The sequence below is a fragment of the Porphyromonas gulae DSM 15663 genome, assembly GCF_000378065.1.
GTDB lineage: Bacteria > Bacteroidota > Bacteroidia > Bacteroidales > Porphyromonadaceae > Porphyromonas > Porphyromonas gulae.
Genome location: NZ_KB899158.1, coordinates 1 through 57,671, shown reverse-complemented (window position 1 = coordinate 57,671; position 57,671 = coordinate 1). Strand labels below are relative to the sequence as shown.

Annotated in this window: 47 protein-coding genes, 1 tRNA gene, 1 rRNA gene, 1 other RNA gene and 1 pseudogene; 15 read left to right on the top strand and 36 right to left on the bottom strand. The window is 51.1% G+C overall.

The genetic code is table 11. The features are described from left to right. Positions 1 to 14: 14 nt before the first annotated feature. A complete protein-coding gene (locus tag F452_RS0105075) occupies positions 15 to 497 on the bottom strand; it encodes a TlpA family protein disulfide reductase (RefSeq protein WP_018965155.1) in 483 nt (160 codons plus the stop codon). 217 nt (positions 498 to 714) lie between these two features. Next, entirely contained in the window at positions 715 to 1,308 is a 594-nt protein-coding gene (locus F452_RS0105070) for a hypothetical protein (RefSeq protein WP_152566830.1), read from the bottom strand. Positions 1,309 to 1,928: 620 nt separating this feature from the next. Between F452_RS0105070 and F452_RS0105060 the strand changes: the two genes are divergently transcribed. From F452_RS0105060 to F452_RS0105030, 7 genes are all read left to right on the top strand, one after another. Further along, positions 1,929 to 2,510, top strand: a complete 582-nt coding sequence (locus F452_RS0105060) for a DUF3575 domain-containing protein (protein WP_018965152.1) — start codon at positions 1,929 to 1,931, stop codon at positions 2,508 to 2,510. Positions 2,511 to 2,535: 25 nt separating this feature from the next. Then, complete coding sequence (locus F452_RS0105055; RefSeq protein ID WP_018965151.1) at positions 2,536 to 4,008, top strand: DUF3868 domain-containing protein; 1,473 nt, start codon at positions 2,536 to 2,538, stop codon at positions 4,006 to 4,008. 50 nt (positions 4,009 to 4,058) lie between these two features. Then, positions 4,059 to 5,210: a fimbrial protein gene (locus tag F452_RS0105050; protein WP_018965150.1), complete on the top strand. Its 1,152-nt coding sequence runs from the start codon at positions 4,059 to 4,061 to the stop codon at positions 5,208 to 5,210. Between the two features lie 143 nt (positions 5,211 to 5,353). Further along, positions 5,354 to 6,265, top strand: a complete 912-nt coding sequence (locus F452_RS0105045; RefSeq protein WP_018965149.1) for a FimB/Mfa2 family fimbrial subunit — start codon at positions 5,354 to 5,356, stop codon at positions 6,263 to 6,265. Between the two features lie 19 nt (positions 6,266 to 6,284). Next, the gene (locus F452_RS0105040; RefSeq protein ID WP_235317534.1) at positions 6,285 to 7,646 is read left to right on the top strand and encodes a fimbrial protein; all 1,362 of its coding nucleotides are present in this window, start codon (positions 6,285 to 6,287) and stop codon (positions 7,644 to 7,646) included. Between the two features lie 19 nt (positions 7,647 to 7,665). Beyond that, entirely contained in the window at positions 7,666 to 9,678 is a 2,013-nt protein-coding gene (fimD, locus tag F452_RS0105035; RefSeq protein WP_018965147.1) for a fimbrial tip adhesin FimD, read from the top strand. Positions 9,679 to 9,686: 8 nt separating this feature from the next. Continuing rightward, complete coding sequence (locus tag F452_RS0105030) at positions 9,687 to 11,306, top strand: protein FimE (RefSeq protein ID WP_235317533.1); 1,620 nt, start codon at positions 9,687 to 9,689, stop codon at positions 11,304 to 11,306. 109 nt (positions 11,307 to 11,415) lie between these two features. Here the strand turns inward: F452_RS0105030 and F452_RS0105025 are convergent, their stop codons facing one another. The 5 genes from F452_RS0105025 to F452_RS13315 form a co-directional block, all read right to left on the bottom strand. Beyond that, a complete protein-coding gene (locus tag F452_RS0105025) occupies positions 11,416 to 12,108 on the bottom strand; it encodes a GNA1162 family protein (protein ID WP_235317532.1) in 693 nt (230 codons plus the stop codon). Positions 12,109 to 12,110: 2 nt separating this feature from the next. Next, on the bottom strand, positions 12,111 to 12,464 hold the full coding sequence (locus F452_RS0105020; RefSeq protein ID WP_026292209.1) for a DUF4810 domain-containing protein: 354 nt from the start codon (positions 12,462 to 12,464) through the stop codon (positions 12,111 to 12,113). Between the two features lie 81 nt (positions 12,465 to 12,545). Continuing rightward, a complete protein-coding gene (locus F452_RS0105015; protein WP_018965143.1) occupies positions 12,546 to 12,902 on the bottom strand; it encodes a hypothetical protein in 357 nt (118 codons plus the stop codon). 24 nt (positions 12,903 to 12,926) lie between these two features. Further along, positions 12,927 to 13,847 (bottom strand): CsgG/HfaB family protein, encoded by a 921-nt coding sequence (locus tag F452_RS0105010; protein ID WP_026292207.1) that lies wholly within the window; start codon positions 13,845 to 13,847, stop codon positions 12,927 to 12,929. 122 nt (positions 13,848 to 13,969) lie between these two features. After that, a complete protein-coding gene (locus F452_RS13315; protein WP_394358157.1) occupies positions 13,970 to 14,032 on the bottom strand; it encodes a DUF1661 domain-containing protein in 63 nt (20 codons plus the stop codon). On the opposite strand from F452_RS13315, the pseudogene F452_RS13310 reads away from it, so the two are divergent. Further along, positions 14,028 to 14,093 (top strand): annotated as a pseudogene (locus tag F452_RS13310) (DUF1661 domain-containing protein); the annotation flags it as partial. The gene F452_RS13315 and the pseudogene F452_RS13310 sit on opposite strands and share 5 nt — an antisense overlap. A 209-nt stretch (positions 14,094 to 14,302) precedes the next feature. Here the strand turns inward: F452_RS13310 and scpA are convergent. From scpA to F452_RS12710, 3 genes are all read right to left on the bottom strand, one after another. Next, positions 14,303 to 16,450: a methylmalonyl-CoA mutase gene (gene scpA / locus F452_RS0105005; protein ID WP_018965141.1), complete on the bottom strand. Its 2,148-nt coding sequence runs from the start codon at positions 16,448 to 16,450 to the stop codon at positions 14,303 to 14,305. 28 nt (positions 16,451 to 16,478) lie between these two features. Next, the gene (gene mutA, locus F452_RS0105000) at positions 16,479 to 18,335 is read right to left on the bottom strand and encodes a methylmalonyl-CoA mutase small subunit (RefSeq protein WP_018965140.1); all 1,857 of its coding nucleotides are present in this window, start codon (positions 18,333 to 18,335) and stop codon (positions 16,479 to 16,481) included. Between the two features lie 153 nt (positions 18,336 to 18,488). Continuing rightward, on the bottom strand, positions 18,489 to 18,596 hold the full coding sequence (locus F452_RS12710; RefSeq protein WP_077070824.1) for a DUF1661 domain-containing protein: 108 nt from the start codon (positions 18,594 to 18,596) through the stop codon (positions 18,489 to 18,491). On the opposite strand from F452_RS12710, the gene F452_RS13305 reads away from it, so the two are divergent. Further along, complete coding sequence (locus tag F452_RS13305) at positions 18,565 to 18,672, top strand: DUF1661 domain-containing protein (RefSeq protein ID WP_230456110.1); 108 nt, start codon at positions 18,565 to 18,567, stop codon at positions 18,670 to 18,672. The two genes, F452_RS12710 and F452_RS13305, sit on opposite strands and share 32 nt — an antisense overlap. Before the next feature lie 39 nt (positions 18,673 to 18,711). On the opposite strand, the gene F452_RS0104995 is transcribed toward F452_RS13305, so the two are convergent. The 7 genes from F452_RS0104995 to F452_RS12700 form a co-directional block, all read right to left on the bottom strand. Further along, entirely contained in the window at positions 18,712 to 19,383 is a 672-nt protein-coding gene (locus F452_RS0104995) for a M15 family metallopeptidase (RefSeq protein WP_018965139.1), read from the bottom strand. Positions 19,384 to 19,413: 30 nt separating this feature from the next. Next, complete coding sequence (locus F452_RS0104990) at positions 19,414 to 20,637, bottom strand: HAD-IIB family hydrolase (protein WP_018965138.1); 1,224 nt, start codon at positions 20,635 to 20,637, stop codon at positions 19,414 to 19,416. 24 nt (positions 20,638 to 20,661) lie between these two features. Then, a complete protein-coding gene (locus tag F452_RS0104985; RefSeq protein WP_026292206.1) occupies positions 20,662 to 22,431 on the bottom strand; it encodes a TonB-dependent receptor in 1,770 nt (589 codons plus the stop codon). 47 nt (positions 22,432 to 22,478) lie between these two features. After that, a complete protein-coding gene (locus tag F452_RS0104980) occupies positions 22,479 to 25,466 on the bottom strand; it encodes a tetratricopeptide repeat protein (protein ID WP_018965136.1) in 2,988 nt (995 codons plus the stop codon). Between the two features lie 146 nt (positions 25,467 to 25,612). Further along, entirely contained in the window at positions 25,613 to 27,853 is a 2,241-nt protein-coding gene (locus F452_RS0104975) for a RelA/SpoT family protein (RefSeq protein WP_026292205.1), read from the bottom strand. Between the two features lie 69 nt (positions 27,854 to 27,922). Next, a complete protein-coding gene (cls, locus tag F452_RS0104970) occupies positions 27,923 to 29,344 on the bottom strand; it encodes a cardiolipin synthase (RefSeq protein WP_018965134.1) in 1,422 nt (473 codons plus the stop codon). Between the two features lie 187 nt (positions 29,345 to 29,531). Then, a complete protein-coding gene (locus F452_RS12700) occupies positions 29,532 to 29,606 on the bottom strand; it encodes a DUF1661 domain-containing protein (RefSeq protein WP_235317538.1) in 75 nt (24 codons plus the stop codon). Between F452_RS12700 and F452_RS13300 the strand changes: the two genes are divergently transcribed. Genes F452_RS13300 through bioC form a run of 3 tightly spaced genes read left to right on the top strand, consistent with a single transcriptional unit; the run spans position 29,575 to position 31,240 of the window. Then, entirely contained in the window at positions 29,575 to 29,775 is a 201-nt protein-coding gene (locus F452_RS13300; protein ID WP_080637689.1) for a DUF1661 domain-containing protein, read from the top strand. The genes F452_RS12700 and F452_RS13300 overlap by 32 nt on opposite strands. 32 nt (positions 29,776 to 29,807) lie before the next feature. Next, positions 29,808 to 30,494 carry a DUF452 family protein gene (locus F452_RS0104965; RefSeq protein ID WP_018965133.1) on the top strand — a complete coding sequence of 229 codons (687 nt, stop codon included), beginning with the start codon at positions 29,808 to 29,810 and terminating at the stop codon, positions 30,492 to 30,494. Beyond that, a complete protein-coding gene (bioC, locus tag F452_RS0104960; protein WP_018965132.1) occupies positions 30,473 to 31,240 on the top strand; it encodes a malonyl-ACP O-methyltransferase BioC in 768 nt (255 codons plus the stop codon). Before F452_RS0104965 ends, bioC begins: the two co-directional genes overlap by 22 nt. A 29-nt stretch (positions 31,241 to 31,269) precedes the next feature. Here bioC and F452_RS0104955 read toward each other — a convergent pair whose 3' ends face one another. From F452_RS0104955 to F452_RS0104940, 4 genes are read right to left on the bottom strand one after another with little or no spacing between them, the layout of a single operon-like run. After that, positions 31,270 to 32,346, bottom strand: coding sequence for a S41 family peptidase (locus F452_RS0104955; protein ID WP_050563584.1), 1,077 nt, complete (start codon positions 32,344 to 32,346; stop codon positions 31,270 to 31,272). Continuing rightward, positions 32,339 to 33,286: a DUF3316 domain-containing protein gene (locus F452_RS0104950; protein WP_026292204.1), complete on the bottom strand. Its 948-nt coding sequence runs from the start codon at positions 33,284 to 33,286 to the stop codon at positions 32,339 to 32,341. Before F452_RS0104950 ends, F452_RS0104955 begins: the two co-directional genes overlap by 8 nt. Further along, positions 33,273 to 35,969: a DNA gyrase/topoisomerase IV subunit A gene (locus F452_RS0104945; RefSeq protein WP_018965129.1), complete on the bottom strand. Its 2,697-nt coding sequence runs from the start codon at positions 35,967 to 35,969 to the stop codon at positions 33,273 to 33,275. Before F452_RS0104945 ends, F452_RS0104950 begins: the two co-directional genes overlap by 14 nt. Positions 35,970 to 36,026: 57 nt before the next feature. Further along, positions 36,027 to 37,220: an FMN-binding protein gene (locus F452_RS0104940; RefSeq protein ID WP_018965128.1), complete on the bottom strand. Its 1,194-nt coding sequence runs from the start codon at positions 37,218 to 37,220 to the stop codon at positions 36,027 to 36,029. A 320-nt stretch (positions 37,221 to 37,540) separates the two neighbouring features. On the opposite strand from F452_RS0104940, the gene rmuC reads away from it, so the two are divergent. Further along, complete coding sequence (gene rmuC / locus F452_RS0104935; RefSeq protein WP_026292203.1) at positions 37,541 to 38,839, top strand: DNA recombination protein RmuC; 1,299 nt, start codon at positions 37,541 to 37,543, stop codon at positions 38,837 to 38,839. Positions 38,840 to 38,870: 31 nt separating this feature from the next. Further along, on the top strand, positions 38,871 to 41,456 hold the full coding sequence (locus F452_RS0104930; RefSeq protein WP_018965126.1) for a beta-mannosidase: 2,586 nt from the start codon (positions 38,871 to 38,873) through the stop codon (positions 41,454 to 41,456). 16 nt (positions 41,457 to 41,472) lie between these two features. Here F452_RS0104930 and cdd read toward each other — a convergent pair whose 3' ends face one another. The 10 genes from cdd to mtaB form a co-directional block, all read right to left on the bottom strand. Then, entirely contained in the window at positions 41,473 to 41,949 is a 477-nt protein-coding gene (gene cdd, locus F452_RS0104925) for a cytidine deaminase (RefSeq protein ID WP_018965125.1), read from the bottom strand. A 120-nt stretch (positions 41,950 to 42,069) separates the two neighbouring features. Continuing rightward, positions 42,070 to 42,478: a transfer-messenger RNA gene (gene ssrA, locus F452_RS11425) on the bottom strand. Positions 42,479 to 42,580: 102 nt separating this feature from the next. Further along, complete coding sequence (locus tag F452_RS12690; protein WP_230587988.1) at positions 42,581 to 42,673, bottom strand: DUF1661 domain-containing protein; 93 nt, start codon at positions 42,671 to 42,673, stop codon at positions 42,581 to 42,583. Positions 42,674 to 42,795: 122 nt separating this feature from the next. Then, entirely contained in the window at positions 42,796 to 43,452 is a 657-nt protein-coding gene (husA, locus tag F452_RS0104920; protein WP_018965124.1) for a hemophore-like protein HusA, read from the bottom strand. Then, positions 43,449 to 45,671, bottom strand: coding sequence for a TonB-dependent receptor (locus tag F452_RS0104915; RefSeq protein WP_018965123.1), 2,223 nt, complete (start codon positions 45,669 to 45,671; stop codon positions 43,449 to 43,451). The genes husA and F452_RS0104915 overlap by 4 nt, the downstream gene beginning before the upstream one ends. 77 nt (positions 45,672 to 45,748) lie before the next feature. Further along, complete coding sequence (locus F452_RS0104910; RefSeq protein ID WP_026292201.1) at positions 45,749 to 46,045, bottom strand: winged helix-turn-helix domain-containing protein; 297 nt, start codon at positions 46,043 to 46,045, stop codon at positions 45,749 to 45,751. Beyond that, on the bottom strand, positions 46,038 to 46,634 hold the full coding sequence (locus F452_RS0104905; protein ID WP_018965121.1) for a hypothetical protein: 597 nt from the start codon (positions 46,632 to 46,634) through the stop codon (positions 46,038 to 46,040). Before F452_RS0104905 ends, F452_RS0104910 begins: the two co-directional genes overlap by 8 nt. 142 nt (positions 46,635 to 46,776) lie before the next feature. Next, positions 46,777 to 47,787 (bottom strand): glycosyltransferase family 2 protein, encoded by a 1,011-nt coding sequence (locus F452_RS0104900; protein ID WP_018965120.1) that lies wholly within the window; start codon positions 47,785 to 47,787, stop codon positions 46,777 to 46,779. Next, complete coding sequence (locus tag F452_RS0104895; protein WP_018965119.1) at positions 47,784 to 48,701, bottom strand: lysophospholipid acyltransferase family protein; 918 nt, start codon at positions 48,699 to 48,701, stop codon at positions 47,784 to 47,786. The genes F452_RS0104900 and F452_RS0104895 overlap by 4 nt, the downstream gene beginning before the upstream one ends. Beyond that, complete coding sequence (gene mtaB / locus F452_RS0104890) at positions 48,698 to 50,032, bottom strand: tRNA (N(6)-L-threonylcarbamoyladenosine(37)-C(2))-methylthiotransferase MtaB (protein WP_018965118.1); 1,335 nt, start codon at positions 50,030 to 50,032, stop codon at positions 48,698 to 48,700. The genes F452_RS0104895 and mtaB overlap by 4 nt, the downstream gene beginning before the upstream one ends. 159 nt (positions 50,033 to 50,191) lie before the next feature. On the opposite strand from mtaB, the gene F452_RS0104885 reads away from it, so the two are divergent. Next, positions 50,192 to 50,262: transfer RNA gene (locus F452_RS0104885), tRNA-Cys, on the top strand. 200 nt (positions 50,263 to 50,462) lie between these two features. Here the strand turns inward: F452_RS0104885 and F452_RS0104880 are convergent. From F452_RS0104880 to rrf, 5 genes are all read right to left on the bottom strand, one after another. Then, a complete protein-coding gene (locus F452_RS0104880; RefSeq protein WP_018965117.1) occupies positions 50,463 to 51,926 on the bottom strand; it encodes a TrkH family potassium uptake protein in 1,464 nt (487 codons plus the stop codon). 27 nt (positions 51,927 to 51,953) lie between these two features. Continuing rightward, on the bottom strand, positions 51,954 to 53,294 hold the full coding sequence (trkA, locus tag F452_RS0104875; protein WP_018965116.1) for a Trk system potassium transporter TrkA: 1,341 nt from the start codon (positions 53,292 to 53,294) through the stop codon (positions 51,954 to 51,956). A 54-nt stretch (positions 53,295 to 53,348) separates the two neighbouring features. Beyond that, positions 53,349 to 55,250, bottom strand: coding sequence for a 1-deoxy-D-xylulose-5-phosphate synthase (dxs, locus tag F452_RS0104870; RefSeq protein ID WP_018965115.1), 1,902 nt, complete (start codon positions 55,248 to 55,250; stop codon positions 53,349 to 53,351). A 371-nt stretch (positions 55,251 to 55,621) separates the two neighbouring features. Then, a complete protein-coding gene (locus F452_RS0104865; RefSeq protein ID WP_018965114.1) occupies positions 55,622 to 57,136 on the bottom strand; it encodes a T9SS type A sorting domain-containing protein in 1,515 nt (504 codons plus the stop codon). 335 nt (positions 57,137 to 57,471) lie between these two features. Beyond that, a 5S ribosomal RNA gene (rrf, locus tag F452_RS0104860) occupies positions 57,472 to 57,582 on the bottom strand. Positions 57,583 to 57,671: the final 89 nt, after the last annotated feature.

The window sequence follows — 57,671 nt, the reverse complement described above, 5'->3', positions numbered from 1 at the left end:
AGAGGAGAGAAAGGTTACTTCACCAGCTCACGAACCTTTTTGATCAGTTCGGCTTCTCCGCCTTCCGTATAGCCGGTATGATTGTACACGACCTTACCATTGCCATCGACGATGAATACGGCAGGAATGAGCGATACGTTCATGGCGCGCTTGAAGTCGCCGTTGCTGTCGAGCAGCACTTCGTATTCCCACCCGTTGCCATCTGCCAACGGCTTCACCTTCTGGGCGTTTTGGCCTTCATCGATAGATACGGCTATAAGTCTTACGCCTGTCTCGTCCTGCCAGTCTGCATACACCTCTTGAATGGCCTTCAATTCGCGCAGACAGGGTTTACAGTTGGTGGCGAAAAAGCTGATGATCATCGGCTTGCCGGCATTCTCCAGCTTATTGGTCTGCACCGTTTTACCTTCAATGTTTTTCAAACTAACGGCCGGAAGCTGAGCATATGCATTCAAGCCGAACAACAACCCGATCAGGGCGATAAAGAAGCGTTTCATCTGTTCCTTTTTAGATTAAAATTATTTTGGATGCGAACAAATATAGTATTTTTTCCAAAATGCACCGTTTCCCATCCATTTCCTTACACTTTGTCATCCGCGGGCAGGCGCAGCATACCGATATTATATAGCATCAAAAGCCTGCCCGACACCGACAGCATCCCGATTCACTTAAGGAAGCCAATCGTGGCAAAGACAGTCCCTGCGGACACTTCTTTTAGAAGCTATATCCCAAGGAAAGGAAAGGCCAAATGGCAGAGGTGCTGATGTAATTGTCTATGAAGGGAATTTTGAACATGGGGCTTAATCCGATACGGAAGACAAATCCCCCTTGCGGTCTCTGATAGCGGTAAGCCACCGTGGCGTTGCCTCCGAAAGCAAAACCGTATGAGCTGTCCTCTTGCAAATGGTCGTTGTAATAGGCAGACGAATGCCCTCTGGCCAGAAGGGGCACCATGCCAAGACCCAGCTCCAAATGATGATTTTTCGCTCCTAACAGCACATTGCACTCCATGGGTAGTAAGACAGCCTCAGCCGCAACTTTACCCCAAAGGAAGCTGTCTCCGGATGTGTAAAGGCCTGATTGTGATACCCCCATAAAGCCTAATCCGGCTCTAAGGCCAAGCCAATTGATCTTATCTCCCAAACGGTATTCGTACGAAGCACCTACGAAGCCTTTATTGCCAAGTAGGTCCAATGCAACATGATGGCGTTTCAATGTGTGTTTTCTTTCGCTTTGTGCCGAAAGATTTGCTATGGGGCTGAAAACGACAGCCAATAGGATCGAAAGTAATGTCAGTTTCTTTTTCATAATGGGTTTGACTTTTTGATTAGCGGCCGCAAAAATAGCAAAAAAGCGATTCGCCGAGCGACGTCCACTCTTCCCTTGAAAAAGGCTTATTCCGGAACTATACACCATATATAATATAAGAGAGGCACTTTCTGAAGTCTTCGTTCTCATCTCAGAGAAAAAAGTCAAGCGTAAAAGGCTCAAAAAACGGCGCGTGTTTCTGAAAATTTTGGCGTGTCTTTTTTTTCGTTTTGGCGCGTCTTTTTTTGAGTTCCCGAACCAAAAGAAAAACTTTTACGAACCACGTTTTTGCGAACCACACGTCTCCATCCTTTCGAACGAAAATTATCTCCCGATCCTTCCTCGCGCAAAAAGAAAAAAATGACATCTCAAAAAAGTGTATTAAACAAGATTCCAATCGAAAGATCGGGCCGGAATACAGCGACCAGGCACCGATAGCCCCTAAAATACGTATTAACACGCAAAAAAGTCAGGTGTTTTCACGTAGAAAATCCCCAATGACACAGTCTAACTTTGCTTGTGAGTAAAGGACAGGAAAAGGAGGCAGTCTAAGGTTGCTCCCTCTTTCTGTTTTTCATGTGGTTACATCTATAGACTGTAAGCAACTATTATAAAAACATATGAAAAGGAAAACACGATTGCTGCTTATCGGGATCGCTCTGATTGCAGGACTGATCCCCTCCCTTCGGGCACAGCAGATCGGGCTAAAGACCAATCTGCTTTATTGGGGCACGACTACACCTAATGCAGGATTGGAGTTTCGCATGGGTAAGAAGTGGACACTCGATGTTTCGGGAGGTTACAATCCTTTCACATTCAGCCACCATCGCAAGCTCAAACATTGGCTCGTGGCTCCGGAACTTCGCTATTGGACGTGTGAGGCTTTCTCCGGCCACTTCTTCGGACTTCATGGCATCGGAGGAGAGTACAATGTGAATGATATCGACATCCCTGTCGGTCGGCTCAAAAATCTCAACAACTATCGACACGAAGGATACGCCATCGGTGCCGGCCTGACCTATGGCTATCAATGGTTGTTGGGCAAAAGATGGAATCTGGAGGCATCGATCAGCGGAGGATTCGTCCACTTCGACTATGACAAATTCGAATGTGCCAAGTGCGGCAAAAAGATCGAAGAAGGTAAGTACAACTACTTCGGCGTAACGAAAGCTACACTTTCGCTCATATACATCATTAAGTAATACCATAATTATACTGACAAGCTATATGAAACAGAGTCGCTATATCATCCTGTCGCTTCTCTTCGGAATGTCCACGCTTGCCGTGATAGCTCAAACCCATCTAGGAGGTATTAAGGTAAGCGAGAAGCACGTGATCAAGAAAACGGGACATACTGCCAACGTAAAGATGAACCTGAATCTGACGGCCATGCCGGATATGAAGAGCAATCTGCTGATGGTGGTTACACCCATTATCCGCTCCAATACGTCGAACGATCAGGTCGCTCTTCGTCCATTTCTGCTTATGGGGAACAGACGCTACCGGATCATCGATCGTCGTATCACTCTCGACAAACACCACATCTACAATCAACCTGACACCAAACCTTCGGCCATGGTAAAGCGTCACAATGGCAAGGAGCAGAGCATGGACTATTCTGCGGCTACACCTTATAGGCCGTGGATGCGCCATTCTTCCATGATTCTTTTGGCAGAAAACACCGGTTGCGCGGACTGCCCGCTCGGTTCAGAAGAAACGACACTTACGGACGATGCTTTGGTACCACTGTATGAAGCAGACTACCGATACCAAATCATAGTACCGGAAGGCGAACTACTGAAAAAACGTGAAGAAACCCTCTCCGCTCACCTGGCCTATCGGGTAGGGAAATATACTGTACTACCGGATTTTGATGGCAACCCCACAGAACTGGCACGTATCGATAGCAAACTGAAAGAAATCAGAGGCGATAGCGACATCACTTTCGAGAAACTCAGCATGGTAGGATACGCCTCACCGGAAGGGGGTGCAGAGTACAACGTACAGCTTTCTAAGGATCGGGCACACTCCTTTGCAGACTATCTTATGCGCAAGTACCCGATCCTGAAGAATCGATTCGAAAACGATTGGAAAGGACCCGACTGGGCAGGTCTGCGCACTGCAGTGGTCAAGAGCGACCTCTCACAAAAGGCTGCCATATTGGACATCATAGACCAAAAGCCGGCCGGCGAGCGCACAGCTGCTCTGCAAGCCATCGATGGAGGTTCTCTCTATGCCACATTGCTCTCGGACTATTACCCCCCGCTTCGCCGAAGCGAACTCACTTTCCATATCGTGGTCAAAGGATTTGAGTTGGACAAAGCACGTGAAATTATCAAGACACACCCCTCTCGTCTGAGTCTGGCAGAGGTCTACGCCGTAGCACAGAGCTATCCGGAAGGGAGCTACGAACGCTACGAGACGTGGACAACAGCCGAGAAAGCTTTCCCGAAAGCGATAGAACCGACAGCCAATGCGGCCATCATAGACCTTCGTGCCGGCAGGTATCCACAAGCTCTGGCTCGCCTCGAAGCGCGTAAGGACGAACCCAAGCTATGGATGCTGTTAGGCTTGGCATATGCTTACAGCGAAAAATGGGCTGAAGCCGAAAGCTACCTTACTCGCGCTGCTCAGCAAGGCCAGCCCGGAGCGCAGCATAACCTCGACGAACTGCGACACTATATGCAGGACAATCTCTAAATCGAAAAAGATCCTAATAAAACAATATTCACTTTTAAAACAAAAACGAGATGAAAAAGACTAAGTTTTTCTTGTTGGGACTTGCTGCCCTTGCTATGACAGCTTGTAACAAAGACAACGAAGCAGAACCCGTTGTAGAAGGTAACGCTACCATTAGCGTAGTATTGAAGACCAGCAATCCGAATCGTGCTTTCGGGGTTGCAGATGACGAAGCAAAAGTGGCTAAGTTGACCGTAATGGTTTATAATGGAGAACAGCAGGAAGCCATCGAATCAGCCGAAAATGCGACTAAGATTGAGAATATCAAATGTGGTGCAGGCTCACGTACGCTGGTCGTAATGGCCAATACGGGAACAATGGATCTGACTGGCAAGACTCTTGCAGATGTAAAAGCATTGACAACTGAACTGACTGCAGAAAACCAAGAGGCTGCAGGTTTGATCATGACGGCAGAGCCAAAAGCAATCGTTTTGAAGGCAGGCAAGAACTATATTGGATACAATGGAGCCGGAGAGGGCAACCACATTGAGAATGATCCTCTTGAGATCAAGCGTGTACATGCTCGCATGGCTTTCACCGAAATTAAAGTGCAGATGAGCGCAGCCTACGATAACATTTACACATTTGCTCCTGAAAAGATTTATGGTCTCATTGCAAAGAAGCAATCTAATTTGTTCGGGGCAACACTCGTGAATGCAGACGCTAATTATCTGACAGGTTCTTTGACCACATTTAACGGTGCTTACACACCTGCCAACTATGCCAATGTGCCTTGGCTGAGCCGTAATTACGTTGCACCTACCGCCAATGCTCCTCAGGGCTTCTATGTATTAGAAAATGACTACTCAGCTAACGGTGGGACTATTCATCCGACAATCCTATGTGTTTATGGCAAACTTCAGAAAAACGGAGCCGACCTGGCGGGAGCCGATTTAGCAGCTGCTCAGGCCGCCAATTGGGTGGACGCAGAAGGCAAGACCTATTACCCTGTATTGGTAAACTTCAACAGCAACAACTATACTTATGACAATGGTTATACGCCTAAGAATAAAATTGAGCGTAACCATAAGTATGATATTAAGCTGACAATCACAGGGCCTGGAACAAACAATCCCGAGAATCCTATCACAGAGTCTGCTCACTTGAACGTACAGTGTACTGTAGCTGAGTGGGTTCTCGTTGGTCAGAATGCTACTTGGTAATCAACCCTCAAACCAATAAAAGAAAAAACTTTCATAGTTTGTTTACATTGGAATACAGGGAGCGGGGTTCGCTCCACTCCCTGTATTCATTCTCTCTAAAATCGAATAGGGAAATCTGAATCACCAATCAAAGAATTATAGTTATGAACGACGCTAAGAAATATATCGTATCGGTGCTGATCTTACTCGTATCCGGAATGTTTGGCGGATGTGTTAAAGAGGACTATTCCGATTGTCCCCGTCCGTTTCGCCTCACTGTCAGGGCATGGGATGCCGATATGCAGGATATAACCGAATCCGGAGCCGTGCAGCGCGTCGTTATTTTCGTCTTCGACGAAACCGGACGCCGCATCGACCGACTGATGATGGACGCCGCACAAGTAGCTGCACGCAAGCCGATACCATTGGAATACGACGGCCCTACGACTGTGTCCTTTGTGGCATGGGCTAATCCCGACGATCACATGTTGGCAGAGACAGCCGATGTGCAGAACGTCAAAGACTTATTCTTCAGACTGGCCTCTACCAATGGTATAGCCCAATCGCCTGAAGACCTTTTTTCCGGCGTACTGACCTGTCCGATAGAGTACGGCTCCATCGAACAGGGACAGGATCAGACCGTAGATATCTACCGCCGTACGGCACAAGTACATATCATAATACGTGGCTATCAAGAGTGGCTGGACGCTAATGGCCCCAGACAACTGCCTGACTATGCCGACATTCTTCTGGGAGAAACTCCCGACACCTATACCGGCCTCGCCGACCTCATCGGCAATGCCGTTCAATACCGTCCCGACGGACAGATCCAAAACGGGGATTTCATTTCTTCCATCTTCCGTATTTATCCCACCCTCGACTCCACTCCTTTGCACCTCAAGCTCTATGCATATGGGGAAGAGTTGCTAAACTTCAGTGCAGGGTCGGATGGAGTGCCTTTCATTCCCGTTGTAGGCAAAATGCTGAACATCTACATAGATCTCCGTGGTGCAAACCTCAGCGTGATCGTATCCGTCACTCCTTGGGACGTAGTGCAACAATATGCAGAATACTAATCTGACAACTATTATGGAAATGAAATACTTGCATCACTCATCGAGGCGTCTTTCACATCTTCTACTTCTATTGTTTTTTGCAATGGGAGTGGTGGCATGTACCAAGGAAGATAATCCCGATCAGCCCACCTCGGACGATGTGGCAACGGTAAAGATGTCGCTTGACGACGTTGAAATACGAAACGGAGATCTCTACTCAGGTGAAGATCTGATAAAGAAAGTGCGCATATTCGTCTTTCGCGAAGGGCTAAACGGCCTTTGGGCTCTCGACAACCAAAAACTATTCATATCGGGACAATCCGATTTCCAAAATCCTTTTACGATCAGTGCACATGCCGGCCCTCGCCAGATATACGTGATTGCCAACGAACCCGATGCTCTCACGACAAAACTGAACAAAATCCTTTTCAAGAAAGAACTTGATGATATTCAGGCTCCTGACGTGAACGGGCCGATAGCTCAACCCTTCACCATGACGGGAATGGTGATAGCAACCCTTAACCCGCAAAACACTGTGGAAGCAAACGTCAGCCTCAACCGCATTGCAGCCAAAATCACACTGGACATCAAGCAAGTTACTCCCGGTAGCGATGTAATCAAGATTACCAACGTACAGATTCTTCGCAACGCCAAGAACTCTCGCCTGCTCGAAGGTAGTACGAGCAAGCCTACAGGATATTGGAATTGGACGAATGCCTATGACGTTCCATTGACGAACAACGGTAGCGCGCAGAGCATCATCCCCGCAGCTGCTCCGCTCTACGTATATGAAAACATAGGCTCTGCAGCGGACTCTACAGGCCGTGCTACGCAGCTTGTGGTAGACGCCCTCTACAATGGCATCAAGACGCGCTACTATGCCTATGTGAACGATCAGACCACTACGGCCGATCATCACTACGCCATCCACCGCAACCACCATTATAAACTGGACGGGACAATCACAAAAATCGGCGAATTCAGCAGCTTGCTCCTCACGACCACAGTCCTTCCGTGGACGGTAGAGAACTTGGATCATGGTTTTCTCGTACCATATTTTGCGCTAATTCAGCCGGAGAATATCCTCGAACTCCCTCAAAACAACGTGACCATCTCCAACCCGCTTACCATTCAAATCAAAATCAAAGGAACAGATTGCAGCCAATGGCTTGCGACACTCGATAACGGATTGGAATTCGGATTCGATACGGTCAATGGTGTAAACACAGGGGAAGCTGATGGGTATACAGGATACACTGTTATCGTTAAGCCACTGAAAGCACCTACGAACCACGACCGACAGGCGAAACTGTACTTTACCGTGAATGGAAAAAAGGTAGTTCTAAAGAAAGGTAATGGCGTCCAGCTGACAGACATTACCATCGTACAACAAGGGCACTAAAGGACAAGAAGAAACTAAGATGAAAACGAAACTTAAGATAAATCTATTGGCTATACTCTTTGTCTCTATTGTGACAGGGTGTATCCACGAAAAGGTAGACAATCCTGAGACAGATCCGTCTTCGCTTATCCTAAGGGTGCAGCTTTCGGAAGGAGGGGAAGGGCGTAGCACTGAGGCAGGAGAGACCTCTTATGGAGAAAATGCGATAGAGCATTTGGCTGTGGTTTTCTACCATGGTGGAACAAAGGTATGGGAAGCCGTTCCGACAGTACAGTCCGTAGGCAATTATATAATCCCTGTACCTCAACACATGTACGGACAGTTCGATGGCACGAAAGAATTTAATATCTACTTAATCGCCAACGTTCATGGTTTCGCCGGTCCCAATTCCGAGACAGATCTTCCTAAAAAGGTAATCAGCAATGATATTGCCGTTTCCTCATCTTCCGGGACACCTCCCGACAAGTTCGCCATGTACGGCTTTACGTCGAAGCAGATCAATATGGCGACATCCGAAGGCAAACAGCTTGGCAACATCAATCTAAAGCGAGTGGCGGCAAAAATCAGGTTGAAAAGCCCAACAGTTATCGTTGAAGGATACACGATGGTAGGGCTTCCTCAGGCCAAATACAGGAACTACGTGAACAAGGGGTATCTGCAATTCGAAGATATTCCGTCAGGAGCCGATGCAGGTGGTGTCATTCCTTATAAGGAGCTGAACGAAGCAAATGGGACAGTTCACTTTTACTCCTATTATAATCAGTGGGAAGAAACCACTCCCGCAGATCAGCGGCCCGAGCTTATTCTGATGATCAAGCTTAAACAAGATGGTCAAACAGACAATCTGGCCAAAGCATACTATTACAGAGTTCCCATCAACGCTTCGGACAATAAAATCCGCAGCAACTACCTCTATGACATGAGTGTGACGATAGAAGTGCTGGGAGGCCTGGAGGAAGAGAACCCGATAGCACTGAACGGTACATTCTGCGTTTTACCATGGTCAGAGCATGCGGACGACCAGACTCTCCCTGACACGCAGTATCTGGAGGTAATTCCACAAGAAAGCGTAATGAATCTGATCACAGAGACCCACCTCAACTATAAGAGCTCTTCCACAATTGAAATTAAGGACGTCAAGGCTTCTTACACTTTTGTGAATGGAGAAACCGGAATAGAAACAACAGTTCACTACCATCCTAATCAGACTGCACCGGAATCGCACATCGGTCAATTCCCGATCGTAACGGAAGAATCAGGTAAGATCAAGGTTAGCTCGATCCTTCCGGTCAACAACGTTCCAAAGAAAATCACTTTTACAGTGAAGAATCTGAAAGGTGGGCTAACGAAGCAAGTTACGATTGTTCAAAATCCGTCAGAGTATGTAGTCCACACAATGGGTACTGCATCCTCTTGGCAACCGGGAGGAAACCTTGCGCCCGGGCTAAACAACAAAGCGATTTATCACATCGTCATTCTGGCTCCCACAGGAGATATGGTGACCGGATTCCCCCCGAGAGAAAACAAAGACTTTTATTATCAAAACAGTCCGGGAATTCCCAGTGGTTTGGTATACAGTGACGATGTAACCAACAGTTCAACAGAAACATCCCAAATGGTATCACCTTCTTTCGAATTGGCCTCTCAGTTAGGTGCGACTGTCATACAACCTTACGAAAAGGTAATAGGCGGGTATAACATCCATTCGAACTATGCGTCAGGAAGTGCCACGACTCGAAATGCATTAGGGACTTGTGCAGAATACTGGGAGAAACGTGTGGTCAACGGAGCTGAGGTTATCTTAAACGATTGGCGCTTACCTACCAAAAAAGAAGTGGAATTAGTGTATAGACTGCAAAAAGACCCAAAGAGTGCTGTGAAGGCTATCATGACCGGTAAATACTATTGGAGCAACCTCAAACACCCGGCCATTCACAACCCCGATGGAGAATTTGTGAACAACGTTTCAGAAAGCAGAGCGCACGTCCGCTGCGTTCGAGATGTGAAAGACGATATCAGGAAGAAAAAATGAAGAGAACGATGAAAAAGTTTCAGTATATACTTTTGCTATTGCTACTCACATCATGTGTAGCAGATCGGCACGAGCCCTGTCCCGGACAGATGGTGGAGGTCAGAGGAAGCATAATCGCGTCGGAATACCCTGTCAGGATAGCCACTTTCAACAAAGAGAATGCGGTAGAAAGTCTCGAGCTCTGGGTCTTCGACGAAGATGGCTGTTTTCTGGAACGAGCTGCAGCAAATATTTCAGGACAAAATTTCACTGCTACTATTACCGCTTCTGATAAAAAAAGAACCATTCACTTCATAGCCAACTATAACTTGCTGAACCCACAGACGTGGGTAGGTCACAGCCAGAAAGAGATGGTGCCTTCATTTTCTGTACAGGACGACCAAGAGACCATCCGGATGTGGGCAAAGAAAACCTATGACACAGGTATAGCAACCGCTACAGATTTGGGTCAGATTAAATTACTTCGCAACATGGCCAAGTTTGCCTTGTACGTTGCAGAGCCTTCTCAGAGCAAGTTATACGATGTATCCTTTTCATTGTACAATTCTCTGAACAAAGGCACGTTGGCTCCTTTCAACCCAAGTACCGGCGAGTTTGTCAATGACTATGTTACCGAGCCGGCCGGCACGACCTTTGCAGCTCCTCAACCTTTCAAACCGGCGGGAGACAACAATTTTTTCTATGGATTTGAGCGTGAAAATTCCATACAAACAGAAATCACCTGCTTGATTGTGAAAGCCAAATACGAAACCCCCTCCGCTGCATATAGCTATTATAAAATCGACTTGGTCAATGCCGACAAAGATCGGTACGATGTAATTCGAAATCATTTTTATAAAGTCAGTATCCTGCAAGCCAAAACGGCAGGGTATCCCTCCATCGAGGGAGCTTTACAAGGAGCTGCAGCCAACAACATTGCACTCAGCCCCGAGGTGCAGGTATTCCCCTCATTCTCGGACGGTACCGGCCTGCTTACTGTGAACAGTACTTATATGGCCTTTGTCAAGAAGGAAGCTACAGGCTATATTATTGCCTCCTATACTCCTCAGGGGTCAACCACTGCGGAGAATAACAAGATAGTCGTAGGCAATGTGACACACATAAACGGACAAGCGGTGATGGGCGTTCCGGTTAATGATGGTAATGGGAAGATTACCCTAACATTGAATCAGAACCCACCCTCCACGGGAGCCTATATAACAGATATAGTATTAGGTATCACCGGCAATCCCGACCTCAAGCGAAAGGTTCGTATTGTGGTTCGCAATCCATACTCCTATGATCTTTTTCAGGCAAACGGACAAGCGGCCTCGAACAATGTAATAAATGTAGCTTTGCCTACAGGGCAAGCAAAACCTCTGACAATCAAGGCGAAACTACCGGAAGTGTTTAATGAGGCTCTGCTACCTATTACGTTCAAAGTCTTTACAGAAAACTTCTACCCGGCTAATCCCGGGATGACCATAGGGATAGAGGGAGGAAAGACCTTGTACAAATACGTATTGACGACAATGCCTCAGAACAGGGAGTTCCAGCTTCCTTTCAAGTCAAACAAAGTGGAATCGTCCGAAGACATCATCGTCAAGATGAATTACTTCTATGACCAAAGGATTCAAGTGACAAATTAGATCATATTTCATTCTCTCCTTATAAATAATCGGGACACAGAGCGGCATATCCACGCTACGCTGTGTCCCGATTACTTTTGGGGAAGTATTCGGCAGATCGTCATACCCTCTACTTTACTGTGATCCCGGTGAGATGTTGCGCCCCGACTCTGTCCGCTCCGTCACGTCCTCCTTTGGGAGAGTATTTGCCATGAGGCATATCCTGAAGGATGAAAGCATTGGCCTTTCTGGCAGCGACCACCTTATCCGTTGCGGCAGTAGCAAGGCTATTGGCAAGCATATCGATCAGAATACCATTGCCGCTGCTGATAGAACAGTCCACAGAGACATCGGCACTGCGGCGGAACAGCTCCTCATTGGTTTTGGCCGAGCGCAAGATGTATTCCACCTGTACGCTGACAGTGGAGACGAGAGCAGCTTTAGACCAATTCTTGATTATAGTGAAAAGCACCGCATCGGCCTGAAATACATCGTAAAACGGCTTGAGATTTCCTTCCAGAAATTGCTCGGCATCCCCTGCACTCTCCTGACGCAAAAGTTCCATGGCGAGGTACGGGGAGAAGACGTAGAACCCTTTCTCCACCAAAGGCATCGTAAGCGTGGAGAAGAAATAGTCCTGCGCCTCTACGTGATTGGTCTCATTGATCGGCGGCATAATGAGGATAGCCACGGGAGACTCTTCGTACATCTTAGAATATACTACTTTCTTGATCGACTCTTGCGCATATCCGCTTCCGGCCATGGAGAGGGAGAGGAGGGCGCACAAAGCGATAGTACGTGAAAAAGCAGCTCTGATCGGCATTCTCATGGGTTCTGTAGTTGTTCGATGATTCTGCTGACAAATAAATTGCTTTCGGGATAAAGGGCCATCTCCATCTTGAGCATCCGGATGCCCTCTTCTATCCGTCCTTTCTTGACGAGGAGATAACCGTATTCGGCATATATACCGGGGGGAACAGTCTTGCGTATACCGCCCTGTTCCTTGATGATTTCCTCATAGGTTTTTAATAGCTTTTGTTCGGCCTCGGGTGTCTGTTTTTTCGAGTATGCATACGATTTTTCTTCATAGCCATGCCAAGAATAGAGCGTCTTGGTACCACAGTTGGAAAATGCGAAAGCGACGAAACACACAAGACCAGCAAGTAGAATTTTCTTCATAATCTGCAGAGTATTCGGATTACATCTTTTCGGCAAGGGCAAAGGCAGTCCGGCTCTTTGCCCTTGGCCTCTACATTTCGGCTATGGCAAATGGATCATTTTCCCATTATTGGTCGATACGAATATCTGCTTCTCATAGAGTCGGACTCCGGATCGGTCTGTGACGACTACCGTATGCTTGCCCGGACTTACGACTATGCGCTTGCCTTTGCGCACGGCATGCTTCTCCTTGATGGGCACTGCCTGCACGGCGGAGTCGCCGTCGATGCTGACGAATACGGTCTCACCCAGGTATTGCTTGCTTGCGGTCACGATCAGATAACTCTCGTCCTGCATACCATAACTGGCCGATGCCACAGAGCCGCAGGAACTGAAGGCTGCCACACTCGTCACGAGAACGAGCAAAACGATGAGGGAATGGATGATATTTCTTTTCATAACGATCTGATTTTGAAAGAACGGTTAACGTGGTTGTTCGATGTAATACTTGTCCGGCTCGCTTGCGTCGAATTGGCCGCTGACCAGCGTAGCAACGGCAAATTCCGTCTCCTGCGTATCGCCGCCTACAGCTTCTACCCTGATGGTCGCCACTTTCTTGCCGGGCAGCTCAAATGCGACTCCTGTCTGGGGATTTTTCACCTTCTTGCCACGGAGCATAACATCGAAGAGGTCTCCCTCCCGAAGGCCTTGCGACTGTCCTCCGGCTATAATGATGCCATCCTCATCGACATTGAGGAAGTAGGTACGCCAGGGTTTGTCCGTACACTTGTTTATTATATTTTCCACCAGCATATCTATAGCAGCGGATATGGCTTTGTCGCTGAGCGTAGCATCGAATCCGGCCTTACCGCCGAATCCCAGTGTGGACTTCGTGGTCGTCTCGGCCGTCCCCTTGCCCTCTTCCGAATAGATGATCATACCGGTAGCCACATCTACGATCCTGATGCTTACGCCGGCTTGCACGATCTGGCTCTTGGTGGCAGTAAAGACACCGTCATTGCCTGTCGTCTTGCGGCCGAATTCCGTTATCGACCCGAGAATGAGGTAGTCCGCACCGATGGTCTGCTTGGAGGCGGCATTGTTTTTCAGCTCTTCCTCTATCTTGTCGAGGTCTTCACGCTCAAGGAGGATAAACTTCCCCGTACCGGCCAACTTGGTCGATAAAATATCCAACGCCTGCTTGGCCATGGGATCGCTGTCTCGGTCATAGAAGATGCCTTTTCCATACTGCGTTTCGTTGGAGAATCGGCTAATGGCCACTTTCATTTTCAGCGTTCTATTTTGAGTGGTTCCGGCTTGCACGGAGGAAGATTGTGCGCCGGACTGCGCTTGTAGCATGAGTCCGCTGACACTCATCAGCAGTGCGAAAAGAATAGTTTTCATAAGCTCTCTTTTTGTTTTTTGACTATCTGCGTTTTTATTTGATATTGACAACAAAAATAGCCAAACTTCGTTTTGAAAAATGTTTTCCGGAACCGGAAATGCACGAATTGCGGTTCGTCTTTTCACGAAAAGACGCGCGGGAAAGTTTTCGTTTTGGCGCGTAAAAAATTTACTTCCCGCGCCAAAACGAAAAAATTCTCACGCCACGTTTTTCGGCTCCGCATACACTGGTTTTATCGTACGTGAAGAGTAAGGACTGTGCCGACAGCCTCATTCGGAGAAGCAGGACATCAGCCAGGACAAAAAAACAATAGTTCCTTATCCGATTGGGGATGATGGGGACGGCCATACTTCAGTCTCCGTGGGCAGAAAAAAGCCACTCATACGCTCCCCTTTCGGGGAACCGTATGAGCGGCTATAGAGAATGCTGAAATACTCCTTATCGGGAGCAGGGATTATTCTTCCAAAAGAATCTCAAGCACTTTGGCAGCCGAATAGGCCACGGGGGTACCGGGGCCGAAGATGGCAGCGACACCGGCCTGATAGAGGAAGTCGTAATCCTGCGCCGGTATAACACCTCCGGCTGTCACCAGAATATCCGGACGGCCGAGCTTCTCCAGCTCTGCTATTACCTGAGGGATCAGCGTCTTGTGACCGGCTGCCAGAGAGGAAACGCCCATCACGTGCACGTCGTTTTCCACAGCTTGACGAGCGGCTTCTTCCGGTGTTTGGAACAGAGGCCCCATATCGACGTCGAATCCGCAGTCAGCATAGCCGGTAGCGACCACTTTGGCACCACGGTCATGCCCGTCCTGCCCCATTTTGGCGATCATGATACGCGGCTGACGGCCTTCTTTCTTTGCAAACTTCTCTGCCAATTCTTTGGCATGGGCGAAGTCTTTATCTTCTCCCGATTCGGATGAGTACACGCCTGAAATAGTTCTGATTACTGCTTTATATCTTCCCACAACCTTCTCACATGCGTCCGAGATCTCACCCAAAGAGGCACGCAGCCCTGCAGCTTTGACCGCAAGGTCGAGCAGGTTGCCCTCTTTCGTCTCCACGCATTTGGTGATAGCCTCAAGGGCTTCTTGCACCGCTTTCTCATCACGGTGAGAGCGGAGATCGTTGAGGCGCTCTATCTGCTGCTTACGAACAGCCGTATTGTCGATCTCAAGAATATCTATAGGATCCTCCTTAGGCAGACGATACTTGTTTACCCCCACGATAACCTGCTGGTGCGAGTCGATACGAGCCTGTGTACGGGCAGCAGCTTCTTCGATACGCAGCTTGGGCAGTCCGGTCTCGATAGCCTTTGCCATTCCGCCCATCTCCTGTACTTCCTTGATCAGCTCCCACGCCTTGTGGACGAGTTCGTTGGTCAGGCTTTCCACATAGTAGGAGCCGCCCCACGGGTCGATCTCCTTGCAGACGAGGGTTTCCTCCTGAATATAGATCTGGGTATTACGGGCAATACGTGCCGAGAAGTCCGTCGGCAGGGCGATGGCCTCATCGAGAGCATTGGTGTGCAGCGACTGGGTGTGCCCCAAAGCGGCCGCCATAGCTTCGATACAGGTACGTCCGACATTGTTGAACGGATCCTGCTCCGTCAGTGACCAGCCTGACGTCTGGCTGTGTGTACGCAGAGCCAATGACTTGGGATTCTTCGCCCCGAAGCTCTTCACGATCTTGGCCCAAAGAAGGCGCGCCGCACGCATCTTGGCAATCTCCATAAAGTGATTGACACCGATAGCCCAGAAGAAAGAGAGACGAGGAGCAAAAGCATCCACATCAATACCGGCATCGATACCGGCTTTGAGATACTGCATACCGTCTGCCAGCGTATAAGCCATTTCGATGTCGGCGGTGGCACCTGCCTCTTGCATGTGATAACCGGAGATCGAGATCGAATTGAACTTGGGCATATTCTGAGAGGTGTACTCGAAGATGTCGGCAATGATCCGCATCGAAAATTCGGGCGGATAGATATAAGTGTTACGCACCATGAACTCCTTGAGGATGTCGTTCTGGATCGTTCCAGCCATCTCTTCGAGCTTCGCGCCCTGCTCCAGTCCGGCATTGATGTAGAAAGCCAAGACGGGCAAAACGGCTCCGTTCATCGTCATGGAAACGGACATCTTGCTCAACGGAATACCGTCGAAAAGGACTTTCATGTCTTCCAGCGAGCAAATGGAAACACCGGCCTTCCCGACATCGCCCACCACGCGCGAATGATCCGCGTCATAACCGCGGTGCGTGGCCAAGTCGAATGCCACGGACAGACCCTTCTGACCGGAGGCCAGATTGCGACGATAGAAAGCGTTCGACTCTTCCGCCGTGGAGAATCCGGCATACTGACGAATAGTCCACGGACGCATGGGGTACATACCGCTATAGGGGCCTCGCAGGAAAGGAGGCAGGCCGGACACATAGTCGAGATGCTCCATGCCCTCGAGGTCATCTTTCGTATAGAGGGGCTTTACCATGATTTGCTCCGGAGTACGCCAGTCAGCCACGATGCCCTTTTCCTCCGCCCAGCGTGCAGCATCCTTAGCCACGAAGCCGGCGGACTTAATATCGATGTCTTTATAATTAGGTTTCATCTTTGATTCTTTGCTTTAGGGATGGATACTACCGAATACCGAATTTGTCGTTGAAGGCACGAAGCGTTTCGAGGACATTGGACTTCACATGCACATAGTTCCGGATGCCTTTGGCCTCAAGATCCGCCATACAGGCCGGTGCACCGGCCACTACGAACTCGGCACGGCCGGCGAGATAGTCGAATGCAGCCGGAGCATACTCGGCATATTCATCGTCACTGGAGCAGAGCACCACAATATCGGCTTTCGCTGCCAATGCTGCATCCACACCTTCTTCCACGGACTTAAAGCCCAAATTGTCGATCAATTTGTAGCCGGCACAGCCGAAGAAGTTGCTTGAGAACTGTGAGCGTGCCAGACGCATGGCCAGATTGCCGATAGTGAGCATGAAGACGACAGGCGTTTTGCCGCTCTTTTCCGTTGCGAGACGGAGAGTTTCGAATTCGGATGCTCCTCGACTGAAGTTCAGGGGTTCGATGGATTTGACACAGTTGCAGTCATGCTCTCCCTGAGCAAGAGTAATCTTGTCGCCGGCAACTTCCGTGAAATTGGGGAACTGGTTGGTCCCGAGGAAGATCTCGCGGCGAGTCGCCACCGACTGGTGGCGTTTGATATTGCTTGCATTGACGGCCTTCTGAACGCTTGCCGTCTCAGCAGCCTGAGTGAAACCGCCCGCATCCTCTACGGAGAGGAACAGCTTCCACGCTTCCTCTCCGATGGAGTTGGTCAGCGTCTCGATATAATAAGATCCGGCCGAAGGGTCGATAACCTTGTCGAAGTGGCACTCCTCTTTGAGCAAAAGCTGCTGGTTGCGAGCGATACGCTCCGAGAAGTCATCGCTCTGCTGATAGGTGACATCGAAAGGCAATACGGTTATGGAGTCCACTCCGGCTATCGCTGCAGACATGGTTTCGGTCTGTGTGCGCAGGAGGTTTACGTGTGCATCGAAAACGGTCTTGTTCCACATGGACGTCGTAGCATGCTGGTGGATCTTGGCCGTTTCGTTCTTGTACTGATCGCCATACGAGCCGACGATCTGAGCCCACAGCCAGCGAGCGGCACGGAACTTGGCTATCTCCATGAAGTAGTTGGATCCTATACCGAAGTTGAACTTGATACGTGAAGCGATTTCCTCCGGCTTGTAGCCTGCATCGGTCAGCTTGTCCAACAGCTCTGCGCCCCAAGCCAAAGCATATCCCAGCTCTTGGGTAATGAATGCGCCGGCATCGGACAGATTCACGGCATTTACATTGAGCACCCGGAAAGCAGGCAGTTCGCGTGCAGCATCCATGACGGGGAGTGTCATCTTTACCCAATCGGGATTGGATACGCCGCGGACGAGCTGCTTTTTGAACGGGTCGTAGCTGACCGAGCCTCGACATTTATTCGGATCGGCAGCAACCTTTTTGACATATGCAGAGAATGCTGACAGCAGGTCTGCGGCACGTGTGATACAACAGTTGAAATTCAATTCCACGGCTGTCAGCTCTATGTCTTTCAGCAAAGCAGCCAATGTATCTACATTGATATGAACCTTTTTCAGGTAGAAACCCAACGAGTCCACACCCTTGTTGAGCAGGTCAAGGGCTTTCTCATTGGCTTCTGCCACATTATCCCCGACAACGATGTCTTGGCGTACGAGCCATTCGTTGTGCATTCGGGTGGATCGCACATAAGGGTATTCGTCAGGAAGAGAAGTCGTTGTCTTCAGATCCTCGATGTCCTCTCTGCGATAAAACGGATTGACATTAAAGCCCTCGTTCGTCCGCCAGACAAGCTTCTTCTCAAAGGGAACCCCCTTGAGATCGGCCGTTATCTTATCAATCCAGGCTTCTCTCGAAACCGGAGGGAATTCGGAAAAGAGCTTTTCTTTTTCTTTTGCCATAATTTTAACTTAGAGTGAGTATTGTGATACTTTATTTTCCGACTGTACTACTTTGTTTATACTTAACAAAGTAAGCTAATTTACACTTACGAAGTACATTTTGGAGAGAAGAATCCTGCACACTCCGGTCTCAAGTACAACGGATACATCATTTCATATCCGGTCGGTTTGCGTGCCGGAATTTTCGCATTTGTTTCCCACAAAAGCATGGCGCGAGAATTTTTTCGTTTTGGCACGGCAATTAAAGAATTTACACGCCAAAACGAAAAAAATCTCACGCCACTTTTTCAGAAAACACGAGCCGCAATCGGAGGATTTTTGGTTCGTATTTCCATGATGTCCGCATTGCAGACCTCTCGGCAAACAAGAACAAGGATTAAAAGTCGAGCAAGCGATAATGTGAGCGGGTGTGGCTCATGCTCTCCGGCAGTTCGTAATGCCACCACTCCCTGCGATAGGGTACCAGCCCGACCGACTTCATTATGCGACGTAGCAACCGGCGGTTCCGGACAGCCTCTCGGCTGATCAGGCCGTCTGCGGCCAAGCGTTCTTCCTGACCCACATGTGCCGATCGGCCAAAGTGATCGACAGGAGTGCCCATATCCAACGGTTTTCCATCACGATCCACGATGGTAAGATCTACAGCGACTCCGTAGTTATGCTTCCCTCCTCTGTTTCCGTTGGCTACATAGACAGCCTTGGAAGTTCCCTTCACGAGGGTGTACATACGCCTCTGTATGCTGATGGGACGGGATGCGTCGTAGATGAGTAGAGAATAGTCCGGGTGTTCTTTGCGTAGCAGTCGCTGCGCTTGACGGATGCGTTCGGCAAAGCCCTTTTCGAAATAGGCTTTATCGAAGTCGCCGTACATATCTTCGCCCACGAAGTTGTCCGTCGTGGAATAAATGAGAGCGAGACGAATCGTAGTGTCGAGACGGTGAATATCGACATAGCCTCGTATGCGGAAATCTTCTTCGGAGAAAGTCTGCGCACAGAGCATCGTATTCAATGCCATCGCAACTGCAATACCGACAAAGAGACGATACATCGAACCGGACGAAAGAGAGGAAAAAACGTCTTACCGCTGTTTCAGGATGGAGTTCAACACGCGACAGGTGCAAATCAGCTTGCCGCTCTTGGTCGAATAGATATTGATACTCCATACGTGTGTGCTGCGTCCTTGATGCATAATGGAGGCTTCGCCCCGAAGCACATCGCCTTCAAGAGCCGAAGAGACGTGGTTGCCACTCACCTGCAATCCCACCTGTATCTCTCCCGGATTGCAGAGTGCCACGGAACCGAATCCGGCCAGGGTCTCTGCAAAAGCCAAGCTGGCTCCTCCATGCAAAATACCCATAGGCTGACGAGTGCGAATATCCACCGGCATCGTTGCCTCGACATAGCCACGCGCGATCTTGGTGCAGCGAATACCAAGGCTCTCCATGAGCGTACCCGGCACAATACTATTGACATCTTCTACGGAGAAAGGAACAGCTTCATATTCGTGTCGGATATACTTGTCCACCAAGTGGGCGACGCCATTCTCCTCGTTGCTCGTCGTAATATAGTCGGCACAAGCTTTGACCGCCTCCCGAGCGTTCGCCACGGCCACACCCAAGCCGGCCAGTTGGATCATCTCCACATCGCAGTAGCTGTCTCCGACCGAAACAAGTTCTTCTCGTGACAAATCCAGTTTGTCCAAGAGGTCGGATATGGCTTTTATCTTCTGCACCTCGGACGGAAGGCACTCAAGCAGCGTTTCAGAAGAGCGGAATACATTCAATTTGTCCCCATAGTCACGCCGCATCACGACCTCCAGCTCTGCGATTTTCTCTGCCTCACCGACAAAAGAACACTTGATCACCTCCGAAGAACGAGGATGTTTGGATACAAGCGGCTGGCCACAAATATCCGATTCTTTCACTGCAAGGGGATCATGGGGATCGGTGGAGAATATGGAATCCTTGCCGAATGCCAACAAGGTAACACCTTCGGCCCGGGCACGAGCGTCCAACACATCGACAAAAGATGTAGCCATCCGGTGCGAAGCGATGACTTTGCCCGAACGACAGTTTACGATCTGTCCTCCGTGATAAGGGATGAGATAGCCGCTATATTCCCTAAGATTCAACTCCTCTGCGAGTGGCTTCAGTGCCGTCGCAGTACGACCCGAAGTGAGTACGACACGGATCCCCAGCTCTTTCTGGATATAGAGGAGTGCATTGCGGTTCTCTTCCGTCAGCTCATACTTGTTATTGAGCAGGGTGTTGAATACATCTATGACTATGATTTTATACTTCATTGCAGTAAAATTTATAAAAGAGAATTAGAAAGTCCAGCTAAAACCGGCGAAACAATGAAACGGCTGCATCGGATAATAACCGATAAGCTCTGTCGTTTCCGCCAGCATATTATCGATTTTGAGATAGAGGCTCAAGTTCTTTTTCAGCTTGTATGAAACATCCGCGCTGAGAAGATGTACATTGCCGACTCCCAAGGCTTCCGAGAAGACCGAGCCGAAAGAATACCGGTACCGTCCGTTCAGCTGTGTATATCGGAGTCTGACATCCAATGGAGCAATGGGATGAATACCGACTTCTGCCTTCAATATAAGATCAGGCTGCATAGAGGCAACAAGTCCCCCGTCCAAATTCCACTTGCCATAGGATGCGTCTACCAGAAAGCGGAGCATACCGCGATAAGAGTATTCCAGCTTACCACCTGCGCGCCAGCGGCTGCCGTCGGCATATATCGGCAAGAAACTCACATTATACTGATACAAATCGGACGGATTATACAAGGGTAGAGTCGGTGTATAGAAAGGCACACCTGTCAGCTTGGAGAAGTCGCCATAAACCTCCATACGTACCACATCGGCTATATTCCCCTTCACCCCTAATTGGGCGGTCAAAGCATTGCGAGAAGGGAGTACAATCGTATTGGGCATCAGGTAGGGCATTTCCTCTTGCATAACATCGGCGAGACCATTTCGAATCACGCCGCCGAAGGCCTTCGCATACAGACGCCATGAAGGGAAGATACTAAGCGAAGCATCCAGTTTAGGCCAGAAAAACAACCTTCCTTTGGCTCCGAAATGGGAAGAAACCCCTACACCGGCCTGTACGTTCCATTGCATATTGTCCGAGTCTCCGACAAATCCGATTGTAGGTGCGCCCTCCAGATAATACAGGTTTCGGTCGGTTTCGGACAGAACACCCGTTTGAATCATTTCGCTGTTTTTGGCAAAAAACAATCCTCCCGTGCGAACTTCCACACCAAGCTTAATGTCATCGGACAACTCCTTGCGCATCGTCACGTTCAGTTCAGGCGTGTGTTCCGTGAGAGCCTTCATCGGATCGGCACCCAGATAGGGAATAGAACGGAAGAAACGATAGTCGATCCTGGCATCGATCACATCGTTTTTTGCACCCAAGTATGCACGGATGTTGTGGGTACCGTTGTCCATCTGAGGAGTAACAGGTGTCGATAATTGAGGGATGCTGCTCACATTGGTGGTAGCCCCCCGTCCGTAGTGATTGAAATAATGGTTCGTATAGTACAAGCCGGTAGCAAGCACAAAGGAAGGTCTGCGCTGCTCGTAGTCCACTCCTGCCATCATTCGTCTATCTTTTCTGTCGCCGTCGAAGTCACCGGTATTGAAAGCCGATTTCATGCCACGATAGGAGAGGAAAAGATTCAGTCTCTCCTGCTCCGCATCTATCAGACGGTAGCCGGCATCCACTCGCTGGTTTAGCGTATGACCGATGCCGATATTCAGATACCCCCTGTGCTTCATATGACCTTCCGCCGGCAGGATATTCGGAAGATTGTTCATGCCTGAAGAGGAGGCTTCGGGGATAAATCCGAATGTACGCTTGTTGTATTCGGGACGGAAGGGTTTTAATCGGGGTTCGATAGCCTTGTACGTAGCCGGGAGGGGATCCGCACGCTCCATCTCCACAGTCTGATCATTAACGATAGTAAGCTCCCTGCGCAACGTGTCGGGGCGTTTGGTTTCTGTATTTCGTGGGGTTTGACCGCAAACGGATGATACAGAGAGAGCCAGTATGGCGGCCGTATATAATTGATATTTCATGATGCTGTTCATTAGTTCCAACTCAGAGTGACGAATCGTACAGAAGATTATTCAAGCCGCAGGGCTATCTGTTCGTGAATGTCATCCTCATGATTGGGATAGTTCTTCTCCAAGCTTTCCAAATACTGCCTTGCAGTAAACGTATCTCCTTCCTCCTTATAAATATCGGACAAGAGGATGAAACCTCGCGCCAACCAATACTGCTGTGGAGTACTCTTGGCAATAAATTTTTCGAGGATAGACTTCGCCTTGGACAAACGCTTGGCTTCCATTTCCAGCTGTACCTGCATCACAACAGCTTCGGCACCAGCGGCGGTCGAAAAGTCCTCGGCAAGGATTTCGTAGTCGGCAATCGCTTCCCGATTCATCTTCAGTGCCTGATAACTTCTGGCACGATAGAGGCGAAGAGCATGAGGCAGAGCAGACTGATTCTTCAATCCGGCAATGACGTCGATCACCCTCCGGTAATCCTTATCGGCATAGGCAGACTCAGCTATTCCCTCTACCGCCTGATCGCGGACAGCTTCGGCACCATCCGTATCGAGTACGGACTGGAATGACTTCAGCGCAGCCTTGTATTCTTTGCGCTCGTACTGCATACGACCGAGGCGCAGACGCGCATCGATCTTGTAGTCTTCTGGCAAACCGGGGCTGCTCACCAACCGTGAATAGCGATTGTAAGCCGCATCGGCATTACCGGCCTGATAATCGAGATCGGCCAAATACAATTCTGCTTTGTGACGATCGCTTCCCTGTGGATAACGCTCCAGATAAGCCTCCAAATCTCGGCGAGCATCGGACTGGCGACGGCGATACTTGCGCTCGGCCGAAAGGAAACTGAGTTGTTCCGTCTCGGATGGAGCAACGGACACCTTACCTTCCAAACGACGCACATAGGCAGAATACTCATCTATCCGATCCTCTTCCAAATAGATAGAACGGAGATCCGAGAGAGCCACAGTCGCCTCTTCGCTACGAGGGTAGCGGTCAATGATCCGTTGGTACGTACGGATGGCTTCTTGAGTCCGACCCGCATTGTAATAGAGCAACCCCAACTGCAGGGACGACTGCCGCGCTTCACGGCTGTCGGGGCTTCTTTTGACAACTGCATTGAAAGCTTCTTCTGCCACGTTATGCTTACCGCTAAGCACTGCACCACACCCCTTTTCATAGAGAGCAGCTGTCAGATGGCGGCTATCGGGGAATTCCCGAATGAGCTTGTCCAACGTTTGGATCTGATCGGCATACTGTTTGGCCAGTCCCTCCAACCGTGCACGACGCAAAAGGGCATAATCACCTCCGGAAGGATAGACGCGGTAAGCCATGGAATAGGCTTCGCGTGCACCGTGGAAGTCGCGCTTCATGTACCTGCAGTCTCCGATACGGGCATAGGCATCAGCCGATAGATTCGGAGCAATACCGGATCGGGATACATACTCTTTGAAGGCCTCCAAAGCCGTATCGTAACGCTCGGCATTGAAGAGAGAATAGCCAAGGCGATAATATCCTAAAGGAAGATTTGCCGCATCACGATCACCGGCGGCGGAGATATAAGCTCTGTAATCCGCAGCCGCGGCCGGGAAGTCGCCGGCCCTATACCGCAGATTGCCACGGAGGAAATAGGCTTCGGCGAAGTACTCGCCTTTGTTACCCATGGATATACTGTTCGACACAAAAGAAAGAGCTTCATTGTCATAGCCCGCTGCTTCCTTTTGCTCTGCCATACGGTTCAGCACAAACTGTTTGGCAGCCAGAATGGAAGCCGTCGGCTCTGCGATCTTCTGAATCGACCGGAGGGAAGAGTTGTAATCCTTGCCTGTAAAGTATGATTCGACAAGAATAGCGGCCATCTGCTCGCGGTGGGAAGATCGGGGGAATTCATTGAGGAAGTTCTCCGCAATGCGTACAGACTGCCCGAAACTCGACTGTCCCGTACTACGCATGAGCATAGCCATATTGTACATCCCGACCTCCCGTACCGGCCGATTGACCTCCTGAGTCGCAGCCTTCTCGAAAGCCATAAGGGCCTCGCTCGTCATCCCCTCGGCCAGCCGTGCCTGTCCGAGATAGAGAGCCGATTCTGCACCGAGAGAACCGGTGTCAGAGGTAGCAGCAGCAAGCGGCCGAAGTGCTTCTTTCATCAGACCTTGCTTATAGTAAGTGACACCAAGTGCATAAGCATCGGCAGGTGCGATACGATCCCCCACCCTTTCGCTGTAGTCGGAAAGATAGTCGATGGTTTTGTTCGAATCGCCCAAACGGTAGTATGCGTTGCCTGCCACACGCAGGAGTTGAGGCCGTTGTCTCATGGACGAATTGTGCGACATCAGCCTGTCGGCTATTTCGGCCGCTTCGCGGTAGTCGCCTCGGAGCAGTTGGATTTCCGCCATGTAAGCATCGGCGTCATCCGCAAACTGTGAGCGATTCTTCAGTCGCGAAAGGGTCTGTTCGGCTTCGTCGATTCGGCCATCCTCTATTTGGATAGCGGCAAGGAGGAGACGAGCACGCCCGCCCAGCTCGCCTCTGCTCTCGGAAGCTTTCAGCAGCATCTGCTCGGCCAAAGCATTGCTTCCACTCAACTGCATACGCACGCATGCATAATAGAGCAGGTATGCAGCCAAGTCTTCATCGTTGAGCGTACGATCGTCGATGTCAGAGAAAATGACATCGGCACGCAAATACTGTTCATGCCGGATCATCAACTCCCCGGCGAGGAGTCGCACACGGGATTTGTCTATCGATTCGGGGAAATTGCCCATGAAATTGCCTACCGCGCCGAGGACGTAATCGTGATCTGCTCCCAACAGATAGTCCGCGATGATACTATAATAATCCACCTCCAAAGCGTGCTGCTGACCTCCGTGCAGGCGATAGAGACGGAATTGGTCCAAGGCTCCGACATAATTTTGGCGGATAAACATCGCTCTCCCTTCGAGGAAAAACGCTTCGGCAGGCTCTGTCGTTTTATTTTGTGCTTGTGCCATGAAGGTCATGGCTACGCCAAGCACGAGAGCCGGTAATATCTTTTTTTTCATTGATCAGTCTGTTTCCTTATTTGTCTTCAGAGAAGCAGGTCGCAATGCCCTATTAACTAACTCTGAGTCATCGCCTTTTATTTTAGTGTCAGCGATAATTCTTAGGTAAATATACGCTATTCTACCCGAAACCATATGCCGAGGTATCAATGTCGTTCGGCCGACTTGACCCCATGTGTAGCACGGATCTTGCGAAGGAGGATGGATAGGGTCGAGGTATCGGGCACTTCGACTGTGAATACCCCTTCGAAGAGATTGTCCTTCGAATTGATCGAATAGGCTCGGAGCGATACGCCCGCTTCTTTGTTGATGACCGAAGTTATGTTCGTCACGATGGCCAGATTATCCTGCCCTACGACATGAAGCGTGGCCTCGTATCCGGTCGATCCCTTACCGCTCCAGCGAGCTTCGATGATGCGATAACCGTATCGGCTGAACATATCCGGCGCATTCGGACAGTCCGTGCGGTGTATCTTGATGCCGCTATTGCTCACGAATCCGAATACGGAATCCCCGTAAATAGGATTGCAGCATTTGCCGAAGCTGTATTCCACCCCCGTCATATTGTTGTCGATAACCAATACATCGCTTTTTCCCCCTTTGACGGTCTCCTCCTCTCGAGAGGGATACGCCACAAAAGTATCGGCACTGCGACGAGCTGCAGCCGAACCGGCATCGCGTCGCTGCTCTTCCTCCGATTCATGAGAGTATAGCTCCAGTACCTCCTGCACATCGAGCCTGTCGGCGGCTATCTCCATATAGAAATCTGTCAGATGCTTGAACCCCTTGCGTCGTACCACGCGCGTAAATACAGCTTCGTCAAATGGCAATTTGCGGTTCTTCAGACGGCGGTTCAGCAGCTCTTTGACCACGCCGATACTGCTTTCCATTTGCAAGCGAAGCTGCTGCTTGATCTTATTGCGTGCTTTGGAGCTGACCACATAGGAGAGCCAATCCTTCTTCGGGGTCTGCTGAGCAGAGGTAATGATCGAAACGGAGTCGCCATTTTCGAGCTTATGCTTGAGCGGCACATTCTTTCCATTGACATTGGCTCCGACGGCCTGACAGCCGATGCGCGAATGGATGGCAAAAGCAAAGTCCAGCACACTGGCTCCCTGAGGCAGCTTGATCAGTTCTCCCGTAGGGGTGAAAGCATAGATCTCATCGGTGAAGAGGTTCATCTTGAAGTTTTTCACCGTCTCCGCCGAATCGTCCGAGGAGTGATCTCGTGCCTCGAGCGTCTCGCGTACGGAAGTGAGGAACTCATCCAATCCGCTCTCGCTCTTGATACCTTTATACTTCCAGTGGGCGGCCAATCCCCTTTCGGCCACCTCGTCCATGCGACGGGAGCGAATCTGCACCTCCACCCACCGATTCTGCGGTCCCATCACCGTAACGTGGAGCGACTCATAGCCGTTGCTCTTGGGGATGGAGATCCAGTCCCTCATTCGCTGCGGATTGGGCTGATACATGTCCGTGATGATGGAATAGACATGCCAGCAGGCAGCTTTCTCGTCTTTCACGGGTACGTCCAATATGATTCGTATGGCAAAAAGATCGTATATGGATTCGAACTCGATACCCTGCTGACGGAGCTTATTGCGAATGCTGTTGATGCTCTTGGTACGCCCCTTCATCTCGTACGGGATACTGGGCAGAGCTTCGTCCAGCCGCAGGCGCAGCGGAGCGATGAAAGCTTCGATATAGGCATCGCGGCTACGCTTCGTCTCCCCGAGCTTTCTCTTGATGAAGTCGAATGTCTGCCGGTCTGTGTATTTCAGACAGAGGTCTTCCATTTCGCTCTTGATGGCGTAAAGTCCGAGCCTGTGTGCCAGCGGAGCATAGAGATAAGACACCTCGGCTGCCAAGGCCGTACGCTCCTCGGCACAGACCATGTCTTTGGCCTGACGCAGCAGATAGGCGCGGTCAGCGATGATGAGCAGTACCACGCGAATATCTTCGGCGATGGAGAGGAGGAAGTGCTCGAAGTTGGCCGTATTGATAGCCGTATTGCGCATGTAGATCTCCGATGTTTTCAGCAGGAGGTCGATCAGGCGAGCCACATCTTCGCCCATGAACTCGGCTATCTCCTCGGATCTCATCAGCCCCTTCATCGCCGGACGATAGAAGAGGAGTGCCCCGATGGCCTCTATCCCCAGCCCGATCTCGCAGGAGGCTATGCGCGCCACTTCCATGTTGCGCATAAGTCCGTGCATACCGTTTTTGTCACGATCGAAACATCCCAGCTCCGTAAAGCGGCTCAGCAGACTGCGTACTTTCTTCACGAGCTGCCGATCGGGAGCCAGCATACGAATCAAACTCGCGTATGAGGAGAGGAAGCGACTCCGCTCATCGGCGGAGAAAAGAGTATTATCGGTTATTGTCATGAGGGATACAGGATAGGATAATGAATAGTGGACGATGGATCAATACTAATATCGGATAGAGCATATCGGTCAGAGCAGAGGAGAAAAAAGGCGAACAAAGGATTCGCTGAATTTTTTTATCCGGCTTCTCTTTCGCCAGCGTTTGAGATCGAGCGGTTCGCTCTGCAACAAGTCCTCGAAGAAGATGGCTTCCAAGCGGCGAACAGTAGGCTCGTCATAGATGATACCATTGAATTCGAAATTATTTTCCAAACTGCGGAAGTCCATATTCGTAGAGCCGATCGAAGCCACCTGACTATCCACCATCATCAGCTTGGAATGGAGGAAGCCGTTGGTATAGAGGTGTACATGTACTCCGGCCTGCAAGAGATCCTCCACATAGGAGAAGGCAGCCACTTGCGGCAGACGGGCATCGCTTCGTTTGGGCACCAGCAGGTGCACTTCGATGCCGGCCAGAGCTGCCGTGATGAGAGCATTGTTCAGCCCTTCGGTCGGAAGGAAGTAAGGAGTCTCGATATAGACATGTTCGCAGGCACGTTCGATACAGTAGATAGTGGCCTGCTCGATGGTACGCCATTGCCCCACGGGGCCAGAGCGTACGAGCTGTATCTTCACACCCTCGTCGGATACGGGTATCGGCAGATCGGGATAGTAGCCGGAGAGATTGATGACCCGTCGCGATACGACATACCAGTCCAGCAGGAAACTGCTCTGCAAACCGGCTACGACATTGCCCGTCATACGGAAGTGCGTATCGCGCCACATGCCGAGCCTGTTGCCTGAGCAATAGCGATCGGCCACATTCATACCGCCCAAATAGCCTGTTTTACCATCTATAACGGCCACCTTTCGGTGATTGCGGTAGTTTACGCGACTGGACAGTATGGGGAAGAAGACCGGCATGAAAGGATAGGCCTCCACGCCGGCTCGGCGCAGTCGTTTCCAGTAGCCACGGCCGGTAGCCCACGAACCCACATGATCGAATATGACCCTCACCTTCACGCCCTCTTGCACCTTGCGCACAAGCAGATCGGCCAGGCGACTGCCCAGATGGTCATCCTCTATGACGTAGAACTGAATATGCACATGGTGGCGGGCAGCCTCTATGTCTCGAAAGAAGCAGTCGAACATGTCCTTCCCGGCCGTGAATATATCCGGTGGCGAGCTGAGCATGACGGGGCTGTCCGAATTGTTGTTGATCAGCTTCATGATGGGATTCAGCTGGATATTGTTCATGGCTTCCAGCTGTGCTTCGGGGATGGACAGATAGTGAGGCTTCAGCATGATGCGCCTGTATATACGCCTGCTGACAATACGCCGTCTGCGCTGATCCTGTCCGAAAAAGATGTAGACAATAAGCCCCAAGACGGGTACAAAAGAGACGACCAGAATCCACGAAGTAGCCTTCAGCGGATTGCGATTCTCGCTGATAATGACGGCACTGACGGCAGCCGTCATCAGCATGTATACGATTATTAAGAGTGCAATCATAAGTTGGTCGTCCTCTTAGGATGAAATCCGAATACGAACAAAAATAGCAAGAAAACCCATGGTGAGCGACTCCCACAGGTTCCTTTTTCTTCTCGAAAAAGAAAGACTGTCGGCACCGAAGGAGCGATCCGAATTCGATCTGTACCTCTTGGATGACAGTCTTTGACGTTTAGGCGCGAAAAAAAGATCATTCGCAGTACAGAAAAACGTGGCGCGTGAACTTTTCGGTTTTGGCGCGGGAGCGAAAAATTTCTCGGGCCACAGCGAAAAAAATCTCGCGCCGCTTTTCGGGAAAACACGCACCGCAATCGGAGCGTTTTCGGCTTGAGAATTTCATTTTGCCACTTTTCGATATTTATCCTTTTGCTCCCATTCGAGAGACGGCAGGGTTAAAAGGCGGAAAAAGAGAAGCCACGCAGGGAGAACGATAGAGAGCAACGAAGTTCACTATCTTTGCCGGCGTATGCAAAAAGAATTATTCCGGCAGTCTCCGGATTCCGATAAACTCATCCTTTTTTTCAACGGCTGGGCTATGACCCGCGAAGCCGTTTCGCACCTGGCCATTCCTCCCGAATACGACTTGCTGCACGTGTGGGACTATCGAACGGATACGCTGGACGTCGATTGGGCGCCCTACCGCGAGATTCGCTTGTCGGCATGGTCTATGGGCGTATGGGCGACCGAAAGGCTTGCGCGAGAGGGGAAGCTGCCTGCCGTGGTTTCGGCCGTAGCGATATGCGGCACCGGCTATCCGATGGACGATGCGATGGGAATACCCTTGGATATTTTCCGTGGTACGCTGGATGGCCTGACGGAAGAAAACCGCCTGCGATTCAACAAGCGGATGTGCGGAGGCAAATCGCTGAAACACCTGTTCGAGGCACTGGCGGCGAGGGAGACCGACGAAATTAAAGCTGAGTTGGGACGCGTCTGCGAAGAAGAGGAGAAGAGACTGAAAAGCGTTGATCCTCACCCTACCGCTCCGCTTAGCTGGGATAAAGCTCTGATAGGGGCAAAGGATCGGATCATACCGGCTAAGAATCAGCAGGCTTTTTGGCAGATGCGAGGCTGCCGGGACATAGAGACCGTAGCGGAAGGCGATCACTATTTGTTTAACCGTTTCACCGAATGGGAGCAGCTTTGGGGTTGAGAGAGATAGACAGCGAACTGGTCATCAAACGGTTTACTTCGGCTTTGCCCTACTACGAGAAGTATGCCGTGGCGCAGCATCGTATAGGGGAGCGACTGACCGATCTTCTGACGGCTACAGGGCGTCGCCACTTCGAACATGTGCTGGAATACGGCTGCGGCAGCGGTGTCTATACGCGCCAACTGGCTCAAGCCATTACGGTAAAGCAGTGGACGCTCAATGATTTATGCCCCGTCTGCGAGGAGTATATACGCGTAAGCCCTGCTTCCTTCCATGCAGGCGAAGCCGAGACGATGCCCCACACGGATACTTACGATCTGATCACCTCGGCATCGGCCTTTCAGTGGTTCAAGGATCCGGAGTCATTCATTCGGACGGTGGCAGGCTTGTTGCGTCCCGATGGCATCTTTCTCTTCAACACTTTCTCTCCCGACAATCTTCCCGAGATAAGAACGCTCACGAACCGAGGACTGCTCTATCCTTCGACAGAGGTACTGATGAAATGGCTGGAGGCTGCTTTTTCCGCCGTGTATAAGCATGAGGAGCAGATCGTACTGACGTTCGATTCGCCTCGCGATGTACTCATGCACCTGAAGCGTACCGGCGTTACAGCGACTCCCCGACACGAAGAGGTATGGACACGGAGCCGATTGGCACGATTCGAAGAAGCATATCGGGAAGGGTTCTCCACCCCGGACGGACAGGTTACGCTGACCTATACCCCACTTTATTTCCTTGCAAAGTAGGATGCAGGAGGCGGCATACGGCTATCGGTCTACTTGATCCATTGGCCGCTCTGATTGTACTCGGCTATTTTTCTTTTGATATATCGTACAGCTTCTTCGATGAGGGTATCATGGCTATTGGCCAGGTCGCTATCCAAGAGGGAGACGTAATAGTGCGGTTCTATCCCAAACTCCACATCCGCACCACTCGGATCGGTCATCCTGCAGGCTGAGTAACGAACCCCCCAACCACAAGGGATCTCCGATGAGATGGGCAATCCGGCACCACCGCCGGTCTTGTCGCCCATAACGGTGACGAAAGGCAGGGGCCTCATCTTCAGGACAAAATCATTGGCAGAGCTGAATACTTCCCGATTCGTCAGTAGTACTACGGGGCGCATCCATACGACTCCGGAAGAAAGCGTGTCCAAATAAAGGGGGAGAGGATCAGAAAAGGCATCGTGTGCCGGGCCGGTCTTGTGGCGGATATAGCCGGTGAGCATCTTTTTCTTGGTGAAGTGACGGGCAAATTCGTCTGCATAAGTAAGCTGTCCCCCTCCATTGCCACGAATGTCGATGATCAGAGCCTTACACTCGGTCAGCCGCGAAAGCATACCGCTTATATTGCTATTGGAAATAGGTTTCCCAAAGCTTTCGTAGACGATGTAGCCGATACTGTCGGGAGCATGACCGTTGTACGTAAGTCTGCGGTACTTGAGTCCGCCGGCGATACGGTAATCGTGTCCCAGATACTTGCGTCTCAGATCGAGACTCAGATTCAGAGGATAGTCTTCGTACCATTTCCAATAATGGCCGTAGTCGAACGAGCTGCTCAGATTGACATGACCGTCTTTCAGTTCGGAGAGGAGTTGTGTCATGACGAGGAAGAGAGAGTCACTGCTCATTTGGGGACGTAAGTCCCTATAATGCTTGTGATACATATCCCGCCATGTAGAGTCCTCAGGCAGTTTGAGATCGAAAAAACAATATCCCCGATCCAAGATTTCCCATAGAGCATCGTAGTTCCGATAGGGGTCGAAGGTAAAATCTTCCTTTGTGGAGCATGAGCTGAAAGCCAATGCAGACAGGAGGATAGCGAGCAATCTCTTCATCGTCGTTCTAATCATGATAGTAAAGACTGGTTCTCCGACCGGTATTCATGGCTTTGCGTCCGCGGAATCGGTAAAACTCCGTGACGAAACCGATAAAAGCCGTATGACTGTGGATTCGAGTATCCAATGCGTTAAGCGAAGAGCCCAAATGGGAATAGCGATAACCGACACGAAGCGTACAGATGTTCCGAATGGGAATATCCGCCGTTATGAGTGTCGTGAACCGAGTAAACTTGCCCGGATAAGTGAAATGCAGGGAGCCTGCAATGCCGTTATTGAGCAAAAAATTCTCGTAATAGCTCTCACCAAAACCATTTCCATAGGCTATACCGAAGAGATTGATCTGGGAGAGCAACCGAAAATACAAGGGGAAAACATCGGAGGGGACGTAGTATCCTATCGAGGCTTGGGCGATGGCATTGGTGTAGAGCTTCAAGGTCGCAGGATTATTGCCGTTGCGCGTACTATAAATTCCTCCAAGCCCGACTTCCAAGCCCGGGCCGAATGCCAAGCGCAGATTGTCCATCCACGCGGCTCGCAGATGCTTAGCGCCAAGGCGGTAAAGAGCCGCAGCGGAACCGTTATACAGCAGGGAATAGAAATGAGCATTATTGGCCGGATTGTCCATCAGGGCAAAATCCAGTTCATGCCCAGTACGGATCATCCAACGGGAATCGGAGACTTTGAGAGGGAACGTCTTCTCTCCCAACAAATTCAGCGTCCATCCTCCATAACGAAGGGGTGACAAATAGGTGTCGCGCGTTATGCTTCCGCCACCACCGACCATATAGGCAGAATGAATGCGGTAGGCGGACTGCTCCGTGGGCAACTCTCTACTCGAAGAATCAGTTGCAAACGCTGTATTGCTACCGTGGGAAGAATCCTGCCCCCATGCCAACAATCCTGTGAGTAGCAGAAGCGGCAAAACAAATGCGTATCGTCTATTCGTTTTCATCGTCGTCGAATTGCAATCGCTGGATACCCAAGAGTTCGTCTCTTATATCTTCATCGGAAGCAACGGCTTCGGGTGCAACCTCGGCGAAGCTCTCGTCCGGATCGGTTGTTTCCTCGTCCGGTTCTTCATCACGAACGGGAGACAATTCTTTCGCTCCATCGAGCTTATAGGTAGTCAGTCGCTTGCCTTTGGCATGTATGCCTTTGACAGCGACAAAGTCTTCTCCCTCCACGATCAGTTCCGGACGAGTGGCATCTATTCCGGCGAAAGTAAGAGCAAAACGTGGGTAGCGCGTATCCGAGAGTAAAAGCAGACTATTGCCCTCAGCTTCTCCTCCCAACATATTATCCCGACTGCCGTTTTCTATCTTGAAACGCTTCAGATAAGGGAAGCCGGCATCTCTGTTGTGATAGATGGCTGTCCAAACTTTTTCGGGACGGTACTTCTCTATTCTAATCATATTGGGGTCGAAGTGGTTGTTTTCCGCTATGGATGTAGTATAACAGTCCCCATTATCCAAGATTACCAGCACCGAATCATTGGCTTGGAATTCGCCGAGATACTCGCCCTGCTCGTCGTAGTTCAGTCGCATCACGTCCCGATCGAACCAAACTTTGCGCCCTCCGAGGGTGGAAGCACCCTGCTGTTTGAAGAGGATCTTGTGTACCTCTGCCTTGGTCAGCAGATTGCCCTTGCTACTCCGCCCCTTGATAGCGACATCGCTAAAGTCTTTCTCGAAAGAGAGTACCCGCTGGCGGGCTTTCGGTTTGAGGATGATCCTCACGGTCTCTGCCTCGCCGTTTTTATTGGCAGTGAAATACATCACCCGACTACCGGCCGTTTCCTGCGTAAGGTTGTACTCCTTGTCGCGCGTAACACCGGTGACGCTGAAACGTTTGATATAGAATGGAGCGGACTTGCCGTCGCGATAAATGACGTTGTAGATGGTGCGTTTGTCGTTTCGTTCGAACCGGTCGATATAGATCACCTCACGGTTGCCGATAAATTTCTTTTCCTCAACCTTCGTAACGAGGTATGTACCATCGCGGAAAAAGATGATGGCATCGTCGAGGTCGGAACAGTTGCACACGAATTCATCGCCCTTGAGCCCCATACCGATGAACCCTTCTTCGCGGTTGATATAGAGCTTGGCATTGGCTTCTGCCACTTTCGTGGCCTGAATGGTGCCGAATCCGATAAGTTGTGTCCTTCGCGGAAAACGGGAAGCATAGTGCTCGTGCAGATACTCGAACCAACGGATGGTATAAGCAGTAATCTCACGGATATTCTTTTCCAGTTCGGCAATATCCTTTTCGAGCTGAAGCATCATGGCTTCGTGCTTGGGCAAATTGAAGCGGAGGATCCGCGCCATGCGTATTTCCAGCAGTTTTTTCAGATCATCGTAGGTAATCGGACGAATAAAACGATGGGCGAAAGGCTCCAACCTCGTCTCTACGTGCATGAGAGCATCCTGTTCGCTCTCCGCCTCTTCGAACTCCCGATCTTTGTAGATACGCTCTTCTATGAAAATCCTCTCGAGCGAAGCTGCCAAATACTGTTCTCGCTTCTCTTCCAAACGGATCATCAGTTCCTGCTTCAGCAGCTCTCGCGTTCGCTCTGCACTATAACGCAGCAAATCGGTCACACCCAAGAATACCGGCTTGTCGTCCATGATGACGCAAGCATTGGGCGACTGGCTTACCTCACAGTCGGTAAAGGCATAGAGCGCATCGATGGTTTTGTCCGAAGATACACCCGCAGCCAGATGAATACGTATATCGGCTTCGGCAGCCGTCATATCATCTATTCGTTTGATCTTGATCTTACCCTTTTCATTGGCTTTCAGAATAGATTCGATCAGGGAAGACGTCGTCTTACCACAAGGCAGTTCGGTAATGCTGAGAGTACGATTGTCCAGTTTGCGAATCTTAGCCCTGCTCTTGATCTGTCCCCCACGCCGGCCGTCATTGTACCGGCTGGCATCCATCATACCACCGGTAGGGAAATCGGGATAAAGTTCGAAAGTCTCTCCCCTCAGATGAGCTATACATGCCATGAGCAGTTCACCGAGATTGTGCGGCAATATCTTGGAATTCAAACCCACGGCAATGCCTTCCGTCCCCTGTGCCAAGAGAAGTGGAAACTTAACGGGCAACGCCACTGGCTCATCCTCGCTGCCATCGTAAGAACGCTTCCATCGGGTAATCTTATCATTGAAAAGAGTCTCCTGAGCCAAAGCCGAGAGTTTGGCCTCGATGTAACGACCGGCTGCCGCCTCGTCCCCCGTGAGGATATTACCCCAGTTCCCCTGTGTGTCGATCAGATAGCCTTTTTGCCCCAGCTGGACGAGAGCATCGTTGATAGAAGCATCGCCATGTGGGTGTAGGGCCATAGTCTGTCCCGTCACCTTCGCCACCTTGTTCATACGACCATTGTCGAACCAATGGTGCATGGTATAGAGGATACGGCGTTGTACGGGCTTGAGTCCATCCTCTATATGAGGCACTGCACGTTCCAGAATTACGTAAGAAGCATAGTCGAGGTACCAGTTTCGGTACATGCCTCCGAGGTGGTGTGTAGCCATGCCAGGATGATCCGCCGGCAGGCGACTGCCGGCTTCGGGAAGCAGATCGGATGCGGATGACTCTATATCCGGTTGTTCGTTATCAAAAGAATCTGTCATATGAATAGATCGATTTGTTCAGGTGAAATAAGGAGTAAGGAGTAACGGGGAATTTCGTCAGGTTTTGGGAGAATTGTGTCGCAGGTTGCGGGGCGAACACTTTCTGACGCTTTCGAGCATTTGTCCCGTTGGGCAAAAGAAACGGCACCACGGCTGCTGAACGAAAACGGAGGCCAAAAGCATCAGCCCCGCCAAGACAAGCACCCATACCGATGCCGAACGAAAAGAAAAAGCGGCGAATGGCTCCCACTTGGAGAGATCGCCGGCAACGTTGAAGATCAATAGCACGACGACGATCAGGAGCAAATAGCGTCTTACGGACGTGAGTGCCTTTATCCACTGTGGCGGTATATGCAGTTTGCGTCGGGATAGCTTCCCCATCAATTCCTGTGCTGCACCGAAAGGACATACCCAGCGACAATAAAACGGTTTGTTCGTAATCAGGGGCAGCAATACGGCCAAGGCAAACAGCCCGATGAGCAACCACTGTGTCGCAAAGGGAAATCCGGTGCTCAACCAATGGTAAGTACTCTCCAAAGAGAGGAACGTCCCTTTAAGAAAACCGAGGAATACTACACTAAGTGCAAGGAGATAGAGACGAAAAGGTTTGGCCTTTGACGGAAAGAAGAAGCAACCTAAAGCCATCAGAATGACGGCGATGGTTCCTCCTGTGCGGACGATCCCCCAAACGTCAGCTTTTTTGTTTTTTTTTTGACCGATATATATCTCCAAGCGTTTCTGCACACAAGTGATAACGGCTTCGGACGTATAGGTGGCTCCCGATACGGCATCGACATCCTCGGCCAATGCCTCCTCGGCGGTCTTGCCATTCCAACTTTCATATAACCCAGCCTTCTCCACTCTGCGAGCAAAGCTCGGCGTCTCGTCATGTTCGAGCAGGATCGTGCCGAGGATGCGGTCATCCGCACCAAAGGCGATGGCTACGGGAGTAGGCCCGTTGTACCCTTCCACGTAGTCTGTATAGGGCGAGGTGTAGAGCAAGTAACCCAGCTGACGAGCCTTGGCATCCATGACAATGGTGCGGGTACTGTCCTCTTGGAGGATACCGGCTGCCATCGGATAGAAACGGGTGACTTCATCAGGGAATGTTTGTGAGGCTGTATCAGCCTTGGCTACTTGCGTGGATTCCGAGCTCGCCTTATTGGCACGGGCAAATCCCGTCACCAATATGATACCGCCAAGGAGCAGAATCAGATTGAGCAGGTAGCGAAATGTGCGGGAAGACAACATGGGCGTTTTATGTTTGTGACAGTATGCCGATGATTACGTGCAAATATAATGAATTCATACTTGCCTGTGGCAATTCGGCCCTTACAGAAAGGCTCATGGGCATGCGGTCGAAGAAAACGCAAAAGGGCTGCGAACGCTCTCAACTGCAAGCTAAAAATTCGCGGTTATTTCCCGTTGCGAGTAAAAACGGTGAGACTACCGTTGTCCGGACTTGCAAACAAGAATGCAGCCGACACTATAGAAACGGGCAAGGATTCCGCTGAAGATTTATATACGTATTGATTACCTTCGTTCGTAAAACAGTAAAATTTATGGGCGAAATGGAACTGTATTGGCTAATCGTCATCGTCGCAATAGCTGCCGGACTCATCGTATGGCTCTTCCATCGCAAGTACAACATGGAGACAAACAGGCTGACAGCACAACTGGAGGCGGCCACTGAGAAGCTGGCAGACCTGCAAGAGGAGCAGAAAGAAGCCATCCGTATCCGTGCCGAACTGGAGACACGCTTGCAAGCTACCACTTCCGAATTGGAGCGCGAAAGGAAACGCTCCGGACAAATATCCGAAGAGATGCAAGCCCTCTTCAAAGCCACGGCATCGGAGATACTCGAAGACAAGACGCGGAAGCTATCCGGGATGAACGAAGAGCGCATCGGTGAAATACTCAAACCGCTGAGCGAACGCATCAAGCTATTCGAAGAAAAAGTCGAAAAGAGCTACAATGAAGAAGCCCGCGAGCGTTTCTCTCTGGCCAAAGAGCTGCAAAAGCTCATCGAGCAGAACAGCCGGCTCAGCGATGATGCCAACAACCTGACCCGTGCACTCAAAGGCGACTCCAAAGTACAGGGCGACTGGGGCGAAATGATCCTCGAAAACCTCCTCCGCCGCAGCGGTTTGACCGAAGGAGAAGAGTTCTTCATCCAAGAGACGCTGACCGATGATGAAGGGCGTACCCTTCTTCACGATGAGACGGGCAGACGGATGCGTCCCGACGTGATCGTCCGCTACCCGAACGGTCAGGAGGTGATCATCGACAGCAAGGTGTCCCTTACGGCCTATGCCTCCTTCGTCGCCTCCGAGGACGAAGCCGAGCGCAAACGGCTGCTGGGAGAGCACATCGCCAGCATCAGCCGGCATATAGATGAGCTGGCAAGCAAAAGCTATCAGGACTATTGCGACAAAGCTCCTGAATTTGTGATGCTCTTCATCCCGAACGAACCGGCTTATACGCTGGCTCTGCGAGAAAAACCCACCTTATGGGATCAGGCCTACAACAAACGCGTACTGCTCATGAATCCGACCAACCTGATCGCAGCTTTGCGGATGGCTCTGGATCTATGGCAGCGCGACCGGCAAGTGAAAAATGTGCAGCGAATCGTAGAGCAAGCCAACGGGTTGTACGATAAGTTCTGCACCTTCGCCGAGACACTCATTCGTGCCGAGGAACAAGCCCAAAACACTGTTGCCACACTTGCCAAAGCCCGCGGTCAATTGGTCGAGGGCCGCAGCAACATCGTCGGGCGCATCGAAAAGATGCGCAGTCTCGGCCTTTCGCCCAAAAAGAATGTACCGGCATCGTTCCGTCCTGAAGCGGAAGAGTTGCCGGAAAACGAATAATCCTCCCCCTCCTATTCTTTCCCTTTCCGATATGATTAGCAAGAACACCCTCCGAACTTTACTCCTGTGGCTGATCCCAGTAGCCATGACCTTCCAAACCCAAGCGGCACATACCGTTTCGTCCGATACACTCCGTCTCGACAAGGGCTGGGAATTCAGCCGCCACGATAGCACGGCATGGCTGCCGGCCACAGTGCCCGGAGTCGTGCAGTACGACCTTATCCGTCACGGTTTGCTACCCGACCCCAACTACAGACTTCAGGAGGAAGAGGCACAGTGGCCGGAAGAGCACGACTGGGACTATCGGCTGCTCTTCTCCATCACGGAACAGCAGCTCCGAAGCCCACGGGCCATCTTCATGGCAGAAGGGCTGGACACCTACGCCGCCGTACTCCTCAATGGGAAAAAGATAATGGAGAGCCGCAATATGTTCGTCGGCAGGGAAGCGGATATAACCGGTCTGCTGCGACAAAGCGGAAACGAACTGCTGATCCGCTTCCGCTCCCCCATGAAAGAAGTACGCCCTCTGAGACAGCGCGATGGCTTCGACTACCCTGCAGACAATGATCATCACAGCGAAAAACTAAGCGTATACACCCGAAAAGCACCCTACCACTATGGCTGGGACTGGGGGCCTCGACTCGTAACCACAGGCATTTGGCGACCTGTCGGCATACGTTTCGAAGGGGCGGTAGCCTTCGCATCGAAGCCGGAGATCACCTACACGCTGACAGAAGATGCTCAGGTAAACTGCCTCTTCCCCCTCTCTTGGAACGAGCAAAAAGATCTTTCTGTCCGTTTGGTCGTGGAGCTGTACAGCCCGAATGGGCGGCAAGTACACAGCGAAGAGCTGACGGCAAGCTATGGACAGCCCACCTGTGGCACCTCTTTCACCGTATCATCCCCCGATCGGTGGATGCCCAATGGGATAGGCCTGCCCCTGATGTACACACTCGTTGCCCGTCTTCAGGACAAAGACGGCACCACGTGGCAGACCTACCGAACCCAAATAGGATTCCGAACCGTGGAGTTTGTCCGTGAAGAGGATACCCACGGGCGCAGCTTCTTCTTCCGTATCAACGGCAAGCCTCTATACATGAAGGGAGCCAACTATATCCCCGGCACCATGATGCTGTCCGCACGCACGGAGGAGTATTGGCAGGAGCTTTTCCGCTCCGTCTCGGAAGCGAATATGAATATGCTGCGCGTATGGGGAGGCGGTATATACGAGGACGAACGTTTCTATGAGTTGGCCGATGCAAATGGGATCCTCATTTGGCAGGATTTCGCTTTTGCTTGCACGCCCTATCCCGGCGACGAGGAATTCCTTCGGAATGTGAGAGAAGAAGCCGACTACAACATCCGCCGCTTGCGCGAACACCCCTCTCTGGCTCTCTGGTGCGGCAACAATGAAATACGAGAAGGCCTCAAATACTGGGGTTGGCAGAAACGCTTCGACCGCTCCACCTATCAGCAGTTTCTCACCGACTACGACCAGCTGTTTTGCAGACTCCTGCCGGAGCGTGTGGCAGCATTGGATCCCACACGCGCCTATATCGAGACATCCCCCGACACGGCTAACTGGGGAGGCCCCGCCACCTTGGCTTTGGGCGACAGCCACTACTGGGGGGTGTGGTACGGACGCGAACCATTCGGTATCCTGCGAGAGAGGATACCGCGTTTCATGAGCGAGTTCGGATTTGAAAGTTTCCCCGAAAGAAAAACGCTCGAGAGCTTTGCATGGGCGGAAGACATGCAGCTCGACTCCCCGGTCATGAAAGCCAGACAGAAGAGCAGCGTGGGCAACGAAATCATACTCGAATATATGCGGCGCGACTATCCCGAGCCGAAAGACTTCGATGATTTCGTATTCAAATCACTCATCATGCAGGGACAAGGTATGCGCATCGGATTGGAAGCCCAACGAGCGGCCAAACCCTACTGCATGGGTAGTCTCTACTGGCAACTCAACGATGCATGGCCGGCCATCTCATGGTCCGGCATAGACTACTACGGGAACTGGAAACCGCTACACTATCAGGTACGCAGAGCTTTCGAACCCGTTATTATCGTTCCTGATGCCGAACGGCACACGATCAGCATCGTATCGGATGCTCCCGAAGCCAAAGGAGAGGATCGGATGGCACTGCGCATCGAGCCGATCGGCTTCGAGGGGAAACGCTATCCGACTTTCTGGGTGAGGAATATCGAAGTAGACAACGAACACCCCACCGTCCTGCCATTCCGGATCGAACAATGGCTGCCACAAGAATTGCAGCGAACGAGCCTGCTTCGCCTGTCGCTTGTGGAGGATGTGGGAGAAGCATACGGCGAAGTCTGGGCCTCCACGCTGTATTATCATCATTCGCCCAAGGATCTGCTCCTTCCTGCGGCTCCTCCTGTCACGCAAGAGCTTCGCCGGACAGGCCTGAGGACTTGGGAACTGACGGTGCGGTCGCCCTATTTGGTGAAGGATCTGTTTGTGGAGACGGATGCACTCGGAGCGCGATTCTCCGACAATGCTTTCGATTTGCTCCCGAACGAAGAGCGCAGGCTCACGATCACTCTGCCCACCGATAGTGCGGAACAGCCGGCCATCCGTCTGCGGCACTTATAAAAACGGAGGACGGAGACTATCGTTCCAAGTCGCTACCGTCGAAAGAAAAGGGCAGCAACAGACGCACATCCGGCACCCTGACAGCCTCCTCTTCCCCGACCATCAGGATCGGGAAAGGACGATGGCGGCTACAAACCTCCAGCATCACCTGACGGCAAGCCCCACAGGGCGTGATCAGGGGCACACGTCCCGAAGCGGAAAAAGCCACGAGCACCATCTCCCTCACGGCTGCCTCCGGATACCTGGCTCCGGCATAGAAGAGCACCGTACGCTCGGCACATAGTCCGGACGGATAGGCCGCATTCTCCTGATTGCTGCCGGAGAGGATCTCCCCATTGTCGAGCAAAACAGCCGCCCCCACCGAAAAGCGACTATAAGGCGCATATGCCGATCGGGCTGCCTCGATGGCGGCAGCTTCCAGACGGAGCACATCGGCCGAAAATGCCGATCGGGGGACTATATCATAAGGCGTGGAAAGAGTTTTACGGAGCATAAATCTGATTTTTCGTTTCCTCAAAAATATAACAAATCCGACAGAATCGGCTACACGCCGGCAGTCACTAAAAAGCGATCGGGTACAGATAAGCGCGCAGCCTGTCTGTACCCGATCGGATGGTGGAGCTGGAGGGAATTGAACCCTCGTCCAAACATGGAATCAATATGCTTTCTACATGTTTAGTTTCACTTGGAATTTTCGTGAGCGAGCGGAGGCTGAAACGACCCAGTGCCCGATCCTTATCTCCCGTTGGATCTGACCACAGGCAGGAAGCCATCCTGTGGCGGTTCCCGATTTGTTAGCACCGCACTATCGAGCTGCTTCGGGACAAGAGCTGCTCGGGCGATGTCTCGTCGCTGCCACTTTGGCTGCGATGAAGCGTCTAATCTACTATTCTTCGATTACGCAGCGAGAGCGTAGTTATTTTCGCCAATTAAACTTTTGATGTCTGAGATTATAGTGCAAGCCACCCACGCACTACATGCTTACATACCGCTTCATCACGCTGTCAAAGCCGGTCAGCCCCATTGTGAGTCTCGGTTGTGAGTGCAAAGTTAGCATTATTTGCCGAAGCGGCGCAATCCTTTTCTGTCCGCTGCGTTTTGCATGCTCGTCCACCACGGATCGTTTACGCGCCGAAAAATTCGTGTTTGCTGTTCGTAAAAACATGGCGCGAGAACTTTTTCGTTTTGGTTCGGGAGCTGAAAAATTTACGCGCCAAAGCGAAAAAAATCTCGCGCCATTTTCTCAGAAAACACGCGCCACAATCGGAGCGTTTTCGGTTCGTGTTTCCGAAATCGCAGGTTACAGAGGGTCTCGATCAGGAGACCGATGGCTGCACACTCACTCTTGGGATTCTGCCTTGCAAAGCATCAGGAGTTGGCGTGCTTGCTGCTCTCCCCAGTGCGGAGCATAGGCCGGCGACACGGTGGCCGCAGCATAGCAGGACACGCTCTTCTCGGCAAAGGGGAGGGCTTTGTCCCTACCCCCTCCGAACTGTGCAGGGGTATAGAGCAGGCTTTGGGCTTGCAGGAAGTAAGCTCGCGGATTGGCCGGGTTGGCTTCAAGTGCGACAGCCAACTGTCGGCTGCTCTCCACGCCATAAGTCTGCCAGCGTTCTTGTGGATTGACCAAAAGACGCGCCGAGGCAGCCATGCTGCGCAGGCAGGCTATTTCCGACAAGTCTCCTCCGAGCGATTCGGCTTTGTCGAGCATGGATTCGGCTTCCGCGCATAGCCTATCGGCCTCGGAGGGATTGCCGAAGGCCGGGAGTATCCGGCAGTAGGCGGCATAGTAAGCAGCCATCCAGTCGGATCCATCCACGGCAGCTATCCGCGAAAAGTCCGCGGCCAATGTGGCATATTCCGTCGGTGGCACACTGTCCAGAGCAGCTACCTTTCGGCTCATCACTTCGGCATAGGCCGTTCCTTGTGCGTATGTCGCGCACAGCCCTGCAAAACCTGCGACGAGGAGCAGGGCGATTCTTCTGAAAGTTTTCATCTTGATTTGATTTTTATATCGGTGTTCATGATTTCTTGTCGGCGGTCTATTCCGAAGTTGATGAACAGACCTACCATATAAAACTGTCGGTAAGGGGTAGAGATTCTGACCGATGGATATACGCCTCCGATGGGTTTGTCCCCGAAGCGATAGCCGTAGGTGGGATCCGAATTGAACAGATTGTGCACGCTGAACACGAGTACTCCGGTGGCTTTCTTGTACTTGAACGGGTAATTGTACGAGGCACTCATGCTGAAATTGGCCGGTAGCGATGCGTTCAGATAAGCCGGGGAGGATACGTTGGGATCGTGGTAGGTCATGCCGGAACGCCAGGACATCGACACATTGAATAGTGAGCTGATAGGAGCGCACCAATACTTCAGCACGGTGGACAAGGTGTGCTTGGCCACGAAACCCGGTCGCTCCTGATCGGGCGAAAAGAGATACTGCCTGCGTGCATCGGTATAGGAATAGGAGAACCACTGCTCGAAGGCTCTGATCAGTCCGGATGCTTTCCAGAAGAAGTCCAGCCCCCGTGCATATCCCTTGCCGAGGTTGGAGGCCGTGCCATCGGGTGCCAACGTGGTCAGTCGGGAGTATGCTTTGTCATAGGCTTGGAGGCGCAGTACTTGTGTACGTGAGGGTCGCCACTCATAAGTCAGATTATACTGCCGGGAGTGTTCGCGCTTTTGCGGTACAATGCCATGGGTGAGGTAGTAGTCGCCGGGGGCGGCATAGCCTCCTGCATCCAGCGTGATCCGGCTCGAACCGGAGAGCTTGTAGGTGGCTGACAAACGGGGTAGGACAATGGCCGACTCGGTAAGTCCGGAATACTCGGCGCGCAATCCGGCTGTAGCGGAGATCCGATTAGACAGAGGGAAGAGGGCTTCGGCATAGGCTGCAACAAGGTGTTCCCGAAGGGTGGGCAAGGCTGATGATTTTTCCTCCCGAACAGAGGACTTGGCTTCGCTATATGTATAATCGAATCCGTAGGAGAGCCTCCAGGTCTTGATCCGAGAATCGAAGCGAAGGCGGACATTGGCATCGCGTTCTACAGTGCGGAAAGTACTCTCCATGTCCGGCTCGATTTCGAGCTGCCGGTGCAGCCGGTTGCGGTCTTCGCTATAGCCGGCGGAGAGGATGGATGTCGTTTTGCCTCCCTGGAAGTCATGCCTCCAGACAACCATCCCGAATCCATAGGAGTTTCGTCCCGTGTAGAGCATGTATGCCGTTGCAGGGGACGGTATTCGCAGAGCCGAAGAGGAAAGATCGTGCACGAAGAGAAAAAGCCCCTTCACCTCATCTTGCGGAGTCGGGTTCCATATCGTCCGAGCATTGTAGGCATAGGAGCGGTTGGTACCGGGCAGTTTGTACTCCGGCTTGAGCAGCAGACGGATATAGGCGGCATCGCTCGCTGAGGCATTCTGCTCTATATAGAACCGATTCGACTTGGAAAGATGCCCGACCCCACCGTTTACAAAAAGTGGGGATATTCCTATCGCAACGGATGAGGGGGACTTCCCTGCCAAACGGAGCTGGAGCAGTCCGCTCAGTGCGCCACCTTCCGTGGCTCCATAGCCTCCGGTGGAGAGCGAAAGGCCACTGAACATCCCCGTCTCGAAACGAGATCGGGCAGGTGTGTCGAACCTGTTCTTGCCGAAAAAACGCTTCACCCGTACGCCTTCTATCGTCACGGCCGTTTCCCAAGAGGCTCCTCCACGAACGAAAAATCCCTCACGGTCGCCCACATCCTGCAAGCCGGGTGTCTGGCGCAAGGCCATCGAGAGATCTCCGTTGCCACTGGGATTGGTGTACACATCCATGGGATTGAGCACCGTCTTGTTCTGCTTGCCTCCCACTCCGAAAGCGGAGACGCTGACGACGACTTCGGAGAGCTTGTAATCATCGGTCTCGCGCAGTCGGATGCGGATGTTCTCCGTCGGATCTCCCTTCCGAATGGTGAGCGTGTCGGAGTGATAATTGATATGCGAAGCCACGAGACGCACCGGGAAAGTGCCGGTCGTCGTAAAACGAAAGCGTCCGAGGCTGTCGGTGGCCATACCGTCGAAGCTGTTGATGGGATAGACATTGGCCAAAACGATAGGTCGGCCTTTGGTGTCGGTGACTGTACCGGCTATCTGTCGTTGAGCAGTGAGAGATACAGGGATGCAAAGGGTGAGGAGAAGCCTGATCAGGCTCCTCGATATTAAGTGCTTCATTTTCTTAAATGATTGGTTCTAAGAGGGATTCACTATTGTCCGAATCCCCGATGTGGACAAGTCTTTTTCTTTTTCGATTAGCGAGTAGAGTTTGTCGGCAGGTAGGACTTGAGTGCTTCGAAATGTGCGGAGAAGGCCTCACGGCCGGCATCGGTGGCTCGGCAGGTGGTACGCGGACGTTTGCCGTTGTAGCCTTTTTCTATTTCGATGTAGCCGGCAGTGCTCAGTTTGTCCAGTTGTACACTGATGTTGCCCGAAGTAGCCCCCGTCACCTCCTTGAGGTAGAGGAAGTCGGCCTCCTCCACACTCATGAGGACGGACATGATGGCCAACCTCAATTCGGACATGAGCAGCGGGTCGAGTGGTCTAAGCATCGTGCAGAATTTTTCGTTCGAGGTAGCAGAGGTAGTGTCCCGGCACGCAATGCATCAGGAAGAAGGTAAGACCGAAGATCAGCACCATCAGTTTTCCGCTCATAGGCACCACCAGAAGGGTATAACCCATGAGTATGCCGAATATGGAGCTGTATTTGAGCAGCGTTACCTTGTGGGAGAATCCGGTGATGGCCGTAGCGATTCCTACGAGAATGAGTACGAGGGGAAGAATAGCCAACGGGAAGCGATAAGCCAGTATGCTCAATGCTGTAACATTCAGCCCGATGATTATCCATGTCGTGTCTATAAATCGGTCTATCTGCGTGCGTGCATGTGCTTCCTTCTGTTTCTTCCTGCTATGAATAAAGGTCAGACACCCACCTACTATCGGGATCAGCATCCACAGGTAATTGGCCCGGTAACCGATATGAGGGTAAACGAAAAGGATCAGCAGACTGGTGGCAAAGGTAACGTATCCCCATATCAGGCTGGGAATGCCTGCTCCGCGGATCAGTCGTTTGCGCGTCTGCTCGAGCATCTTCTCGATCATCTGTACGCTTTCTCGGGGTGTAAGTTGTTTCTCTTCCATTGTTTCGCTATCTGTTAGTGGTTTGTATTCCGTTTGAAAATGCCTTGCGGAGGCATTTCTTACCGCTCCTGATGCAAATATAAATTAGTTTATATCATAAACCAAATATAAATGAGAAAATTTTTGCGCAGGAGGGAGAAGATCAAGGAAGGCGAGAGAATATTTTCCGCCGGCGGATATAGAATTGGAAGACAATGGAATAGGGCTTCATCGGTGCCGGGATGGAGCCGAGGAGAAGATTCTCGGAACGGGAAGCGGAGAAGTCCGGTCGCATACGGCGGAAGTCGCGGCGTGCACGAAAAACGGCCTGCATATGGCGGAATTTGCCGGTGAGCAAGAAAACCATGGCGGAGAGGAAATCCAACAGAGCGCGGATGCGCATGGTGGGTTTGAGAGCTGTTTCCGGCAAATTCTTGTACAGCATCAGCAGATTGTTTCGGAAGTTGAGATACACTTTGCGCGGATTTTTCATGTCGAGGCTGCCTCCTCCCAAATGGAAAACAGTAGAGCCGGGTGCTACGGCTATGCGCCAGCCACGGCTATGGAGCCGCCAGCAGAGGTCTATCTCCTCCTGATGAGCAAAAAAACGAGGATCCAGCCCTCCTACCGCCATATACACCTGTCGGCGGATGAAAAGGGCTGCGCCGGAAGCCCAGAATACCTCTGTCGTATCATCATATTGGCCGGTATCAGTTTCTACTGTGTCGAAGATACGCCCGCGACAGAAGGGATAGCCCCAGCGGTCTACATAGCCGCCGGCTGCACCGGCATACTCGAACGCGTGCTTGTCTCGAAGAGCGCGGATTTTGGGCTGGACGGCGGCAACATCGTTTCGCTCTCGGAGCAATGCAAGCGGAGCATCCAGCCACCCCTCGGTCACCTCCACATCGCTATTGAGCAGCACCACGCAGTCGCATTCGGTCTGTGCGATGGCGCGGTTGTAGCCTTCGGCAAAGCCGTAGTTCTCCGGGAAAAGGATCAGCTCCACCTGTGGATACCTGCGACGGAGAAATTCCACGGAGTCGTCCGTGGAGCCATTATCAGCTACGATGAGGCGCGCCGATTGTCGTGGCGTATGTGCTATAAGAGAGGGGAGGAACTCCTCCAGCATCTTACGCCCGTTCCAATTGAGGATGATGACTGCGGTTGTCATGACTGGGGGGTATTATGCAGTCGGGGACGTTTCCAACGGCGGTGGCTCCAAAGCCATTGCGACGGATCGCGACGGATAGTGGTCTCCATCAGGCGGACATATTGCTCCGTAATACTGCCTTCGGGACTGTTATCCTGAGGATGGTGCAGGAGCTTGATGGTGCCGGTGAAAGCATCGCGCCCCGTTTTCTCCACATCCATATAGACTACGGGCAGAGAGAACTTGCGGCTAAGCTTCTCCGTCCCATTGAAGAAAGCCGTTTCTCTGTCGAAGAAAGTAGTCCAGTATGAGCCGGCATAGGCCGGACTTTGGTCGGCTATGAAGATAACCAGCGGAGTCTCTGTCGGAATAGGATTGCGGACAAGCCGGAGGAGCTCGCGCGGCACATCGTGTTTGGCTATCCCACGCGAACCGAATCGCTCCCGTATGCGATGCATGAGCAGATCGGAAGAAGTGCTTTTCAACGGGCGAAAGATCTGATAGATCTGCAAGCCCAAATCTTTGATGATGGCCTGACTGCCGGAAAAATACTCCCAGTTGCCGAAATGCCCCATCATCAGGAGAATGGCCGGGTGCCCTTCGGCTCGCAAGCGGATCAGGACATCAAGATTCTCGAATGAGATGTGGCGGCGGAGTTGTGCCTCTGAATAAGTCAGGAGTTTGAAAGAACTCAGGATTTGGTACGTGAAATTATAGTAGAATCGGCGTTCGATGCGGCGTATTTCCGGTAAAGATTTCTCGGGGAAACAGCGAGTCAGATTGTCACGCACCACTTTTCTCCGGTAGCGAACGACTGTGTGCAGTAGCCCTGCCAGGATACGGCTCTGCAACCGCACCATCCATAGCGGCAGCACTGCCTGCATATACGTCAGGCCTAACAGCAAATAATAGGAAAAGGGAGGTGTCGCTTTCATTGGAATACGGTATCGGCTGTCAGCACATATTCACCGCTTGCATCGGTTTTGCCCAATACGACCTCTTCCACCTTGCCGACAGAATCTGCAGCATAGGGAGCCGCTACGCGGACGTAGTTCTCCGTGAAGCCCTGCATCAGTCCCTCGTGGCAAACATCCTCCCACAGCACTCGCCGGTGCGTCCCCTCTTGGGAGCGATAAAACTCGGCAAGCCGGAGATCGGACAGATCCAGCAGGCTGCGGCTACGGCGTTGCTTCTCTCGAGCATCTACCTTATAAGGTATTTGCAGAGCTTGGGTGCCGGGACGCTCCGAATAGGTGAAAACGTGCAGGCGGCTGAAAGAAATCTTCTCCCGTAGGAAGCTGTAGCAGTCTTCGAAGAATTCGGGCGTCTCTCCTCTCGTACCTACAATGACGTCTATCCCGATGAAGGCATGGGGCAATGCCCTGCGGATATGCTCCACTCGCTCCCGAAAGAGAGCCGTGTCGTACCGGCGGCGCATGAGCTTGAGTACATCGTCGGATCCGCTCTGAAGCGGCATATGGAAATGCGGAGCGATACGGCATGCCGAGGCACAGAACTCGATAAGCTCATCCGAAAGAAGATTTGGCTCGATAGAACCGATTCGGTATCGTTCGATGCCTTCCACTTGATCCAGAGCACGCAAGAGGTCGAGGAATGTCTCCCCCGTACTGCGCCCGAAATCTCCTATATTGACCCCCGTAAGTACGATCTCCTTTCCTCCCTCTGCAGCTACGGCCTCGGCCTGCCGAACGAGAGACTCTACCGACCCGTTTCGGCTTCGTCCGCGAGCTTTGGGTATCGTACAGTAAGAGCAGTGATAGTCGCATCCGTCCTGTACTTTGAGGAAATGGCGTGTGCGGTCGTCCGCCGAACAGCCGGGTTGGAATTTGCGAATATCCTTTGTAGGGGTCGTGAGAATAGTCTGCTCGGCAAAGCCTTGTATCGGTCTTTGGCTGAGGATATTTACGAGGTCGAGCTTTTCATCGGCTCCCAGCACGATGTCCACTCCCTCTATTCGAGCTATATCCTCCGGTTTGAGCTGGGCATAGCAGCCGGTGACGATCATCAACGCACCCGGATGCTCTTTATGTAACTTGCGAATGGCATTGCGGCATTTCTTATCGGCCAACTCCGTTACGGAGCATGTATTGACCACGCATATATCGGCCTTTTCGCCCTCTCGCACGGGTCGTACGCCCTGCTCAGCGAGAGCTTTTCCGATAGTCGAGGTCTCTGCGAAGTTCAGCTTGCAGCCGAGAGTCAGGAAAGCCGCTTTTTTGTTTTCAAAGATGAAAGCATCTGTCATACCACGCAAATTTACTGCTTTTTGAGACGGTGGGACAGATATTTCGGCTTTCTCCACCCAAAAACGGATCTGTTTTGGCGCGACCAACCTGATTAAAATTCGAAAAACATTGCCAATCTCGAATAAAAACCTTTTCTTTGCAGACGCAAACCTCAGCATGGTTCGTTGGCCGAGTGGTTAGGCAACGGTCTGCAAAACCGTCTACGGCGGTTCGAGTCCGCCACGAACCTCTTCAAAAGGTCTCTTAAGCTACAGAGCTTGAGAGGCCTTTTTTCTTTTCCCTTTTCTTTATTTTGCTTTCTGGATGACGCGCAGGAAGCGTAGAACGGGACTGTACCGCTCTCGTGAAATACGAAAACGAAATGGAGGCTTATGCCATACTCCATTCTATAGCCTATAGGGGTACCCGAAGTTCTGAGAGGAAAAGGCTCTATCTGCGCCAGAAAGCAGGGTGGAGAATGGAAATAACGGTGAAAACTTCCAGACGTCCGGTGAGCATCAGGAAAGAAAGAATCCACTTGGAGAAGTCTCCGGCCTGACTGAAGTTGCCGTAGTAGTCGCCGAATCCGGGACCCACGTTACCCATGGCCGATACGGCCGAACCGACTGCAGCGACAAAGTCCATGCCATCAAGCGTGAGGAGGATGATGCTGCAGAAAATCAGCAGGAAATAGAGAAAAGCAAAGGCGAGTACCTGACTGACCAATGGTCCCGTGATGATAATCCCATTGATTCGTACCGGTACCATCAGATTGGGGTGAGTACGCTTCTTGAATTCGTTGCGCAGGTTTTTCATCAGGACAACGAGGCGACTGATTTTGATCCCTCCCGTCGTCGATCCGGCACAGCCGCAGACAATCATCATCACGATAGCTATACTCCAAAAGAAAGGCCCCCACGAGAAATAATCGGCCGTAGTATAGCCGGTGGTACTGATGATGGAATAGGTTTGGAAGAGTGCATGTCGGAAGTTTTCCTCCAAGCTCGGATATTCCCCCCTATACAAAAGCCATAGTGTCGTGATCAAAACGGCACAAAGGGTCAGGACGACAAAAGTGCGCATTTCCTCATCACGAATCAGTTTCCTGGGTTTCCCTACCAGCAGAAAGTACTGAAGCGTGATGCTTAGGCTGCCGTAGAACATGAAAAACGAGGTGACATACTCTATGTATGAGGATTGAAACTCCGCGATACTGCTGTTGCGCGTGGAGTAGCCTCCCGTGGAAATGCATGTAAAAGCGTGGCAAATGGCATCGAACAGCCCCATCGGTCCCAACCAGAGGAGGAGAATCAGCACGGTAGTACTCAGGATATAGACACCACAAAGCCGACGTGCCACCTGACGGATGCGTGGCAGAAAACGATCGTGGATGATGCCCGTAGTTTCCGCATTGTATATCTGCGAAACGGCACTTCCGGCACCGAGCATTGGGAGCAGCCCTACCGTAAAGACTACGATACCGATACCGCCCTGCCACTGCATAATGCTACGCCAAAAAAGAATGCCTCGGGGCAAAGACTCTACCTCGGGGAATATCGTGGCTCCTGTGGTCGTGAAGCCGGACATGGTCTCGAAGAAAGCATCCGTCACGGAGGGAGTATATCCACCGAAAACAAAAGGAAGCATGCCGACAAGCGATAGGATCAGCCACGTCAGCGTGACAGTAAGCATCCCTTCGCGCCGACTTGCGTTGTTCATACGAGCACGGCACCCCAGCAGGTAAAAACAGGAACCTACCGCAGCCATCACTCCTATGGTGTAAACAAAAGGCAGCAGATCGCTCCCCTTGTAGTAGACGGATATGCCCAGACAAATCAACAGAAAGAGAATCTCGGACAGGCATAGAGTGCCTACCACCTTGAAGACGAATTTGAAATTGATGTGCTGCAACATACTGCCCAGACTTGGCAATGAGGAAGATTAGCCGAAGAAATCTCTCAGAATATTCAACGGTGTATTCAAGCAGAATACGACGACATGGTCATATGGTTCGATCACTGTATCGCCATGGATCATTTGTGGAACACCATTGCGCACCATGCCGCCGAACGTTATTCCCTCCGGAATGTTCAGGTCTTTCACAGGTCGTTTGGTAACGGGTGCTCCGCGGTGCGCTACGAGTTCGGCTACGTCAGCATTGGCGAGTGTCAGGCACTTCACCGTACTCGTGTCTTCGCCAAGGAATATGCGGAAAATGGAGCCGGCAGCCAAAAGTTTTTTGTTGATAAGCGTACCGATGTCAAGACGGTCAGCTAACGAAATGTAGTCTATATTCTCCTCCTTGGCAATGGTCTTGAATACGCCGAAACGCTTGGCCCCCAAGCAGGCGAGGACATTCGTCTCAGAATTTTCCGTCAGAGCAATGAAAACATCGGCCTGATCCAAACCGGCTTCCAAAAGGATGTCCGAGTCTCGACCATCACCGTTGTAGACCTGCACGTTGGTGGGAGCAATGGCACTGATACGCATGCTCTTTTCCTTGTCTTTCTCGATGATCGCCACTTGTATGTTCCGCGGGATCATCTCTATGGATCGGATGGCTATGCGGCTACCACCCATGATCACCACTTTGTGGACGGGCGGATTGTCTTTGCCGGCCAGCTTGCGAATTTCATCCAATTGGTTTTGCGCCGTTGCAAAGAATACGATGTCACCGTGCAATATCTGCGTGTTTCCTTTCGGAATAATGGTATCGAGGTCACGCTTGATGGCGACAATATGGAAGATTTTGCCTTCTTTTCGAGTCAGTTCACGAAGATATTTCCCTACGATATATGCACCTTCACGAACCTTCACCCCCACAAGCACCAAGGCTCCATCGAACAGCTCCACGTATTGGCGTGCCCATGGATTTTTGATGGTCGATACGATCTCCCTTGCAGCCAAGAGCTCGGGATAAACCATCGTATGGACTCCCATATCACGGAAGTACTGTACCATATCGGGTTTCAGGAATTCGTTGTTTTTGATGCGCGCCAATGTTTTCGAAGCACCCAAGCGTGAAGCGAGGGCACAAGCCAAGATGTTGTCCGCCTCTTCCGGCATTACGCTGATGAATAGATCGGTATACTTCACATTGGCCTGAATCAAATCCGAAGGAGAAAGCGGATTGCCCACAAGAGGCAGCAGTTCCGTGCGCATAGCAGCCACTTCCAAACGTTTGGGATTGGGATCGATCAGGATGATGTTCTGGTCCTCCTGCGAAAGCATCTTTGCCAAATGTGTACCCACCTCGCCGGCACCGGCTATGACAATGTTCATCTTGCTACATTAAGATTAGTGAGATCCATATGAAGTCTCCTCCTCGCCCTCCCTCTACGAATGTAACAGAAGCTCTTCAGTCAGGCGCAACAAAGAATCTGCATCCATGCCGCAGTCAGCATATTGTTCGGGCACAGATCCTTGCTCGATAAAGCGATCGGGTACTCCCACCCGTCTGATACGGGGGCTGTAGTCATGATCGGCCATAAACTCCATGACGGCTGTCCCGAATCCACCTTGAATGCAACCGTCTTCAATAGTAACGATCGTATCGAACTTCTTCCCGATGCTGTGCAGCATATCTTCGTCAAGCGGCTTGAGGAATACCATATCGTAATGAGCAGCGGATACGCCTTTCTCGGCCAAATGCCTCACTACCTTCTGCACCATATTGCCTATCGGGCCTATGGAGAGGAAGGCAACAGCTTCACCCTCCGTCAGGCAGCGTCCTAGCCCTATTTCGACCAATCGCGGAGTGTTGTGCCAGTCCGTCAGGACGCCTTTGCCACGGGGATAACGGATCACCATGGGCCCGTTATAGCCCTTGTATGCAGTCAACATCAAATTGCGCAGTTCGTGTTCGTTCAACGGAGAAGCCACTACTATGTCCGGCACGCATCTGAGGAAAGCCATATCGAACACCCCGTGGTGTGTGGCACCGTCCTCGCCTACCAGACCGGCACGGTCGAGACAAAGCACTACATGCGCACCGGACAGGGCTATGTCATGAATCACCTGATCGTATCCTCTTTGGAGGAAAGAAGAGTATATATTGCAAAACGGGATCAGACCCTCCTTAGCCAAACCGGCCGAGAACGTGACTGCATGCCCTTCGGCGATTCCAACGTCGTACGCTCGCTTCGGGTATTTCTTCATCAGGAAAGTCATGGAGCAACCTGTCGGCATGGCCGGAGTGACCCCCACGATGCGCTCGTCCCGGTCCGCCAGCTCTACGAGCGTATGGCCGAATACATCCTGAAACTTCGGTGGCTCGGGGTTGCTCTCTACTTTCTTGCGTTCTCCCGATTTGATGTCGAATTCGCCCGGTGCATGCCAGATCGTAGCTTGTTTCTCGGCCGGAGAGTAGCCCTTACCTTTGATCGTTCGCAGGTGCAGGATCTTAGGCCCGGCCATATCCTTGATCTGATTGAGTACTTCCACCAGACGGAGTACATTATTGCCATCGACGGGGCCGAAATACCGGATGCTGAATCCTTCGAACAAATTGCTCTCGCGTGCCAGCAGTGCCTTGAAGCTGTTGTTGAAGCGCAGGAGGTTCTTTCTGTTCGTCTCGCTGATCAGATTGATTTTTCGCAAGCCCTTATAAAGGTCGTAGCGAATCGTATTGTACGTCTTGCTGGTGAGAATGTCCACCATATAGCGGTTCAGCCCTCCGACATTCCTGTCGATGGACATATTATTGTCATTGAGGATGATCAGCAGATTGTTCGGAAAAGAGGAAGCATTATTCAATCCTTCAAAAGCCATTCCTCCTGTCATGGAGCCGTCTCCTATGACGGCTATCACCTTCCGCTTCTCTTCCTTGACAGCCGAAGCCACCGCCATCCCGAGTGCTGCAGAGATAGAGTTGGAGGCATGTCCTGCAGGGAAAGTATCGTATTCGCTTTCTTTTGGAGAAGGGAAACCGCTGACGCCTCCCCATTGGCGCAATTGTCGGAAGGCTTCGCGCCGGCCTGTCAGGATCTTATGGCTATAGGCCTGATGCCCCACGTCCCATACGATCCGGTCGTAGGGCGTATCGAATACATAGTGCAAAGCCACCGTAAAATCCACCGCGCCCAAGCTGGATCCAAGATGACCGGGGGTCACCGACAGCACCTCCAAGATGTAGCGGCGCAGTTCGCGGCACACTTGTGGCAGCTGTTCAGGTTTCAGTGCGCGAAGATCAGCCGGGGAATTTATATGATCGATTAGAGTCGTTAGACGGACTTCCATCTTGATACTTTTTCGTTTCTACAAAGGTAATCATATCGGATTATTATCAAGACCTCCTATACTCCACGATCAGGGCAATCGCATTTGAACCACTAATGTACATCTAAACCTCATGATTGCTACGTTCAATTATCAAAACAACCATGATTTCATATGTCAGAGATTCAAATTCTATAGGGAAGAGACTAAAAATTTTCAAATGCGATAGCCCTGACACCACGATCGGAGCGTTTTTCAGTTCATAAGACCGAGGCGAGAGATCATAGGCTATTCCGCCTGCTCCATGAAGAAAAAAAAGAATCCTGCACGAATGACTTGAGACAAACAAATCGTTCGTACAGGATACGATTGGATCATATCGGCTTTGACCGTTAGGGAGCGAGTACCTTAACGATGCTTTCGCCTGCTCGTACGATATATATACCGGATGAAACCGCAATATCATGATCGGCAAAAGCAGCCTCATTATAAATCCGACGCCCTTGCATATCGTACACCTGAAGAGATGTGCCCACAGGAGCACCTGCTATGAATATCCGACCGGCAGCAGCCCAAATACGGATGTCATGGAACATGGGAGCAGCCAGAGAGGTTACTACCGGTTTGTTGTCTTTGAGATACGGCCAACCGTTGTTCACGTCATTTGCCTGAAGCCAGGGAGCAGGATTTTGATCTGCATTGAGCTTGGCAGCCATATCGGCCGTCTTCATTGCCGCTTCCGGCATACCTGCGATGGCAGGGATTTCGACGCCGTTCCCTATGCCGACCATACCCGGGTTTTGTTCGTTGTTGTAGAAGCAACCGTCGTATTTGCAGTTCATGGATTCGTCTGCCGTCATACCGACAAAAGCACCCGGATTTTTCCCACCTGTTACTTTGGCTGACACGTAGCAGTGCTTGGCAATGAAGTTGGCTGATACCTGACCGGCAAACCCTCCGAGAACGGCTTGATCACCACTGTCGAGCGATGCGACTTCCACATTGAGAGCATAGCAGTTGGAGAAAGTAGACTCGGTTCCGGGGAAGAAAGCAAAGTTTACGCCGACAAATCCACCGATCAACCCGACGTCTGCGATCACCTTGCTATCGGCCACGAAGCAATTAGTCACCTCGCAGAGGTTATAAGCCTGTGAAATGAAAGCTCCACTTTGTCCCTGGCTATAGACTTCCACACGAGTAGCAGAGCTGTTTTCAATCCTCGACTCATTCAAAAGGCCTCCGACCAAAGAGCCGGCACCACTACCACCGAAGCTCGTTTCGAATCGGGCGGAAACCACTCGACAGTCGTAGGCATGGCAGTTGCTCACGAGCCCTTTGTTGTAGATGTTGCAAACAAGAGCTCCGGCAGGAGCAGAGCCTACGACCGTAGCATTGCGAATGATCGTATTGCGGATAACAGCCTGATTCGTTTGTCCGAAGAATCCGATAAAACCCAAGGTCGGATCACTGATCATTACACCCGATATTGTATGATTAGCTCCATCGAAAATGCCGGAAAAGGGATTGTCATTATTCTTACCAATCACCTCGTCGAAGCGATGGGCCGAAAAGTCCACGTCATTACCCAGTTTGATGGTCACGCCTTTCATGGATTTGCCGCTATTGACGAGTTTGGCCAAACCGGCAAATTGCTGTGGCGTCGTGAGGGTAAATTCCGTACCCTCTGCTGTGTACCAACTGATATCGGCATGACTGCTCCATGTCGTTTGGGGCATGGCAGCACTCCATTCGTCGGCTATATCCTGAGATTCGCGGACAGATGTGCGGTCGGAAGCGTGAATGGACTGAATCGGAGCTGTACCGGCTTGCCCCACTGCAAGAGCCGAGACGGTGGCAGCACACAGAGACAGTACGGCCATACGACCCAGTAGTTTACTTCTTTTCATACTTGTATTGGTTATAATTATTTGGTGATTTGAATAAGATATTTCGGTCGATCCTCGGTATTCAAGGACTAAAGAAAGCATTTGGGAGGAAAGGAAAACACCCTTACCGATGATTTTTCGCCCGCTAAAGTAAGGAAAACTGACTTATTATTCAAAAGGACTCCTAAAAGGCAGATATATCCGGAGTTTGATATTAAAAGTTGATCTTTTGTCTTCTCCCTTCCTTCTTGCTTCATACTTCCTTGGCAAAAATAGGAATCAAAAAAGGAGAGAGTCTCTGTATGTTAGAGACTCTCTCCTTGACTCGGGGAAATAATACCCCTCTTCTTCTTAAAAAACGGCGGCGTCCTACTCTCCCACTATTACGCAGTACCATCGGCACCGTTGGGCTTAACTTCTCTGTTCGGAATGGGAAGAGGTGGATCCCCAACGTTATAACCACCTGAATACCTCTAAAAAAGGCAATCGACATATCGAAAGACTAAGAAATAAAATCATCTTGTAAAGCGCTTTATCCAAGCAAACCTATACCGCG

Bases quoted from the DNA above. Each gene is read 5' to 3' on its own strand.
- husA (WP_018965124.1), bottom strand. From the start codon at position 43,452: ATGAAAACTTTCAGAAGAATCGCCCTGCTCCTCGTCGCAGGTTTTGCA.
- F452_RS0104985 (WP_026292206.1), bottom strand. From the start codon at position 22,431: ATGAAATATCAATTATATACGGCCGCCATACTGGCTCTCTCTGTATCA.
- dxs (WP_018965115.1), bottom strand. From the start codon at position 55,250: ATGGAAGTCCGTCTAACGACTCTAATCGATCATATAAATTCCCCGGCT.
- F452_RS0104995 (WP_018965139.1), bottom strand. From the start codon at position 19,383: ATGTATCGTCTCTTTGTCGGTATTGCAGTTGCGATGGCATTGAATACG.
- F452_RS0104965 (WP_018965133.1), top strand. From the start codon at position 29,808: ATGCAAAAAGAATTATTCCGGCAGTCTCCGGATTCCGATAAACTCATC.
- F452_RS0104990 (WP_018965138.1), bottom strand. From the start codon at position 20,637: ATGAAGTATAAAATCATAGTCATAGATGTATTCAACACCCTGCTCAAT.
- F452_RS0104945 (WP_018965129.1), bottom strand. From the start codon at position 35,969: ATGACAGATTCTTTTGATAACGAACAACCGGATATAGAGTCATCCGCA.
- F452_RS0105070 (WP_152566830.1), bottom strand. From the start codon at position 1,308: ATGAAAAAGAAACTGACATTACTTTCGATCCTATTGGCTGTCGTTTTC.
- F452_RS0105055 (WP_018965151.1), top strand. From the start codon at position 2,536: ATGAAACAGAGTCGCTATATCATCCTGTCGCTTCTCTTCGGAATGTCC.
- F452_RS0104910 (WP_026292201.1), bottom strand. From the start codon at position 46,045: ATGCTTAGACCACTCGACCCGCTGCTCATGTCCGAATTGAGGTTGGCC.
- rmuC (WP_026292203.1), top strand. From the start codon at position 37,541: ATGGAACTGTATTGGCTAATCGTCATCGTCGCAATAGCTGCCGGACTC.
- F452_RS0104865 (WP_018965114.1), bottom strand. From the start codon at position 57,136: ATGAAAAGAAGTAAACTACTGGGTCGTATGGCCGTACTGTCTCTGTGT.
- fimD (WP_018965147.1), top strand. From the start codon at position 7,666: ATGAAAACGAAACTTAAGATAAATCTATTGGCTATACTCTTTGTCTCT.
- F452_RS0105030 (WP_235317533.1), top strand. From the start codon at position 9,687: ATGAAAAAGTTTCAGTATATACTTTTGCTATTGCTACTCACATCATGT.
- F452_RS0105040 (WP_235317534.1), top strand. From the start codon at position 6,285: ATGAAATACTTGCATCACTCATCGAGGCGTCTTTCACATCTTCTACTT.
- F452_RS0104880 (WP_018965117.1), bottom strand. From the start codon at position 51,926: ATGTTGCAGCACATCAATTTCAAATTCGTCTTCAAGGTGGTAGGCACT.
- F452_RS0105050 (WP_018965150.1), top strand. From the start codon at position 4,059: ATGAAAAAGACTAAGTTTTTCTTGTTGGGACTTGCTGCCCTTGCTATG.
- F452_RS0105025 (WP_235317532.1), bottom strand. From the start codon at position 12,108: ATGCCGATCAGAGCTGCTTTTTCACGTACTATCGCTTTGTGCGCCCTC.
- F452_RS0105010 (WP_026292207.1), bottom strand. From the start codon at position 13,847: ATGAAAACTATTCTTTTCGCACTGCTGATGAGTGTCAGCGGACTCATG.
- F452_RS0104930 (WP_018965126.1), top strand. From the start codon at position 38,871: ATGATTAGCAAGAACACCCTCCGAACTTTACTCCTGTGGCTGATCCCA.
- F452_RS0105045 (WP_018965149.1), top strand. From the start codon at position 5,354: ATGAACGACGCTAAGAAATATATCGTATCGGTGCTGATCTTACTCGTA.
- mutA (WP_018965140.1), bottom strand. From the start codon at position 18,335: ATGGCAAAAGAAAAAGAAAAGCTCTTTTCCGAATTCCCTCCGGTTTCG.
- F452_RS0104900 (WP_018965120.1), bottom strand. From the start codon at position 47,787: ATGACAACCGCAGTCATCATCCTCAATTGGAACGGGCGTAAGATGCTG.
- F452_RS0104975 (WP_026292205.1), bottom strand. From the start codon at position 27,853: ATGACAATAACCGATAATACTCTTTTCTCCGCCGATGAGCGGAGTCGC.
- cls (WP_018965134.1), bottom strand. From the start codon at position 29,344: ATGATTGCACTCTTAATAATCGTATACATGCTGATGACGGCTGCCGTC.
- scpA (WP_018965141.1), bottom strand. From the start codon at position 16,450: ATGAAACCTAATTATAAAGACATCGATATTAAGTCCGCCGGCTTCGTG.
- bioC (WP_018965132.1), top strand. From the start codon at position 30,473: ATGGGAGCAGCTTTGGGGTTGAGAGAGATAGACAGCGAACTGGTCATC.
- F452_RS0105075 (WP_018965155.1), bottom strand. From the start codon at position 497: ATGAAACGCTTCTTTATCGCCCTGATCGGGTTGTTGTTCGGCTTGAAT.
- F452_RS0104940 (WP_018965128.1), bottom strand. From the start codon at position 37,220: ATGTTGTCTTCCCGCACATTTCGCTACCTGCTCAATCTGATTCTGCTC.
- mtaB (WP_018965118.1), bottom strand. From the start codon at position 50,032: ATGACAGATGCTTTCATCTTTGAAAACAAAAAAGCGGCTTTCCTGACT.
- F452_RS0104895 (WP_018965119.1), bottom strand. From the start codon at position 48,701: ATGAAAGCGACACCTCCCTTTTCCTATTATTTGCTGTTAGGCCTGACG.
- F452_RS0104980 (WP_018965136.1), bottom strand. From the start codon at position 25,466: ATGAAAAAAAAGATATTACCGGCTCTCGTGCTTGGCGTAGCCATGACC.
- cdd (WP_018965125.1), bottom strand. From the start codon at position 41,949: ATGCTCCGTAAAACTCTTTCCACGCCTTATGATATAGTCCCCCGATCG.
- F452_RS0104950 (WP_026292204.1), bottom strand. From the start codon at position 33,286: ATGAAAACGAATAGACGATACGCATTTGTTTTGCCGCTTCTGCTACTC.
- F452_RS0104905 (WP_018965121.1), bottom strand. From the start codon at position 46,634: ATGGAAGAGAAACAACTTACACCCCGAGAAAGCGTACAGATGATCGAG.
- F452_RS0105015 (WP_018965143.1), bottom strand. From the start codon at position 12,902: ATGAAAAGAAATATCATCCATTCCCTCATCGTTTTGCTCGTTCTCGTG.
- F452_RS0105060 (WP_018965152.1), top strand. From the start codon at position 1,929: ATGAAAAGGAAAACACGATTGCTGCTTATCGGGATCGCTCTGATTGCA.
- F452_RS0105020 (WP_026292209.1), bottom strand. From the start codon at position 12,464: ATGAAGAAAATTCTACTTGCTGGTCTTGTGTGTTTCGTCGCTTTCGCA.
- F452_RS0104955 (WP_050563584.1), bottom strand. From the start codon at position 32,346: ATGATTAGAACGACGATGAAGAGATTGCTCGCTATCCTCCTGTCTGCA.
- trkA (WP_018965116.1), bottom strand. From the start codon at position 53,294: ATGAACATTGTCATAGCCGGTGCCGGCGAGGTGGGTACACATTTGGCA.
- F452_RS0104915 (WP_018965123.1), bottom strand. From the start codon at position 45,671: ATGAAGCACTTAATATCGAGGAGCCTGATCAGGCTTCTCCTCACCCTT.